We start from the raw sequence: 57,671 nt of genomic DNA on the forward strand, positions 1-57,671 counted from the left end.
GTAACGAACTGCTGAGAGAGACGCTCGGAGGCCCGCTGTTCAGCTGGTACGTGCGCAACAAGAAGATCGAGTGGGACTCCTACCGCAGCAGAGTCACGCCGTGGGAGATGGAGGAGTACCTGCCGCTCCTGTAGAGCGGGCAACGGGACTTCGGCTCCACAAGAACTTTAGGCCTCTCTCCCCGAAAGGGAGGGGGGCCTTTCTATTCGACCGGTCGCGAGCTGCTCGGCGTCGAGGGTTTCGTTCAGACTGCCGCTGCGGTAGCCCTCGAGGTCGGCTGCGGCGAAAGCAAAACCCGCTGCCTTGACGCGGGTCGAAATCTCCGAGCGAAGTTCCCAGGCCCTGTCCATCTCTGGAGGGTCGATCTCGACCCTGGCGATGTCACCGTGGATCCGCACCCGGAACTGCCGGAAACCAAGATCGCGCAGGGAATCCTCGGCTTGGGCGACGCGTTGAAGCTTGTCTTCGGAGATGCTCTCGCCGTACGGGAAACGTGAGGCGAGGCAGGCCATGCTAGGCTTGTCCCAGTTGGGCAGACCCAGCTCTCCAGCAATCTGTCGGATCTCCGCCTTCGTCAGTCCCACATCTGCCATGGGGCTTTGTATGCCGTACTCGATAGCCGCGCGGGTTCCCGGGCGAAAGTCCGAGCGATCATCGATATTCGAGCCATCGAGTACACTTTCGAGTCCCCGATGGTCGGCGACGGTTCTTAGCAGACTGAACAGCTCGGACTTGCAGTAGAAGCAACGGTCCGTGTCGTTCCTGCGGAAGCGCGGGTCGGCCAGCTCACTGGTTTCCACGACGTGGAGGCGCAATCCGAGTTCGGCCGCAAGCTGTGTTGCGTACTCGACCTCGCGCGCCGGGTAGGTATCGCTGCTGGCCAAGACCGCAAGACACCGATGCCCATGCACTACGTGTGCCGCGACTGCCAGCAAGGTTGAGTCTATGCCGCCGGAGAAGGCTACAAGGACACTCTTGTACTCGCCGAGGCGATCGAGCAAGGCATCGTACTTTTGTATGGAGTCCACTTCAGCGCCCCCAAGTTCTGTTAGCAGAAACAGTATAGCGGGTTGGCGGACCGTGTGAACGGTTCACTAACACTATCGGAAGAAAGAGGCGAATCGATAACACAGCGGTTGAAAGACGCCGATGAAAGGCTATCCACCATCAGCCATCGGGGGTCCAGCGGCGGTCGGTCGCAGAAGTGGTGTCGGTCATGCACCGCGCCATTACGAATAGCACATCGGAGAGTCTGTTGATGTAAGCGAGCAATACCGGGTCGACAGGTTCCTCGGTGGCACACTGTACGACACTGCGTTCGGCGCGGCGCACAACGGCGCGTGCCAGATGGAGTCGGGCGGAACGTTCGCTGCCTCCGGGTAGCACGAAGGTCGATGTTCCCGCTATCACGCAGGCCCGTTCATCGATGAAGCGCTCGAGTTCGGAGACGTCAGCCTGCGACACGAATGCGCCTCTGCCGACGGCGTCGGGAGGTGCGGCCAGCATCGCGCAGCAGTCCAGGAGGCGGTTCTGGACGGAGTGGAGGACGCCGTCGATGGCTGCGTCCGTCTGCCGGTCAGAATCGAGAGCCATTCGCGCCAAGCCAAGGGCGCAGCTCGCTTCGTCTAGATCCCCCAACGCTTGGATCAGGCAGCCGGATTTCGACGCCTTTCGGCCGCCTACGAGAGAGGTCTCTCCGCTGTCACCTACGCGAGTATAGATCCTGTCCGCCACTTCGGCTCCTTTCCTCGAAACCTAGCAATCCAGTCTATCACTACGACGTGCGTGCGTTCGGCGGGTTGCGGTAGTAAAATGATATGTTGGTCAAATTCCGACTCTCGTTAGGAGCTGTTCTCACTAAATGTCACCCGATTCAATCTCGATCCGCGGTGCCCGCGAGCACAACCTGAAGAACATCGATGTCGACATCCCGCGCGATCGACTCGTCGTGATCACCGGGCTCTCGGGCTCTGGGAAGTCCTCGCTGGCGTTCGACACGATCTACGCCGAAGGACAGCGGCGATACGTGGAATCCCTTTCGGCGTACGCGCGGCAGTTCCTCGGCCAGATGGACAAGCCGGACGTCGATCACATTGAAGGGCTTTCGCCTGCAGTCTCGATCGACCAGAAGACCACAAGCCGCAACCCTCGCTCGACCGTCGGCACTGTGACCGAGATATACGACTACCTCCGCCTACTCTTCGCGCGCGTCGGGATTCCGCACTGCCCGCAGTGTGGGATGCGGATCGAGCGGCAGACCAGCGACCAGATTGTCGATGCTGTAATGCGCCTCGCCGAAGGGACTCGCTTCTCGGTGCTCTCGCCGGTGGTGCGTAGCCGCAAGGGCGAGCACAGCAAGCTGCTCGAGGATCTGAAGCGCGAGGGGTTCACGCGGGTGCGCGTGGACAAGGAGAGCCGCACCCTCGACGAGGACATCGTGCTGGATAAGAAGTTCAAGCACGACATCGATGTGGTGATCGACCGCATCACCATGAAGGAGACCGCGCGCTCCCGGGTCGCGGACAGTGTGGAGACCGCACTGCGCCTTTCGGGGGGAATCGTGGTGGTCGATGTGGTCGATGGCGAGGAGCTGATGTTCTCCCAGGCACTCGCATGCCCCGAGCACGGCGTCTCCCTCGACGAGCTGGCGCCGCGGGACTTCTCATTCAACAACCCGTACGGCGCCTGCCCCGACTGCGCGGGTCTCGGATCGCGACTGGAGGCGGATCCCGGCCTCGTGGTGCCGGACGGCTCCCTGTCACTGGCGCAGGGGGCGATCAAGCCCTTCTCGGGAGGGATGAACTACTTCCCGCAGCTTGTGGCGGCAGTCGCTCAGAGCCTCGGCGTTGGCATAGATGTCCCCTGGGACGACCTGCCCAAGAAGGCCCGGACCGTGTTCCTGGAGGGACTGGGGTCGACCCGCATCCGCGTCGATTACGTGACGCGCGATGGCCGAGAGACCCACTGGCACTCGCGCTTCGAGGGCGCGCTGGCCCACGTGATGCGTAGGCATGCGGAGACGGAGTCCGAGGCGGTCAAACTCAAGCTCGAAGAGTACATGGCGGTCATCCCCTGCAAGTCTTGCGGGGGCGCGCGCCTGAAACCCGCGATTCTGGCGGTGACGTTCCACGAGAAGAACATCTTCGAGGTCACCAAGATGAGCGCGAAGGAGTCACTCGCCTTCTTCGAGAACGTCGAACTTTTAGAGAGGGAGGCTCAAATCGCCGAGAGGGTCATCAAGGAGATCGTCGAGCGGCTGCGCTTCCTTGTGGATGTCGGCCTCGACTACCTCACGCTGGAGCGGGCGACCGCGACGCTTTCCGGCGGTGAGGCCCAGCGCATCCGCCTGGCGACCCAGATCGGTTCGGGCCTGGTGGGAGTGCTCTACATCCTGGACGAGCCCTCGATCGGGCTGCACCAGCGAGACAACGCTCGGTTGATAGCCACAATGGAGCGTCTGCGGGATCTGGGCAACACTGTGATCGTCGTCGAGCACGACGAGGAGACGATCCGCGCAGCGGATTTCGTAATCGACATGGGACCGGGCGCTGGCGAGCATGGCGGCCAGATAGTGTGCGTCGGCACCCCCGAGGAGATCCTCGCATGTACGGATTCGCTGACCGCGAGCTACCTCAACGGGCACAAGGTCATCCCCGCCTTCGAGCAGCGTTCACTTGCCGAGCGGGGCGAGATCAGGCTTCTCGGCGCTACGGCGAACAACCTCAAGGACATCGATGTTGCAATCCCCCTGGGCTCGCTGACGCTCGTCACCGGGGTCAGCGGCAGCGGCAAGAGCTCGCTTGTCTCGGACACGTTGGCACCGGCGCTCTCGAACAAGGTGTCGCGGGCACGCAAGCGCACGGGCGGGTATCGCAGGCTCGAAGGCGTCGACCTGATCGACAAGATCATCAACATCGACCAGTCGCCGATTGGGCGCACGCCAAGGTCGAACCCGGCGACGTACACCGGGGTCTGGGACGATATCCGTTCGCTTCTGGCCAGCACGCCCGAGTCGCGTGCCAGGGGATATGCGCCCGGGCGCTTCTCCTTCAACGTGCACGGTGGTCGCTGCGAGGCGTGCAAGGGCGATGGGCAGATCAAGATAGAGATGCACTTCCTGCCCGATGTCCATGTCCAGTGCGAGGTGTGCAAGGGCGCCCGATACAACCGAGAGACGCTGCAGGTGACCTACCGAGGCAAGAACGTCTCCAACATCCTGGACATGACCGTCGAGGAGGCAGCGCACTTCTTCGAGAACATCCCGCCGGTAAAAAAGAAGCTTTCGACGCTTTTCGATGTCGGGCTTGGGTACCTGCGACTGGGCCAGCCGGCCACGACGCTCTCGGGTGGTGAGGCCCAGAGGGTCAAGCTCGCCAGTGAGCTGCAACGCCGCAGCACCGGCCGCACCTTCTACATCCTCGACGAGCCCACGACGGGGCTGCACTTCGACGACGTCCGTCAGCTACTCGCCGTCTTGCAGCGGCTTGTCGCCGGAGGGAACACGGTGCTTGTGATAGAGCATAATATTGACGTGATCAAAAGCGCTGACCACATCATCGATCTGGGTCCCGAGGGCGGCGACCGCGGCGGAAGGATTGTGGTCACTGGCACGCCTGCGGAGGTAGCTGCATGCCGAGAATCGCACACGGGACGCTTCCTAGCCCCGGTCCTGGAAAGAGATCACGCCTGTCAGCGCGTGTCATAGGCGCCGCTGTCGCGTTCTTCGGCGCGGCGACGTTGGTATTCGTGATCTTCGTGGGACAGCTCAGAATGCCCGGCGAGTATTTCGAGATTCGTCCCACGGAGCAATCGAATCCTGCCGAGGCGAGCTTACGGAGCCTGCGGCTGGCTGGAATCGAGAATGCAACAGTGGGACTCAGCGCTGGTGGCGACATGGCGATGGTGCGCCTAGAGGTCCCGGGTTTCGACACCGCGGCTGACGCGGAGATCGCGTGGCAGGCCGGGGTGACGGCACTTGCGGCCTCGTTCCCAGAGTCGGAGCGGTACGTCGTGCAGCTCGCTCATCAGGAGGCACCGATTCTCGAGGTCGAGTGGCCCGCCGAGGCGGTGCGCGCGGCAATCGACGGGGATGATGCCGCCCGGCTCGCGGGGGATGCGGACTTCCGCTTCTTGCCCTCGGAGGCGAGCGGCGAGGCCACTCCGGGAACCCGGATGCCGGTCCCGAGCATGAGCATCGATGCCGAGGCACCCGGGCACTACCTCGATCAGAAGAACCGCGCCTTCGGGCTCGCGACCGGGGAGCCGCTGCCGCTCGGCGCCGAGCTCGCGCAAAGCGCGAGCGCAATGCGGGCGGCGGCTCCCGGGATCCCCGCGCTCCCAGCGGGCAGCGACGCCGGCCGGACCTGGGCGGCAATCGCCGCCGCCGCCCTGCATCGGGTGGGCGAGCCCACCCCGGCGCCCCGCGTCGACGCCACCGGCGTGCTGTCGGAGCTCGAGGCGCTGCCGGCGGGCTTGCAGCCCGCCGAGGTCGCCCGGGTGCGCGCGATCGCGCTGGCGGCCATAGCGATCGATGGCGGGTCGCTGGGTAGCGTGCTGGCCGCCAGCCACGCGCTCGCAGAGCGCGTGGGCGCTTCGCGCCCGATCACGCGCGGCGACCTCGCGGCGGTCCGCGAGGCCTTCGAGGCTGCAACCCCCGACGCCGCTGGCGCGGACCGCCCGGCGCGCCCGGTCGGCGACTTCGAGCGCGCCGAGGAGCTCGACCTCGCCCCTTCGGCGGCTGTGGGTGATGGCGACTCCGTGGTCGAGCGGGCGCTTGCCGCGCACGCAGAGGCCGGGCTGCCGCTCATCGCCGAGGGCAGGCGCGAGACGCTCGCCCCCGAGCGGTGGCTCGCTCATCGGCGGGGCGACGGCCGGGTCTTCTGGCTGGCTGGCGAGGGCGGCACCAGGGCGATCACTGACGCCTCGCTGCGTGGCTGGGGCTGGACGCGGGAGCGTGTCGCCGTGGTCGACGCCGCCCAGCCCGGGCGCGTGCTCGCACACGTGGAGGTGAGGTGAGCGTGACCCGCGAGAACGTCTCGATCACCGACAGACTCGCGGGCGTGCCGGACGTCTGCGGGGTCTACCTGTGGAAGGACGCCGCTGGTCAGGTGGTCTACGTCGGCAAGGCGAAGTCCCTGCGCAAACGCATGCGGCAATACGTCACGGGGCAGGATGACCGCGAGAAGATCCCGCTCATGATGGAGCTCGTCGCGGATTTCGATTACGTCGTCACCGACACCGAGATCGAGTCGCTCATCCTTGAGAAGAACCTCATCCGGCAGTTCTCGCCTGCGTTCAACGTCGATTATCGCGACGACAAGAGCTACCCGTTCATCGCGCTGACCACCGTCGAGCGCTTCCCAGCGATCAAGTTCACGCGCGAGAAGCATCGCGACGGCATCATCTACTTCGGGCCGTACACCGACTCCCGCGCGGCGCGCGCCACCATCGAGGCCGTCCGCAAGGTCTACCCGATCTGCAGCGCGTCGTGCGTCGAGTGGAAGCGGCTTGTCGCCCGTGGCGGCGAGCCAGCGGGGCGCGCGTGCTTCGACTACAGCGTCGGGCGCGGGCCGGGCGCTTGCGTCGGCGCGATATCCGCCGAGGAGTACGCCGCAGTTATCGCCAAGGTCGCCGAGTTCCTCCGCGGCCGCCAATCCGACGTCGCCGACGAGCTCGAATCGAGGATGCGCGCCGCCGCAGACGACCTCGACTACGAGCGCGCGGCGAGGTTCCGCAATCGCCTCGAGGCCATCCGCGTGCTGCAGGAGCGCCAGAAGGTGGTCTCGGCACGTAAGCTCGACGTCGACATCATCGGCATCTTCCGCGAGGAGACGATCGCCGGCGTCCACGTGCTCGTGGTCCGCGAGGGGCGAGTCCTCATCGGCAACGAATTCGTGCTCGACAAGGGGATGGATGTCTCGGCACAAGCGCTGATCGAGGGATTTTTGCTGCGCTACTACGATCAGGCCACATACATCCCGGCCGAGGTCGTCGTGCACGATGCCCCCGAGGACGCCGAGACCTTCGAGGAGTGGCTCTCGGGGCTGCGCCGCAAGAAGGTGCGCATCACCACGCCCCGGCGCGGCGAGAAGCACGCGCTCCAGCAGATGGCCGAGGTCAACGCGCGGCACACGCTCATGCGCCACAAGATGAGGACCCGCTACGACGACGAGCGCATCAACCTCGCGCTGTTGCAGCTCGAAAGCGCGCTCGCGCTCGAAGCCGCGCCCATGCGCATCGAGTGCTACGACATCTCGACGCTGCACGGCCGGCACTCGGTCGGCTCGATGGTGGTGTTCGCGAACGGACGCGCTGAAGTCGCCTCCTATCGCCGGTTCCGCGTCAGACGCCCCGCCGAGGAGGCCGACGACTTCGCGATGATGGCCGAGGTGATCCGCCGCCGCTTCGATCCCGAACGCCGCGCCGACGAGCGCTTCGGAGCGATGCCCGATCTCGTGATCGTCGACGGCGGCAAGGGTCAGCTCTCGGCAGCGCGGGCAGCGCTTCGCGAGGTCGGTGCCGAAGGGGTGGCGATCGTGGCCCTCGCCAAGCGAGAGGAGGAGCTGTTCGTCCCGGGCTTCGACGCACCGGTAATGCTGCCGCCGGGATCGCCCTCGCTCTACCTCGTCAAGCGCATCCGGGACGAGGCGCACCGTTTTGCGGTAACCTACCACCGGGAGCTTCGCGGCAAAGCGATGACCGCGAGCGTGCTCGACGACATCCCCGGCGTGGGCCCCAAGCGCAAGAAGGCGCTCATGAAGGCGTTCGGCTCGGTGCGCAAGATGCGAGAGGCGAGCGTCGAGGAACTCTCGGCAACACCGGGCATCCCACATGAGGTCGCCGAGGACATCTTCGCGGTGTTCTCGGAAGGCGGAGAGGGGACGGAGAGCTGACCACCGCGACAAGACATACCTTGAGGGGACTGCTGCGCACCGAGATCCAGGCGGCCCGGGGGGCGTTTCAGAAGAACAAGCGCGATATGCTGATCGCCGCACCCTACTGGTTCGTTGCGATAGCAGTCGTATTCGCCGGAATAATATCGACGTTCTCGGTAGCCATGAATTGGGTCGCCGGACCGCTAGAGGCTGCACAAGCCAAAACGGCTGTCGCGTCCGCCACATATTTTGTGCTTATCGTGCTGTTCATTCTCATGTTCTTGCTGGCTCTGGACAGGGCATGGCCGGACATGCTTGACAGACGCCATTTCGAGTCCGCAGACAGGCCGGAAGGAGTAAGCGGCAGCGAGGCGCTCAAGGTCATCGCATTCCGCTTCTTCAGAACGAGCTTCTTCTCAACGTCGACCTTTCTGTGCATTCTCCTTTTTGGCGTGGCGCCTCTGGCGGCGCTAGGCCCACCGTCGGGCGCACCCTACCACTATTACCTGGCGTTGTTGCCGGTCCTGTACCTTTTCTCGATGGTGCCTTCGTCGCTAGGCGTTCTTGGGGCTGCGGTTCTGTCTCGAATCATCAGCAGCAACGGGGTGGCGAAGTTTTTCGGCGCAGTAAGCTTCTTCTCGATCTTCTTGTTGCTGCTTGGGTTCGGTTTTGCGATGACTGCAGTGCTCCCTCCCGCCGTCGCCCTCATTACTGACTCGAAAGCTGTGCTGGCAAGTGTCCCACCCCTCGGCCCTGCGGCCACATCGCTCAACTACTTCCTTCAGGGGGAGGCCTCAGAGGGGCTAGCGCTTCTTTTGATTGCGCTCGGCTCAGGGATGGCGGCTTCAGCCGCTGGACTCGCGCTCACGCAGCGATTGCACTCTGCGAACTTGACCCAACAGGGGGCTTTACCCGCGACCGACATCGTTTCGAGGAAGTTCTCCCTCAGTCACTACGGTAGGGTCGCAATCGCTGAGTGGAAAGACAAGTACGCTCATACCGACGTCATGGTGGGCATCGCCCTCTTCTCGGCCATAGGCATTGCGGGCTATCTCTTTCTGGCGCACAGCATCGCGCCGGAGGATTCGGAGGCTATAGGCCTAGCAGTCCTCGTCCACTCTGCTGTCATCGGCCTTGTGTCGTATGCGGTGTTCAAGATTATAAGGCTCGCGGGCGTTGCCGCATCTCGCGGCCTTGAGGCCGACGAGATGGAAGCTGAGATGACCGAGAGCTTCATGTACGAACACGAGCGTCGGCTCTACGGGGCATTCGATCTGACCGGCAGCGAGATAGCTTGGTGTCGGTGGCTGTTCTTCTTCTTGCCACTAGCTTTAGCCGCTGGGTCGGTTTTGCTCGTAGTGAACCTGTTGATCGGCGCCGATGCGGCAACAGCGGTCAGGTCGAGCTTTTCTCTGATGTTGCTGCTAGGGATGTTCCTGGCATCGATGCAACTGAAGGAAGCGGTGATGATCGCTGAGCGGGAGTTCACTTTTTGGGCGGCATTGCGGCCCTACGTCTTCTACGTGGCTGGGATCCTCATGCTCGTACCCAGCGTAGGCGGCCGGCAAGCATTCCTTGCCGAGCACTATCTGTGGCTGACCTCCCAGGCACTCGGTTACGCTGGCAGCGCAGCGTTCGCGCTACTGACGCTGTCCGTCTTGGTCAGTTCGCTAGACAGGGCTGGGCGAGAGTGGGAGAAGACCAAGACATGGAGATAGTAACCATCGCTGCCTGGGCGGCCTTCGGATATTGCGCGCTCTTTGTCATGAGCTGTGTCCACTTGATCGGACAGTTCATCACAGCCTCGCTATTCGGGAGAAAAGCGAAAAGATTCGTCATAGGGTTCGGACGACAACTCGTTGTGCGCACATATCGCGACACCGAGTACACCATGAAGATGTTTCCCATAGGCGGGCACTTGGTCTTCCCCCAAGACGAGGAGGCCGACGAGGAGCGAGTCAGACTGACCGAGGAACAGCTCGAGCAGCGCAAAGAGCAGGACGAGGTAGTCGAGCAGACCATCGGTATGAGCGAGAATCTGCCGGGGCTTGAGGTGTTGGGAGATCAATTCAAAGACAGGGCGTCTATACACCAGCGCCTCGCGATGGCGATCTCTGGCCCGTTGACGAGCGCCGCCGTCGGATTCCTGGGGTTTGTCGCAGCAGGCTTCTTCTATGGAGCGACTGCCCTGACCGCAACGATCGGGACGCCTACCGGCTTGGCGGCCGCGTCAGGCATACAAGAAGGAGACACGATAGTCGCAATCGATGGACAACCCGTGGGAAGGTGGCCACAAGCTGACGCGCTTGCCTACGCAGCTCTCACTGGACCGGAAGAGATGCTCACACTTACCGTGCGCCGAGAAGGCGGGACACGCGACTTTGCGATAACCCCTGACTCGACCTACTCGGACCTTCGGGAGCTGGGTATGCCCCACAAAGAGGTGCGCTTCAGCATGTCAGAATCGGTTGGAGGCGCTACCGATCGGTTGCTCGATGTGATGATGATTGGGCGGATGGTCGCACATTCAGTTGCTACGAACTTGGGAGGGTCAAGTGGCCCTTCAGGGCCCCAATCGACCGATGACCCGAGTGAGGAGCCAGCCCCTGACGAGACCGCTCTACCGAGTGAAGACCGTCCGGGGGCGCTGGAGGTGGCTCTGAATATATTCGCCATCGGCAACCTCCTTTATGCGGCCGTCGGCCTCATTCCTATTCCTCCCTTCGATGGCGGGACCATCCTCAACTCGATGATCCGAGTGATCAGGGGGCGCTCTGCGCCCGGTCTGGAGTTCGCGCTCACGCTAACAGGGGTGATAGCAGCTACGATGGTGTTCGTCAGCATGTTGTGGCGTCAGGTCCAAGCTTTCCTCCTATAAGCGCATCACGGATCAGACGCTGGTATGCGAGAGCGAAGACTTCCGTTGGCCGATGCCCCTATAATGAGACAGCGAATCGATAGTTCTGAGCGACTCGGAAGGGCGGAACCCATGAGCGGGACTTGTGAATCGAGCGTCGAGGATCGGGATGCAGCGGAGACATCCACCGAACTCGTGGTGATCACAGGCATGTCGGGCGCCGGGCGCACCGAGGCCATCCACACCTTCGAGGACATGGGGTACTTCTGCATCGACAACATCCCGCCTGGGTTCATCAGCCAGGTCGTCGCGCTGATGGCGCTCCCGGGAAGCCGCATCCAGCGGATGGCGCTGGTGTGCGACGTACGCTCGCAGGAGTTCTTCGACGAGCTCCTCGGCGAGCTGAAGAATCTCGATGACGGTGGCATAGCGTATGAGCTGCTCTTCCTCGACGCCGACGACGACACCCTCGTGCGGCGCTTCAAGGAGACCCGCAGGCGGCATCCGCTGTGCTCGGCGAGCGGATCGGTCCTTGAGGGCATCATCGCCGAGCGAAAGATACTCGGCGAGGTGCGCGCCCGCGCGGACGTCATCCTCGACTCGAGCACACTCAAGCCAGCCGAACTGCGCGCCGCTATCAAGCAGCGGTTCTCGACATCGAGTGCGCCGTCGCTAACTGTCACGGTGTCGTCGTTCGGCTTCAAGTACGGCATCTCGATCGACGCCGACATCGTCATGGACGTGCGTTTCCTGCCCAACCCCTACTACCTGCCTGGCCTGCGCGAACTCACCGGACTCGATCCCGACGTCCGCGCCTTCGTGCTCGAGCGCGAGGCTACCACCGAGTTCATCGCAAAGTGGTTCGCGCTCCTAGAGACGCTGCTCCCCAGCTATCTCGCCGAGGGTAAGGCGCACCTCGTCATCGCGCTCGGCTGCACCGGCGGCATGCACCGCAGTGTCGCACTCGCCGAGGAGACCGCGGCTTTCCTCGGCTCGAAAGGCTATCAGGTCGCGGTCAGTCATCGGGACATCAACAAGGATCGGGCATCGCGATGAGAGGGGCCTTATCGGCACGCAAAGGGGTTGCGATAGGCGGAGGAACCGGCCTGCCGAGGGTGCTTCGCTGCCTGCTCGACCTCGGATTCGACACCTCGGCGGTCGTCACGATGGCAGATGACGGCGGATCGACCGGCATGCTCAGGGAGCAGATGGGAATCCTGCCGCCGGGCGACATCAGGAATTGCCTGGTCGCGATGGCCGATACGGGTAGCCTGCCCGCGCAGCTCTTCCAGTACCGCTTCCCGCAAGGCGAGGGGCTGGCGGGCCATGCGCTCGGGAACCTCGTAATCGCGGCGCTCACCGACCTCACGCAAAGCTTCCCTGACGCCATCGACGCCGCCGGAGGGCTGCTCGACTCACAGGGCAGGGTGCTCCCCAGCACGCTTGCCGACGTGCGCCTCAGCGCCAAGGACGCCGCCGGAAGGCCGATCAGTGGGCAGGCGCGTCTGGCGCACTCCAACGGCCCGCTCGCCGACATCGAGCTGGAGCCCGGATTCCCGAAGGCTTACGGGCCCGCGCTCGAGGCTATCGCGTCTGCCGATGTCATCGTCATCGGTCCGGGCAGCCTCTTCACGAGCATCCTGCCGAACCTGCTGGTAGAAGGCGTCGCCGACGCGATCCGGCGATCGGAAGCGCTTAGGGTCTACGTGTGCAACGTGGCGAACCAGCGCGGCGAGACCAGTGGGATGGACGCCTTCGACCACCTGCGCACCCTGATCGATCACGGACTTTCGGGCGCGATCGACGTCGCCCTCGTCCACGACTCACCGACACCCTCGGCGGTCGCCGCTGACGCGAGCGTCCGCGAGCGCATGGCCTCGCTGGGCCCCAAGGTCGTCTCGGCGGATCTCTCGGATCCCGGGGACCCCAACAGGCACTCGCAAGACAAGCTGCTAGCAGCACTTCGGGAGGTCATCGGGTAGATGTCCTTTTCGGCGGAGGTCAAGGAGGAGCTCTCTCGTGTCGAATCGAGGCATCTGTGCTGCCAAAAAGCCGAGCTGGCCGCATTGGCCCGCATCGAGGGCACCCTCCATATCCTGGGAAAGGAGCGCTTCCGGCTCGAACTCGCCACCGAGACCGCGCCGGTCGCCCGAAAGGCGATCAAGCTGCTGCGCGCCCTCTATGGCGTGAAGACCGAGCTCACCGTAAGGCGCAGTATCCTGCACAAGACCAACAACTACCTCATCACCGTGCCCGATCAGCCCGGATCACTCCAGGCACTCAACGAGCTCGGGATACTCGATGACTCGATGAGGCTTGCAACGGGAATACTGCATAGGGTGGTGCGGAAGAACTGCTGTGCCATCGCGTATCTGAGAGGAGCGTTCTTGGGTGGGGGTTTCGTCGCGAATCCGCAGGGCGATTTCCACTTCGAGCTCACTGCCGACTCCGAGAAGATCGCCGAAGATCTGGCAACGCTGATGAGGCGCTTCGAGATCGAGCCGAAAATAACCCAGCGACGGGGGCTGCATACCGTGTATCTTAAGGGGGCCGAACCTATCCTGATGTTCCTCGCTTTGGCGGGCGCGCATGGTGCTCTTCTCAAAACCGAGAACGTACGCGTGGTCAAATCCATGCGCAACCAGGTCAATCGGCTGGTGAATGCGGAGACGGCCAACTTGTCCAAGACGGCTGATGCAGCTCTGGCGCAGATCGAAGCGATCGAGCTGCTCGAAGAGACTGTCGGCCTGGAGAGCCTGTCACCCGCACTGAGGGATTTCGCACGCCTGAGGCTAGAGCACCAGGACGTGAGTTTGAGAGAGCTCGGCGAACTTGCCGATCCGGTTCTGTCGAAGTCGGCGGTGTACCACAGGGTCCGCAGGTTGGAAGAGCTTGCACGTAGTACCGGTCAGAGTAGAAGGAGGGAACAGTAGTGACTGTCAAAGTAGGTATCAACGGGTTCGGCCGCATCGGCCGGTTGGTGTTTCGTGCGATGGAGGCCGATCCGGCTGTAGAGGTTGTTGCAGTCAACGATTTGACTGACGCCGCGACGCTCGCGCACCTGCTCAAGTACGATTCGATTCACGGCCGTTTCGGCGGAAAGGTCGAGGCCACAGACGGAGGCATCAACGTCGACGGCCACCTGGTGAAAGTCATATCCGACCGCGATCCGGCCAACCTGGGATGGGGCGCACTCGGAGTCGATATCGTGGTCGAGTCCACTGGCTTCTTCACCGACGCGCACAAGGCTAAGGCGCATCTCGACGCAGGCGCGTCGAAGGTGCTGATTTCGGCACCGGCGAGCAACGAGGACGTCACGATTGTCATGGGCGTCAACGAAGGGGATTACGATCCCGCGAACCATCACATCGTCTCGAACGCATCGTGCACGACCAACTGCCTGGCACCCTTCGCCAAGGTGCTCCACGACTCCTTCGGTATCCGCCGAGGCTTCATGAACACGATCCACAGCTACACCAACGACCAGAACATCCTGGACCTGCCCCACAAGGACCTGCGTCGCTCCCGCGCGGCCGCGATGTCAATCATCCCGACCTCGACCGGTGCGGCCAAAGCGATCGGACTCGTGATGCCGGACATGAAGGGCAAACTCGACGGCATGTCGATGAGGGTGCCGACTCCCGACGGATCCGTGGTCGACCTAGTCGCCGAGCTCGCCACCGACGTAACTGCCGAGGAGATCAACGCCGCCATGAAGGCAGCCGCCGAAGGCCCGATGAAGGGCATCCTCGAGTACTGCGTTGACCCGATCGTCTCGGTGGACGTTGTGGGTAACCCCGCCTCGTCGGTGTTCGACTCCCTCCAGACGATGGTCATGGGGCAGAAGGGTAACTTCGTGAAGTGCGTCTCGTGGTACGACAACGAGTGGGGCTACAGCAATCGCGTGAACGACCTCGTCAAATATATGATGCGCTAAGCACGGTACGGAGGCCCGATGTTTGCCAAAAAGACAGTCAAGGATATCGACGTCCGCGGAAAGCGGGTGTTGGTGCGGGTCGACTTCAACGTCCCGCTGCATGAAGAGGCCGTCACCGACGACACCCGCATCCGCGCGGCCCTGCCCACGTTGCGATATCTGGTCGACCACGGTGCCCGAGTGATCGTCATGAGTCACCTGGGCCGACCGAAGGGGACTCCAGACCTGCGTTATTCGCTTCGGCCGGTACGCAGGGTGCTGCAGAGGCTGATCGGACGCAACGTCTCCTTCGTCGACGAGATCGTCGGCGATGAGGCGGCCGATGTGGTGTCGCGAATGGTCGACGGCGAGATCGTCGTGCTGGAGAACGTCCGCTTCCACCCCGGAGAGAGCGCCAACGACCCCGAGTTCGCAAAAGCTCTGGCCTCTCTAGCCGACATCTACGTTAACGACGCCTTCGGGGCGGTTCACAGGGCGCATGCCTCGACGGTCGGAGTTGCGGCTCACCTCCCGGCCGTGTCCGGCCTGCTTCTGGCTCGCGAGACCGAGACTCTGACGGGCATGCTCGCCAATCCGGACCGCCCGTTCGTCGCGATACTCGGCGGCTCGAAGGTCTCCGACAAGTTCAGCGTCATCGAACGACTGCTCGATAGCGTGGACACGCTGATCATCGGCGGGGGAATGTGCTTCACCCTGATCGTCGCGAAAGGTGTCGACGTCGGGAAGTCGCTTGTGGAGCCAGAGTGGATAGAGCCCGCCAAGGCCATCCTCGACAAGGTCGCCAATAACGGCGTCGAGCTTCTGCTGCCCGTTGATTTCGTCATCTCTGACGCAATCGCCGAGGATGCCGACACCAGGATTGTGGGCAGGGAGGAGATCCCCGCCGACATGATGGGGCTCGATATCGGCCCCGCTACGGTGGAGCTCTTCTCGCAGGCGATCGGCGATGCCAAGACTGTGTTCTGGAACGGCCCGATGGGCGTGTTCGAGATGACTCCGTTCGAGAACGGGACCCGCAAGGTCGCTACCGCTGTTACACGGAACAACCGCGCTGTGTCGATCGTCGGCGGCGGGGATTCGGTGGCAGCGCTTCGGAAGTTCGACCTTGAAGAGCGGGTGACGTTCGTGTCCACCGGCGGCGGAGCGTCGATGAAGCTGCTCGAAGGCTCAAAGCTTCCGGGCATCGAGGCATTGTTGGACCGCGACTGACTTAATCGGGTCGGCCGCTGGACACCAGGAGGATCTATGGGACGTCAACCGATGATCGCGGGCAACTGGAAGATGTACAAGAAGGCTGGAGAGGCCGCGATCCTCGTCCAGAACATGGAAGAGCTCGTCGAGGAGCACTGGCACGATGTCGACATCGTGATATGCCCGCCGTTCACGGCGCTGAAAAGCGTGTCGGTTGTCATCGAACTCGACAGGCTCACGCTAGAACTCGGAGCGCAGAACGTTCATTGGGAGGCCGAGGGAGCATTCACCGGCGAGATTTCCCCGCCGATGCTCGCCGAGCTGCGTTGCGGCTACTGCATCGTGGGACATTCGGAGCGACGGGAGATGTTCGGCGAGACCGACGAGACGGTCAATCGCAAGGTCAAAGCGCTACTGGCGCACAAGATCACGCCCATAGTGTGCGTCGGCGAGACGGCCGACATCCGCGAGGCCAACCAGACCGAGGCCGTGGTTCGCACACAGGTCAAGGCCGCCCTTGAAGGCATCTCGGCAATCGAGGCGGCAGGCATCGTCATCGCTTACGAGCCGGTCTGGGCGATCGGCACTGGGCGCACGCCCACACCTGAGGGTGCCAACGATGTCGCGCGCACCATCAGAGCGACCGTCGGCGCGCTGTTCGGGCCACCGGCAGCGCAATCCTGCCGCGTGCTCTACGGCGGCTCCGTCAAGCCCGAGAACGCCGCGATGTTCTTCTGCGAGCCCGATATCGACGGCGCGCTCGTCGGCGGTGCAGCGCTAGATGCGGAGTCGTTCGCCGAGATCGTAGTAGCTGCCAAGGAGCAGAATGCCTGATCGCTTGCCCGTAGCGCTCATCGTCATGGACGGCTTCGGCATCGCCGAAGAAGGCCCAGGCAACGCGATCGCACTCGCAGAGACGCCGAACCTGGACGCGATGTTCGCGAAGTACCCGTATACCACCCTGCGCTGTTCTGGACTGGCCGTGGGCCTGCCCGAAGGCCAGATGGGTAACTCCGAGGTGGGGCACCTCAACATTGGTGCCGGGCGCGTGGTCTACCAGGAGCTGACCCGCATCAACCTCGCTATCGAGGATGGCTCGCTGGCCGCCAACGAGGTCCTGACCTCGGCGATCGACGGTGCGGTTGCGACGGGCCGCGCGGTGCATCTCATGGGCCTGGTCTCCGACGGCGGCGTACACAGCCATCAGGAGCATCTTTACGCGCTGGTCGAGATGGCAGTTTCGCGAGGAGCGGAGCGCGTCTTCGTGCACGCATTCCTCGACGGCCGAGACGTGCCGCCGCGCTCGGGCGCCGGTTTCCTCGGCGAGTTGCAGCGGCGACTGGAGCCGTTGGCGGGCGCGCGGATTGCGACGGTCGCTGGCCGATATTGGGCGATGGATCGCGACAACCGCTGGGATCGCGTGGAGCGGGCGTGGCGAGCGATAACCCTAGGCGAGGGCGACCCTGCCCGGGATGCCGTTGAGGCCGTGCTTGCCTCCTACGATGCCGAGGTCACAGATGAGTTCGTAGCTCCGACCGTCGTTCACGGCCCGGACGAGCTGCCGATCGCGACCATCGGCGAGGGCGATGCGCTGGTGTTCTTCAACTTCCGGCCCGATCGCGCACGCGAGATCACCCGCGCGTTCGTGGACCCGGAGTTCACCGGCTTCTCGCGGCCCGCCTTCCCGCAGACGCGATTCGTATGCTTGACCGAGTACGACCGCACGATCCCAGCCCCAGTGGCGTTCCCCAAGGAGCTGTCGACGTGCGTACTCGCCGATGTGCTGGCCGACGTCGGCCTCAGGCAGCTCAAGATCGCCGAGACGGAGAAGTATGCGCACGTGACCTTCTTCTTCAACGGAGGTGCCGAGGAACCAAAACCGGGCGAGCAGCGCGTCCTCATCCCAAGCCCCAAGGTCGCCACCTACGACCTGATGCCCGAGATGAGCGCACACGAGGTGACGGATCGACTGGTTGCCGCTATCGAGGGCGAGCAGGCAGACGTCTACATCGTCAACTATGCGAACTGCGACATGGTCGGCCACACCGGTGTGCTCGAAGCCGCAATCGAAGCGGTCGAGGCGGTGGATTCGTGCGTCGGCCGAGTGGTCGCAGCGATCCGGTCTGCGGGTGGCTCGGCAATCGTGACCGCCGACCACGGCAACGCCGAGACCATGCTCGACTCTGACAGCCACACGCCATTCACCGCGCACACCAGCGGGGAGGTGCCATTCTGCGTGATTGGCGACGGCGTATCCGCCCTGGAATCCGGCGGGATACTCGCCGATGTAGCGCCGACGATGCTCGAACTCATCTCCGTCGAGAGACCGCGGGAGTGGACGGGACGCTCTTTGCTGGTATACTGATGCACTGCGAAACGTCGGTTTGTGCGCATTAGTGCGCTATGGAAGGAATGACTCCAGCAATGAATGCTCTTGTGGTACTCCTGCTTATCGTCCACGTGATCGTATCGATCGCTCTCATCATCTTCGTGCTGATGCACTCAGGTAAAGGTACGGGGATGTCCTCGATGCTGGGCGGCGTGATGCCGACGACTTCGGTCGGCACATCCATCGTCGAGAAGAACCTCAACAAAATTACGATTGGCTTGGCCATCACTTTCGCCGTCACGCTGCTCGCACTGATGGTGTTTTATACCCCCTAAGGCTAGCGAGCAAGACGGAAGCAAGGGCCAGGGGGATTACGAGTTCTTCGATTCACGCAGCCACCTCGGGGAATGGTGGGCTTTCGCCTTCAGTCATCTACGACATTCTTGTCGTTTGACCCTCAACTATGCCAGTGCTACGTTGATTTGGTTGATCTTTTTGATGCAATGGCGGCTGCTCCACGATTTGGGGATCGGGGTGATCTTTGACCCGGGATGCGAGTTTACACCGCAAGCAAGTGATCGGTTGGGGTTTGCTTGAGAGGAGGGCATGACACATGGCAGCATCTGCTTTGAGCGTCAGTGCCGCGCCTGAAAAATGGCACATTCTTGCTTTGAGGATACTCTTGGTCCTAGCGCTGTTGGCTTCGCATGCTGTTCTAGCAGTCGAGTCGGCGAACGCAGCCACGCCTTCCATCCATGGAACAGTCACAGACGCTTCGACAGGCGCACCTTTGGCTGGGGTGGAGGTGTGGTTACTTGAGACATACCCCGGGATCCTCGAACAATCTACTGTTACGGACGCAGCAGGAAACTATTCCTTTACCGTTCCTGCGGGAACGTATGGGATTGATGTGGGGCATCCGGGATTCGAATGGTTTATGAGCGATATCATCGCCTACAACGGGACCAACGCGATCCAGCTGGACATCCCACTGCAACCGGTTCCGCCATTCATTGAGGTCGAAGGCGCTGATCGCTTCGAGACAGCTGTAGCGGCCTCGGTTGAAGCGTTCCCATTCGGACTCGATCCGCTTGGCTACAGGACGGTCGTCATCGCCACCGGCCGCAACTGGCCTGATGCACTTGGAGGGGCCGCCCTTGCAGGAACGCTTGGTGGTCCCGTATTGCTGGTCGACACCAAAACCGTTCCTGCTTCCGTTCTTGCAGAGATCGACCGTCTTGGTGCTGGACAAGCCATCATCTTGGGCGGCACAGGTGCTGTGGGTCCGGAGGTTGAAACAGCGCTGAAAACCAAGCTTGGTGCTCCCAATGTGGAGCGTATTGGTGGTGCGGACCGCTATGTGACCGCCAACAATGTAGCGGCTAGGGTTCGCCAGGAGCTTGGGATCTTTTATGACGGGACTGCTTTTGTGGCTACTGGTGGGAATTTCCCTGATGCACTAGCCGCTGCTCCTCTGGCCGCCGGAAACTACTGGCCGATATATCTGGCGCATCCCAAGACAGGACTTTCGCCATCCACGGTGACAGCCATGACCGGTGTCACGAATGCCATCATCCTGGGCGGAACAGGAGCGGTGTCGACAACAACGGAAAACGCACTGAAAACCCGCTTTGGGGCTGTCAATGTAGAGCGTCTTGCGGGTGACAATCGCTACACTACGGCGGCAGCCATTGCGGAATATGCAGTAGGGCAGCTGCTTTGGTTTGGGTGGGACGGGGTAGGGCTCGCAACGGGTACTAACTTCCCCGATGCCCTCGCCGGTGGCGTCTTGCAGGGCTTGAATGGCAGCGTCATGCTGCTTACGCCATCGAACTCCCTACACCCGGCAGCGGCTAGCGCCCTATCGGCTAACGCTCTGGAGATTGACACCATCACCTTCTTCGGTGGCGCTGGTGCTATTAGCCAGGAGGTTCGCGACGGGGCTTTGCAGCTCGTTGAGTAAGATGGATCATTTAGAGGCAAGTGTAGTCTAGCGTAGTGAATCAGGGCTCCTCGGATCGACCGAGGAGCCCTGATCTTTGCTCTGCAGAGCGGTCTTGCCGAACCCGCAGCATCCCCGGATTTGTCGATTGGTAACGATTGTGTTACAGTGTGCAACTGTTAGTGCGTAAGGCGTTCTTCGCGCATCGGCTGCAAAGACGATCGGAGCAGTCGTTCGAACCGGCGTGATGGACGTTTCGGCAAATCCGGTCGAACTCGGTAAATGTACGCACTGAAAACCCGCTTTGGGGCTGTCAATGTAGAGCGTCTTGCGGGTGACAATCGCTACACTACGGCGGCAGCCATTGCGGAATATGCAGTAGGGCAGCTGCTTTGGTTTGGGTGGGACGGGGTAGGGCTCGCAACGGGTACTAACTTCCCCGATGCCCTCGCCGGTGGCGTCTTGCAGGGCTTGAATGGCAGCGTCATGCTGCTTACGCCATCGAACTCCCTACACCCGGCAGCGGCTAGCGCCCTATCGGCTAACGCTCTGGAGATTGACACCATCACCTTCTTCGGTGGCGCTGGTGCTATTAGCCAGGAGGTTCGCGACGGGGCTTTGCAGCTCGTTGAGTAAGATGGATCATTTAGAGGCAAGTGTAGTCTAGCGTAGTGAATCAGGGCTCCTCGGATCGACCGAGGAGCCCTGATCTTTGCTCTGCAGAGCGGTCTTGCCGAACCCGCAGCATCCCCGGATTTGTCGATTGGTAACGATTGTGTTACAGTGTGCAACTGTTAGTGCGTAAGGCGTTCTTCGCGCATCGGCTGCAAAGACGATCGGAGCAGTCGTTCGAACCGGCGTGATGGACGTTTCGGCAAATCCGGTCGAACTCGGTAAATGTCTGCAATCGCGACACCCGTGATACTAGGGAAAAGGTTCGTAGCCTAAAAAGCATACTCGCTTCATTTGGCTTGAGACGACGGGTATCCGTCCGTTTCGCCGGATGCGAGGCAGCTCTCAGCATAATCCCACTACTGTCTCCTAGGTACGCTTGTGCCCCGGCTTTCGGATGCGTCGTCTGTAACGTCCCCGGACCCGGAGGTCTATGTGAGTTCCAAGAAGATACAGAAGGTAGCATTGTACGTGGCCGCTTTGGCTTTGGCTGTTTCGGTCACAGGCACGCTCGCCGGCTTCCAGTTCCCGGAGCCGCAGGCGGGAGCCTCGCCGGCGCAGCGCCCGGTTGGCACGCTCGGTATCGGCGATGAGTCGGTTCCGCCGATCGAAGAAGTACCCGCTGACGAGAAGATCGAGTTGACCGCAGAGCGACCGGCTTCACTGGTCACCCCCGTTGCCAAGGCAAAGGCTCCAGTGCCAGTCGTAAGGCCGACTCCTCGTCCAGCGCCCGTCAGGGCTGCATCAGCACCTCGGAATCGACCGGTGGCAGCTGCTGCGGCGAATACCTCGGGCTGGAAGTCCGCAAGGGCTTCTTGGTACGGTCCTGGCTTCTATGGCAACAGGACCGCCAGCGGTGCGATCTTGACTGAGGGCATGATGAATGTCGCCCACAAGACGCTTCCGTTCGGCACGCGTATCGAGTTCAAGTTCGGTGGGCGTACCGCGATCGCTGTGGTCAACGATCGTGGACCATTCACTCCCGGTCGGGTGTTCGATCTCGGGCCCGGGACGGCTACAGCTCTCGGCTTCAGCGGGGTCCACACGGTGCAGTATCGGATTCTTGGCAGGTAACGTCTTCTGTGATGCGTTCGATCGAGGGCGGTCCCGCGCGGGCCGCCCTCGGCTTTTAGAGGTGGATTTGGGGTATCCTGATAGTGAAGGTGATTGTGGGCTCTTCCCGTTGAGTACGGAGGTGCGTTCATGTCCGATTCCGGACCCGAACCCGGCGCAAGACCCCCGGGACGATCGCTGAGCGATGCGGTTGTAGAGCTTATGGAGACGGTCGTCGACTGGTTCGATAATGAGGTCGAGCGGGTAGTCCGCGAGAAGATCGTTCTGCCGAGCCAGAAGCTAGGGCTCATGCTGGTCGCTGCGGTGAGTGCAGGGTGTCTGGCTGTCGTCGGCATTCTGCTCCTGATGGCCGGCGTGTTCATGCTGTTGGGTGAGGCCATCGGATACGCGTGGGCACTGCTTCTGTTAGGCGCTGTGCTCCTGGTGAAGTCGGTCATCTTCCTAGCGATTAGGTTCCGGAACACCCAGCGGTGATTCCAGAGGTGGAGAAGCCGCTCTTTATCGTCGAGCACTTGTGGGCGGTACCCGGTGGCACCGAGGTGGTTGTGCGCCTTACCCAACCGGTACTTCGGCGGACCAGTGCTCTCCCAGGAATCGCCGAGAAGGTTCTCGGCAGGCTACCTGGCATCGTACGACACCGTTGTGAATCGCCGAAGGGGCTCGGCGTTGCTGGTGAGCTTGCCGACACCGAGAGCGCTCATCTGCTCGAGCACGTCGCTCTGGAGCTGCTTGTGTGCGAGGGGCATCCTAGGGCGATGGCGGGCCGGACTACGTGGGATTTCGGGCGGGACGGCCAAGGCGTGTACCGGGTATACCTCGGCTGTGAGGATGTTGAGGCGGTGCGAAGTGCGCTTCAGGAGGCATGCGTCTTGATCGAGCAGTTGACCGTCGAGCGGGGCCGGTGCTAATCTGCGTTTCACCTATCGCGTTAGCGAAGGGTGGCGGTACTGTGATCGGCCCCTCGCCCTATGGGCGCAAGGGGTCGTCTTGTTTTACCGGCAGGAGTGATGTCGATGGGTTCTTCGAGAGTCGTGTTCGACCGGCTACAGGGGCGTTATGCGCAGCGCATGGAGGGCATGCGTAGCAGCGCCGTGCGCGACTTGTTCGCCGCTGCAAGCAGGCCCGACGTGATCAGCCTCTCTGGCGGCATGCCGGAAGTCAGCCGCGTGCCAGCGCACACCGCAGCGGATGCCGCCTTCCGGGCCGTGGCGCACCATGGCGACCAGGCACTGCAGTACGGCGGCAGCGAGGGCAGGGTCGAGCTGCGCCAGACGATCGTCGAGCTCATGGCGGAGACCGGCGTGCGGGTCCGACCCGAGGACATCGTGGTCACCGCCGGCGCTCAGCAAGCGCTCGATCTTCTCGGCAAGATATTCCTTGATCCGGGAGACGTGGTGATCGCCGAAGGGCCGACGTACCTCGGGGCTCTGCAGGCTTTCTCGGCGTATGGACCCGAGATCCGCTGTGTCGACATGGACGAGAGCGGCATGCGGATGGACCTGCTCGAGGCCGAGCTGAAGCGGCTTGGCAGGGGCGGCGCGAAGTTCATCTACACGATTCCCAACTTCCAGAATCCGGGCGGAGTGACGCTCGCGCCCGAGCGCAGGCGGCGACTCATCGAGCTTTCGCGCGAGTACGACATCCCGATCATCGAGGACGACCCTTACGGGCGGCTGCGATTCGAGGGCGGGCACATCAAACCGCTGCGCGCGCTCGACGACGACGTCATCTACCTGGGCACGTTCTCGAAGATATTCGCGCCCGGACTTCGCCTGGGCTGGGTAACCGCCCCACATCCGGTGCTCGCCAAGCTACTCATCGCCAAGCAAGCCGCCGACCTGTGCGGCAGCGCGTTCGCGCAGGTCACGGCGGAGCAGTACTTCGGCGGATCGCGGTGGCGCAAGGTCCTGCAGGGCCTGACGCGCACGTATGCCGAGCGCCGCGATGCGATGCTCGCCGCACTCGAACAGCACTTCCCGCCGGAGGCTCGCTGGACGTGCCCCGAGGGCGGCTTCTTCCTCTGGGTCGAGCTGCCGGAGTTCCTCGACACAAAGGTGCTGCTCGCCGAGGCGGTCGAGCGCGGTGTGACCTTCGTCCCCGGCGACGCCTTCTACCCGGATCGCCGAGGAGGCAACTGCATGCGTCTTGCGTTCTGTTACGCTGAACCGGAGCGCATCGAGGAGGGCATCCGGCGTCTCGCCGAGGTGCTCGAAGATCGTCTCGAACTCTACCGCGCGTTCATCGCGGCCGGTGCACTGTCAGTCAAGGAGGAGGTCGTGTGAGCGGCGAGAAGATAGCGGTCCTGATGGGTGGGCGCTCCCTGGAGCGCGAGATATCGCTCATGAGCGGCGAGCGGGTATGCTCGGCGCTTTCCGACCTGGGCTACAAGGTCGTCCCGCTCGACCTGACCCCCGCACTCGTGCAGACGCTGCGCTCCGAGCGACCGGATGCCGCCTACATCGCTCTGCACGGCAAGTTCGGCGAGGACGGCGCGATCCAGGAGCTGCTTGAGTTCCTCGGCATTCCGTATACGGGTCCGGGCGTGATGTCGAGCGCGCTGGCGTGGGACAAGCCACTGGCCAAGCGACTTTTCGCCGCCGAGGACATCCCGACGCCCCCGTGGGTGACGCTGACCGCCGACGCGTTCAAGCAGATGGGAGCCGCCTCGGCACTCGACCTCGTGCCCGAGCGCGTGGGGGCCTTCCCGCTCGCGGTGAAGCCTTCTCGGCAGGGATCGGGCTTGGGATTGGCGCGCGTCGAATCCTCCGAGGCGCTCGCCGAGGCGCTGCTTGCGGCCTTGGGCTACGACGACTCCGCGATGATCGAGAAGTGGGTCGACGGTTGCGTGCTCGCGGTCTCCGTCTTCGACGCCGAGGACGGCCCGCGCGTCCTGCCGCCTGTCGAGATCGTCGCGAAGGGCGGGATCTTCGACTTCGGCGCGATGTACACGGCTGGCGAGACCGACTACTTCGCACCAGCGCGCCTGGACGCGCCGGTGATGCGCGAGGTCACGCGGATCGCGGCCCGTGTGCACACGCTGCTCGAGTGCAGGGACGTGTCGCGGGTGGACATGGTCGTGGACGCAGACGGCACGCCGTGGGTGCTGGAGTGCAACACCTCGCCCGGGATGACCGAGCTCTCGCTGCTGCCAATGGCCGCAGCAGCCGACGGGATGTCGCTCACCGATGTGACCGACAGGCTCGTTAGGGCCGCTCTGGCAAGGGGCTGACCGACCTCGCCCGGACAGGGACCTCGGCCGGACCGCCTTCACGCATGCGAACCGCCGAGAAGGACTCCACGAACTCCTCGACCATGCTTTGGGTCGAGGGCGAGAGATCGCAGCCGAACTCCAGGTCGCTGACGGGGAACTCCACCAGCAGAACCCGCCACGGGCACTTGCCGTAGAGCTCGACTGCGAGATCGAGGACCTGCTGGGGCGAGAGGGTGTGCGACATCGGTCGCGCGCTACCGCGCCTGCACCCGCTCCCGGGGTGCACCTCGCTGACCTCGACGCGCTCGGCTTTCACGCTGGCATCGAGGAAGACCACGCTCTGGTAGCGGGAGATGACTTCGGCGATCTCGGGCGTGAGCTGGGCGAGGCTCAGCAGGTCCACGTCGTCGTGGGCCGCGGCGATCTTCTCGGCAGCTATGCGCCCGGCTCCGTCATCGCGTCGCATGTCGTTACCGAAGCCGATCACGAGCGTCCGTGCCACCTCAGCGACTCCGCTCGCTAAGCACTCTGCCTGCCGAGTCGATCAACTGCACCTGCAGCGGCATCTTCCCGATCGCGTGCGTCGAGCAGGAGAGACAGGGGTCGTAGCAGCGGATGCCGGCCTCGATGCGGTTGAGGGCTCCCTCGGTGATCGATCCGCCGTGGACGTAGTGCGAAGCGAGTTGCCGAACGGTGGCGTTCATCGCCTGGTTGTTCTGCGCGGTGGCGATCAACATGTTCACCTGCTGGATGACCCCGTCTTCGTCCACATGATAGTGGTGGAAGAGCGGGCCTCGGGGAGCCTCGCACACGCCGACGCCCTCCAAGCGGTTGATCATAGCCTTCGAGCGGATGTCCTCTCCCAGGATATCGGGATCGCCGAGCAGCATCTCGATCTTCTCAACCGCGAACAGGATCTCGATCAGACGCGCGTAATGGTAGTAGAACGGGTTGCCCATCACATCGCGATCGGCAGACAGCGAAAGGAGCTTTTGGCGCTCCGCCTCGGCCAGGGGGGTCTCGATGTAATCGCAGACGCTCAGCCGAGCAAGCGGACCGACTCGATACGCACCTCTGTCATAGCCCAACGGCTTGTAGTACGGGAACTTCAGGTACGACCACTCAGTCGAACGCTCGCCCAGATACTCGGTGTACTCCATGGGATCGAGTTGATCGGCTACGGTTTCGCCGTCGCTGTCCCGCATGCGAAGCTTGCCGCCGTAGTATTCGAGCCCTCCATCCTCGCTGACAAGGCCGACGGACAGTGACGGCGTACCGTCGGAAAAGCTAGGGATCTCGTGCGCGAACTTCGCGTGGATACCCTCGAGGATCTCAAGTGCCATGAACGTCGTCTCCATGGCCTCCGGAATCCAAGCCAACAAGCGATCCCGGTCCGATGACTTCAGCGCCTCACGGACCCCTCCCGGCACCGCCCAAGGCGTGTGTATGCGGCGACCACCGAGTGTCTCGATGATCTCCTGCCCGAATTTCCGAAGCCGGATACCCCGCCGGACGACATCCTTGTGCTCCGCCATCAGCCCGAACACGTTACGCGTCGCCGGGTCGGCATCGAATCCCAACAAGAGGTCGGGCGAGGACAGGTGGAAGAAGCTCAGCGCATGCGATTGAGTCCATTGCGCCAAGGTAAGAAGCCGACGCAGTTTCTCGGCAGTTTCAGGAATCCCGATCGCGAGTATGGCGTCGCCCGCTTTCGCCGAGGCTATCAGATGACTCGCAGGGCAGATGCCGCAGATGCGCGATGTGATGCCGGGCATCTCCCACAATAACCTTCCCTCGCAGAATTTCTCGAATCCGCGAAACTCAGTCACGTGGAAGCGGGCGTCGTTCACCTGTCCATCGGCGTCTAGATGGATGGTGATCTTCGCGTGACCCTCGATTCGGGTCACGGGTTCGATGGTGATGGTCCTTCGAGATGCCATGCTCATCCTTGCTCGCGGGCGGGCTTAGCCATACTTCAAGTACGCAGTCGGTAGATTGGGGATTCTGCCAGCCATCAGCTCGCTTAGCGCAAACCAGATCTGATCGGGCGATGGCGGACACCCATGAAGGAATGCATCCACCTTGATGACGGCGTGAAGGGGCAACGCTCTCGGCATCAGCTGGGCGATGGAAGTTGCCCTCGACGGCAGAACCGAGGCGTCATCTGCAAGCTCACCGTAGGAGCGTTGAACGATCTCCTCGGCGGCGAACTGATTGCGCATCGCCGAGATGTTACCTGTGGTGGCACAATCGCCGAACGAGAGGACGAACTTCGAATTGCGACGGATTATATGCGCCATCTCCTCGTTTTCGGTGTTGGAAATCGCCCCCTCGACCAGGGTGACATCGACATCGCTCGGGAAGTGTTTGATGTCGACAAATGGGGAGTAGACCAGCTCTGCTAAGTCGGCAAACTCGATTAGGCGCTCATCAAGATCGAGAAATGACATGTGGCAGCCCGAACAGCCGCTGAGCCAGACGCTCGCGATACGCGATTTCATTTACTCACCCTGTCTTCCGCCACCCATTCGCCTGTCTTCCGAGCGGTGACGATGTATCTCACGAATTCGCGATGCTTCTCCATTTCGGCCACTGTCTGGCCTTTCTCGAACAGCGCCCCTGTCGGACAGACCCACACGCACTTGCCACACGAAGTACAGCTCTCCGATGTACCCCAGGCTTGGTCCATGTCGGCGACGATGGTGCATTGGATGCCTCGGCCGGCGATGTCCCACGTGTGGGCGCCTTCGACCTCGTGACACACGCGCACACACCGTGTGCAAAGGACGCAGCGGTTCCTGTCCAGCACGGAGTCTTTGTGCGTCGCGTCCAGAACCCGCTTGGGGTGCAGGTAGGGGAAGCGCACATACTCCAACCTGACTTCATACGCTAGATCTTGGAGTTGGCAGTGGTCGTTGACGACGCACACAGCGCACTGATGGTTTCCTTCCGAGGCCAGCAGCTCAATGAACATGCGACGGTAGCGTTGAAGGCGCTCGGAATCCGTGTAGACCGACATCCCTTCAACCGGCCTGGTTACGCAAGCGGGAAAGAGCTTCTCCTGTCCCTCGATCTCAACGAGACAGAGCCTACATGAGCCAACATCCGTGAGGCCTTCCAGGTGACACAAAGTGGGAATCTGGATTCCGTGTTGGCGCGCGATTTGAAGCAGAGTTTCGTCGTCCTTGCCGCTGACCTGCTCGCCGTTTATCGTCAGGGTTAGAATAGCCATGATGTCACTTTTCTCTCATGGGGACGCCGGAGTCGAGATCGGAGGCCTCGTAACCCTCAAGGGGCTTCAGGCGCTTTTCGTACTCTTCGCGGAAGAAGCGGAGGGTTGAGAGAACAGGATTGGGTGCGGACTGCCCGAGACCACACAGGCTCGTTTCCTTCACCATCATGCACAGCTCCTCCAGAAGCGTGATGTCCTCGGCGGAAGCCTGTCCTGCAGAGATCTTGTCGAGAAGCAGATACAGGTGCTTTGTTCCCACGCGGCAAGGGGTGCATTTGCCGCAGGACTCGTCGACGCAGAACTCCATGAAGAACTTCGCCACGTCCACCATGTCAGAGTCTGAGTCCATTACAATCATCCCGCCGCTGCCCATCATGGACCCCACGGCTTTCAGTGATTCGTAGTCCACGGGAAGATCTAGATGCTTTTTGGAGATGCAGCCTCCAGAAGGTCCGCCTGTTTGTGCGGCCTTGAAATCCTTGTCGTCCGACGTCCCTCCGCCGATATCAAAGATGATCTCCCGCAAAGGCATCCCCATGGGGACTTCTATGAGGCCCGTGTGCTTGACTTTGCCAGTGAGTGCGAAGATCTTGGTCCCCGTGCTCCCCGGAGTGCCGATTCCTGCAAACCAGCCTCCACCCTTAGTGACGATCGACGGGATATTTGCGAGAGTCTCGACGTTGTTGATGACTGTAGGTGCGCCGAACAGTCCCTTCTCCGAAGGATAGGGCGGACGGGGACGGGGACGACCTCGGCGGCCTTGTATCGAGCGAAGCAGGGCCGTTTCCTCTCCGCAGACGAATGCTCCGGCACCGATCCTCAGGTCGATGCGGAAGTTGAACTGTGATTCGAAGATACGATGGCCCAACAATCCAAGTCGCTCGGCTTGCCGGATGGCAATCTTCAGGCGCTTGATGGCGAGAGGGTACTCAGCGCGCGTGTAAATGTAGCCCTGATTCGCTCCGACGGCGTAGGCCGCAATTGCCATGCCCTCCAGGATGCGGTGTGGATCCGACTCGAGGAGATTTCGATCCATGTAGGCCCCCGGATCGCCCTCATCCCCGTTGCATATCACGTACTTCTGTTCGCCCACGGACTTGCGCGAGACATCCCATTTTAGTCCCGTTGGATACCCTGCACCTCCTCGTCCGCGCAGGCCGCTCTTGCGTACCTCATCGATGATTTCTTCTGGCTGCATCTCTGTGATGGCTTTTGCCAGTGCCGTATAACCGCCGACGGCGATGTACTCTTCTATGCGCTCTGCGTCGATCTTGCCGCAGTGCTCCAGCACGATCTTGGTCTGCGAGGCGAAGAATGGATCCTGCTGATCCAGCAGGTTATCGTCGACGACTTCTCCGGCAACGAGGTGTCGATCAACTATCTCTCGAGCGAGGGGTTCGCCCACCTTCTTGTACAGCGCATTTTCTTTTTCGAGCATCACAAGCGGACCTAGGGCACACAAACCCATGCACCCTGTGTTGACGACCTCGACTTCGTCCTTGAGGTCACCATCGTTGAGTGCTCCTTTGAGTGCTTCACGGGTTCCCTCGCTGTTGCACGCAATGCACCCTGTTGAAGAGCAAACCAGTACGCGGTTCGTGAACTTCTGTTGACGAGCCTGCTCCTTGTGAGCAACTTGGTAGAGCTCTTCTGGTGTCATACGGGCACCTCGTCGCCGCTTTCTTCCCACTGCTTGATGCGGCGCACCGCGTCCTCGGGACTCAGTTCGCCTGCAACAACGTCGTCCAAAATGGCCACAGGCGCGAGTCCGCAGGCGCCTACACATCGCGCGGCGATGAGCGAGATGCTTCCATCGTCGGTCGTGTCGCCGAATTTGATTCCGCAATGGCACTCGACGGCTTCCTGAACTGCTCCGGCGCCTTTCACATAGCAGGCAGTCCCAGTGCAGAGCACGAAGACATGTTCGCCGCTAGGCTTGAGCCGGAAGAAATGATAGAAGGTCGCCACACCGTACACACGGCTGAGCGGAAGTTTCAACTTGTGCGCCACATATGTGAGTAGATCGCTCTCGAGGTACCCGAATATTCCCTGCGCCGCGTGAAGGACCTCGATCAGTGCATACCCGCTGTGCTGATGTTGGGCGATTGCCCGATCCAACAACTTGTAGCGGCTGTCGCCGTCGGGCTGGTCAGATTTGTGTCTGTCTTTGGCCTGCGTCACTCTTCCCCCATCGTTCCGCCAACGGGTCCTAGATCCGCCTTAGCTCCCGAGATCAGCAACCCGCGACACGTTGCGTCCTCGTTGGATTATACCCAACGCATGGGCGTGACGCCGCACCCTACGGGAGTTTCCACGCGCAGTCCAGAAGAAATGCCGAGATGACCCCACACGGCAGAGTATAGTGTGGCACAATGGGGCATCGATGGTTCGAATTGGGGGCAGGGGTCTGATGCAAGGAGGTCGATTCTGCATGACATCCAACTTGGTTGACTCGGCAGGCACCCAAAGCTCGACGGGTTCTCACGGTGCGGCGTCGATGGTTTCCGTCCGCTCCCTGGAGAAGAACTACGGATCCTTGCGAGCCGTGGACGGCGTCTCCTTCGAGGTCGCTCGCGGTGAGATCTTCGGGCTCCTCGGCCCCAATGGTGCTGGGAAGACCACGTGCCTGGAGATGATGGAGGGACTGAGGAGGCCTGACGCCGGGACGATCACCATAAGCGGGATTTCCGTCTGGCCGGATCCAACCAAGGTCAAGAGGCTGATCGGCGTGCAGACGCAATCGACCGCCTTCTACGAGGAGCTGACGGTGCAGGAGGTCCTGCGCCTCTTCAGCGCGCTCCACGGGAGGCGACTTCCCAAGCGAGCCATAGAGGATCTGCTCGACCTGAGCGGACTTGCCGAGAAGCGCAAGGCTTACACGCTCGCGCTTTCGGGCGGGCAGAAGCAGCGACTGGCAATCGCCATTGCGCTCGTCAACGAACCGGAGCTGGTCTTTCTCGACGAACCCACCACCGGCCTAGACCCGCAGGCCAGACGCCGGACCTGGGAGGTCGTCAAGGAGCTGAGGGATAGGGGCAAGACCATCATCCTGAGCAGCCATTACATGGAGGAAGCCGAGTACCTTTGCGACCGCCTGGCCATCATCGACTACGGGAAGATCATTGCGATGGACACGCCTGCGCGACTCGTCGGCCAGCTGGGAAGAAAGGCGCGGATCAGCTTCACGGCGAGCCGCCCGATCGAAGGGACCTCGCTGGGGTTGGCGGGCTCCGAGGTGGGAGCACCGGACTCTGAAGGCGAGCAGACACTGCTCGTCGCCATTGCGCTCGTCAACGAACCGGAGCTGGTCTTTCTCGACGAACCCACCACCGGCCTAGACCCGCAGGCCAGACGCCGGACCTGGGAGGTCGTCAAGGAGCTGAGGGATAGGGGCAAGACCATCATCCTGAGCAGCCATTACATGGAGGAAGCCGAGTACCTTTGCGACCGCCTGGCCATCATCGACTACGGGAAGATCATTGCGATGGACACGCCTGCGCGACTCGTCGGCCAGCTGGGAAGAAAGGCGCGGATCAGCTTCACGGCGAGCCGCCCGATCGAAGGGACCTCGCTGGGGTTGGCGGGCTCCGAGGTGGGAGCACCGGACTCTGAAGGCGAGCAGACACTGCTCGCCGAGAACCTGGACGATGCTATCACTGTCCTCCTGCGCACCGCACACGATCAAGACATCGAGATCAAGAACCTACAGGTCAGGACCGCTAATCTTGAAGACGTGTTCCTTACGCTGACCGGAAAGGAGCTCCGGGATTGATGGCGTTCATAGAGCTTCTCAAGGCCAACACGCGCATGCATCTGCGCAATCGCAACTCGCTTTTCTGGCATTTCGCGTTCCCGTTGGGGTTCATGGTCCTCTTCGGGTTCCTCGTCGGGCAAGGCGATAGACAGGCCCCGATCAACATCGGTCTGTCTGGCGACCCGACTTGGACCCAGCATGTTGAGACCGCATTTGGCGGGATAGAGGAGGTGGAGATCACCAAAGGCGAGCAGAATGTGCTCGTGGAGGGACTCAGGGTTGGCGAACAGCACGTCGTCATCGTCTTCGATCCGCAGGCCACAGAGTCGGGTCAGCCGATCCAGGTAGAGATCCTATACGATCCGGGCGACGCGATGGGTACCGGTGGAGTAGCGCGGACGATGGTCATGGGCGTGCTGGATGGCATCGCCAAGCAGGCCCAGGGAGCCCCCGAGTTGTTCGTGATCGAAGAAACCAGCGTGCTGGTCGACGAACTGCCTTTCATCAGCTTCCTGATGCCGGGGATAATCGGGATGTCGGTGATGTTCTCGTGTCTGTTCGGAGTGGCCAGCCCACTGGTGACCGAGCGCGAGAAGGGCATACTTCGGCAGGTGAAACTGACCACAGTCCGGACACCGGTGTTCCTCGCGGCCAAATCCGCAGGCATGACCGTGCTCGCCTTTCTGCAGGCACTTATCATCATCGGGGTAGGGATGCTCCTGTTCGATGTGGAGATCAGCGGCAGTCTTGTGGGCGCATCAGTCGTTCTATTCATGGGCGCGATGATGATGGTGGCGCTCGGGATGCTCGTCGCCGGAATCGCTGGCAGGGTCGAGTCGGTGGACTCGATCGCCCAATTGATCGCAATGCCGATGATGTTTTTGGCTGGCACCTTCTTTCCCATCGACATGGCTCCGAGTTGGCTGCGTGGTATTGCTGAGGTTTTGCCGCTGACTTATCTGAACAGTGGCCTGCGGGATACTCTGGTGGGCGGGCAGTCACTTGGGGATATCAAATCTGCACTGATTGCCATGGCTGGGTGGACTCTAGTATTCATCGCAGCTGCCTCGATCCGATTCAGGTGGGAGCCACAGAAGAAGAGCAACGGCGGATAAGAAAGAGCCAGCGGGCCCCACAGGCGTGTCGAGCACTCAACAAGATGGGTATAAGCTACTTGGGCGATGCATCTCCGTCGGATTTCGGAGAGCACTGTGGGACAGCCCGAAAACTAGGCGACTCTCTTAAACTGGGAGAGGTGAGTGTAGCAATGGACGACGCACTCGATCGATCAGCTACCCAGCCGTTCACTGCGGAAGAAATCATCGACGCCTTACCGTTTTTTGTGATGGTGCTCGATTCCAATCATCAAGTCATTCAATCGAACACCTACTTTGTCAAGTCAACAGAGAGCGTCCAAGAAGGGTGTCCATTGCACTGCTATCGTGCGATGCACAACAAGGACGCCCCTCATCCCGATTGCCCGCTGGTCGAGTCGATCAACACAGGGCTGCCGGTGACGAGGCTCATCAGCGAGGATGGAAAGACGCTCAGAGTCACTGTTTATCCGCTTGCTGAACGAACACCTTTCGGCGCCCTGTATCTGCATTTCGCAGAAACTATGTGAAGAGCTTGCCATTTGGCCCGAGGGCGTCCTCGAACACAGGGCTGGAGCCACAGAAGAAGAGCAACGGTGGATAGAAAAGAGCCAGCGCGTCTCCTAGAAGACTCGCTGGCCCTTTGCGTGAGCCATGGGCAGCGGCTCTATCTACCTCACTATGTTTCGAATCTCATCCCGGACAGCATTTGACACAGCACCCGTGCCCCCGAAGATATCGATCCTCCGGTTTGTCTCTGCCCACTCATACAATGCCCCCACTGTGGGTTCGGGCAATGCATCGGACCGAGTCAAGAGCATCAAACCGTTGTTCCTTCCCACAGCCGGACCGCCCGCAATCGCATCGGGGAATGCCGTGCCGACGGTGATTCCGATGTGGTCTGGTGTGCCCCACCCGGTGTCTACAGCATGCTGTGCCACCGCAACCGCGGTTGCGAAGCGATCCGCTCCGGCTATACGGATGAACGGAATACCGAGTGACTCGGCCACGACCTCAGGAACGGCACCGCTTCCACCGACAACTACAGCCGAAACCGCACCCAGATTGCCCACTGCCTCGTCGATCACCGGCCTGGGTAGGCGGTCGACCAGCAGTACCGGCGTTCTTGCGCTGAAAGCGAAAGGAGCAATCGACAATGCATCGGCATGGGAAAGGCCACTGGCTACGAAGACCTCTCCTGAGTACTCATAGCCAAGCTCGCTCACTACTCTCTCTGCGATGAGAGCGGACGTCTCATATCGGTCACCGCCGCCTATGCGCTCCACCGCATACTTGGCTTTGAGCGCGGTCTCCACAGTGGAGCCAACTACTCCGGTTCCGCCGACGATGATCACCCTAGTGGCTCCCAGACGTTCAATCTCGGCTGCAACAGCCGAAGGCAGGACGTTCGCTTGTGTCAACAAGATCGGGGCGTCAAAGACGCCAGCAAGACTCGATGCTCCAAGAGCATCGGCAAAACCAGCACCTGAAGCGAGGATGACCGTATCCGACTGATCCCAGTTGGCCTTTGAGATCTCGACCGCTGTGGCGAAGCGATCAGCGCCCGAGCGTCGATCGACGCTCTCCTCCGCAGTGATGGATACACTGTCTGAGAAGGGACTCACTAGCTCAACGGCGTCCACGGCCTGGAGCTTGAACCAGTATGTCTTGCCGGGCTTCAGTGAGCTTGCCAAGAACCGAGGTGTTTCCAGCAACACCTCGTTCGCCTGGGTGAATGGGCCATTCTCCGAGTTGCCGATGTAGATGTTCCAGCCCACCACGTCGGAGAGCTCTTCGGCAGGGAGGGCCTCATGGCTCGACTCCAGCGGATCGACCGGTGCTCTGGGGTCGTCCCAAACTAGCTCAATCCGCGAACCCCATGGGCTCGCACTCAGGCCGGTAGGCGCAGCTGGGGGATCCAGATTCACGTAGATCTCCGCCTGCAGCTCCGTGATGTTCCCGCTGGCATCCTTGTACTCGGCGATGACCGTCTGCGGACCATCTAGGTCGAGCAGCGTGAGCCAAGTCGTAGCGGCGAAGGGCTTCCAGGGCTCATCGTCTTCTCTGATGCCATTGAGGTGGAACCGCATCTCTGTAGCACCGGTCACGAGTGAATCAGCGCGAACGATGGGAGAGGTTGTGTGGGCGGCCCCGTCGTTCAGCAGCAACTCCCCTTCGGGGGCCAGCGTATCGACGGAGATTTCCTCGAATACCACCTCGGAGAGGTTCTCAGAAGCGTCATAGGACCATGCGGCGTAGTAGGCCTTAGTGCTTTCTTGTGGCACATCAGCGAGAGCCCAATCGCTGGCCCAAGCACCGGGTCCATCGAACACAAGCCCTGCAGCAGGATCGTTCGGGCCGGTCGGAGGAGCGTCCGTGCGCCGAACGACTCGTACACCGGAGTAGGTGCCTTCCTCCGGAAGAACCCACGTCAGCACCACTGCGCCTCCGACGGTCCTAGCTTCGAGCTGCTGAGGAGCTTCTGGCGCGACGGTATCGACGGCGGTGACCTCAGCATGAGCGCCATCCGACCAGTTGTTATTTGCATCACGCGCGAACACTGCGAAATGATGGATGGAGCCGTCTACCAGTTGTGTTTGACGGGCGGATTCGGCCATGCCCTCATACACGACTGTCGCTGCCGGGTCGTTCGGACCTAGTGGCGGCGCGTCGGAGCGACGAAGCACACGGACTGACTCGAAGTCCGCGTCGGTGGGGTTCTGCCACGACAACCCGACATCCCCGTCGATCCCGGGAGTTGCAATGAGGCTGGCAGGGGTTCCAGGCGCCTCGCCATCGGTGGTTATCCGGAAGCCCTGCGTGGTCGCCCACAGGGAAGAGACTCCGTCCGCTACAGCGCGTACGCGAATTCGCTTTTGATCGGTGTCTACCGACGGAACCGACCAAGCAATCTCCCTGGCTCCAGCGGGCGCGGTTCCCACAGCGCTGTACTGGTATTCATGGATCTGGATGTCATCGATTGCGATCAAGTTCGGCTCGCCCGGACCTTGAAGGTTGATGAACAACCACTCGAGGCGGTTGGGTCCTTCATGCAGATCAGCCGTGACCTTGGTCCAAGGCAGCGAATCAGCCGTCTCCCACGTTATCCGACCATTGACCGCCAGGCCCGCAGCTGAGAAGTCCGAGCCGGTGTCGTGGCGGACCCAGAACTCAACACTACCTTCCGAAGCCATAGTGACTGTCGTTGCGATCGAACCATCGACGAACATATTCTCAGTCGCCGCCACCGATCTCAACGAGCGAGTCCCGGAGTGAACGATCGACACGTCCTCTGTTATCTCCCACTGCAAGCTGCCGGTGGTCTCGAATGCAGACAAATCCCCGGCCTCGAAGTCGAAGCCAGTCGTGGGCGCGGGAAGACCTTGCTCCACCTCGAACACAGCGTTCGGTATCCCGCCAACGGCAGGGGTCCACCGAATTGCACTCTGTCCACCGCCAAGGATTAGATCGCTCGGGCGAGGCGACGTGATCGTAGGTCTTCCCGGGTATGCGCTTGCTGCCGCATCGATGTTGATTCTTCCACCATACGACAGAATGTTAGCCAGGTGAGGTAACCGGTCGACAGTATTCTCGAGGCGAGCCTTCAGCTCGTCTGGGCTAGCTTGTGGAAAATGGCTCTGCAGAAGCGCGAGGGCGCCGGCCACGTGGGGTGCGGCCATAGAGGTCCCGTCGGCCTTGCCATACCCACCTGTCTGCAGCATCGGCCTAGCGGAGGGGTCGGTCGGAAAGACGCTGTCAAGCGCTGTCGGCCAAGGCTTTTCATCCGGAGTCTTATACCTCTCGGGAAAGCTCCCTGCGATGCCTGCGAACGGCGTACCGGGCATCCCGCGAAATTCATATCCCCATATCCAGAAATCCGTGGCGAAAGATTTGAAATACTTCTCGAACCACTCATAATCGTGACCGAAGACCGTTAGATCCGTGGCAATTTCACCGCTGGCCATGACCATGCGCCCGCCGTTGTCGAGGAAGTGACCTACAACGGCGCGCTCAGCCTCATCAAGAGTGGGTTCGCCGTACCATCCAAACGCGGTGGCACCCGTGAACCACAACACGACCCGGCCCTTGAGGGCGGAGCGGGTTGGCACACCTTGCGACTCGGTGTTCCATGTACTGACATTGGTGTATCCCGCACCGGCGAGAGTATCGAGGTAGACCTGGAGGCGCTCTCCCGCGACCTCTTCCGTCAAAACAGGCATCGAATCGTCCACCACGATGATGGGCGTAGTCGATCTTGCGCCCACCTGAGCCACCGATCGGGTGATGATATCGTTGCGAGTCACAGTCGACTCAATGGACTCAACGGCCATTGCGAGGTAGGCCAAACGATACTGCGGCGAGTCGATGAACAATGCCGAGGTGCTCCACGGGACCGTCGAGTTGATGTCCATACCTGGAGCCGCTACCTCAACCGAGTTCCTGCCGAAGTTGGAGAACCAGGCCAGGGCGTCGGTATCGTCGGTCGCTGCGACAGTGATAACGTTCGTGCTCTCCGAAGAGGCCGGGAAGTTGATGTCGGGAAGCTCATCGACGTTTTCCTCCCAATTACCAGCCGCAGCTACAAAGAGCACACCGTGCTGTGCAGCGTACTCAATGGCCTCTTGCATGATCTCTGAGTACCCGCCCCCAAAAGAGGCGTTGATGATATCGGCGCCGTTGTCGACCGCGTATACGATCGCTTCTGCTCCGTCGAAATCAGTGCCCCCCCAAGGACCCAAGAACTTCACCGGCATCAGGGTGACGTCCCAGTTGACCCCGGCAACACCTATCCCGTTGTCCCCGACGGCGCCGATCGTGCCAGCGACATGGGTGCCATGCTGATCACCGTCGGCTGGATCGAACACAGTCGCGTCCCTGTTGAAGAAGTCGTAACCGAACCGGTCATCGACGTACCCGTTACGATCGTCGTCGCGGTTGTTGTTGGGGATCTCATCCTGATTGACCCAGCGGTTACCTCTGAGGTCGGGATGCGTGATGTCGACACCGGTGTCGATAACGGCAACGACTACTTCGGCGGATCCCGTGCCTAGACGCGACCATGCCTCGGTTGCGTCGATATCAGCATCAGCCGTCCCTCCGGTCTGACCCGTGTTCTCGAGACCCCACAACGTGTTGAACTGAGGATCGTTCGGGCGTAACACCGCTTGCGGTTGGAACACTCGCTCCGGTTCGGCACGTAAGGTCAGTCTTGCCTCACGAAGCTTGCCGATGAGCGCATCGGGCGTGACCCGCCTTTCAGTGGGCTCTACCAGGGCCCATCCGAGCTCCTGCGATGTGCGCACCACTTGGAACCCGAGTCTCTTGCCGGCTGCCTCGATTTGCTGTCGAGGTATTCCCGGCATCCATTGGACGACGACTCTTCGAGCTGTCATAGGACGCAGTTGCGTCCTGACATCTCCGTCAGCTGCAGCTTGGACGAATGGTGGCTCACCGGTAGTTTGCGGTGCGGCGGAGGCCGGAGTGCCCCCCGTCGGCCACAGCGTGACAACCATCAATAGCGCGATGACTATTCGGATTGCCTTACTTTGGATCGAATCACTCCTCATTACTGCCCCTTCTCTCTAGGTTTTGCTCGAGCGGAATTCTCGAGACCCCCATACTGACCCTTACCGGACTCAAGAACGCGAGTCCGTCAACCCGAGCGTGCGCAAGCCACATCAGTAGGCGGGCGGCACACAATAATTCAATTTATACCCAAGTTTAAGGCGCCACGCATAAATTGTTTCAATTTCGCAATTTTCTCGATTGGGGCGCGTGCGGAGTACAAGAAGAGGCAGAGTCGTACACGATCACGGCGGTTGGTGCAGATGGAATGTGGGCGCGTTAGGGTATATTCTTTGTTGGAAGCACTTCGACACGGACCGGAGGCGATTCGGTACGTGCGACCGGAAGACCAGACCTTATTATCGGAGGTGCATGGATATGTACGATTACAGGCGTGGTGGAGGTTTCTTGGGAGCGTTCGTGCTGGGGGGTCTCCTCGGCGCAGTGCTTGGTGTCCTTTATGCTCCAAGGCCGGGCAAGGAAAGCCGTGAGATGCTGGCTGATGCCACCGAGAAGTATCTTGCCGAAGGCAGGGACCTATGTGAGACCGGCAAGGCAAAGTTCACAGAGGTCTACGAGACGGGACGCGAAGTCGCTGTCGAGAAGACCGATGAGCTCAGGGTCAAGATCGAGCATGCTCGCGATCGCTTGAAAGAGCAGGTCGACAGTGTGTCCGAGGTTGCTCGTGAGAAGGCTGTCGAGGTAGTTCCTGTAATCAAGGAGGCTACCCACAAGGCCGCTGAGGCCGTGAAAACCGGTACCGACATCGTTGAGAAGAAAGCCCAGGAGACTCTCGACAGCGTCGCCGAGAGGGCCGCTGATGATCTGGGTAAGCCGAGGCCCTCGGCAGGAGCGGGCGGTCTTCCGCCGCTGTAGAGAGCTACCTGCCCTGAGGTCGACGTTGAAGTCGGCGCCGACCAGGGTTACGAAAGCCGCACATCAAGAGCCGACGCTGTTCACGCGTCGGCTCTTGTGCTGTACGCTTACTCCAACATGCACTCAACCCTCGACATGGTCGATACTCCGGTCTCCGATGCGCGCGGCCGACGCATCGGCATGGTTGAGCATGCGCTCTTCCATCCGCGCGAACCGAAGGTCATCGGCGTTCAGATCCGGCTGAAGCCGCTGGGATATGTCATCAAGCGCAAGCCACGCTTCGTGCCCCTCGACCAGGTGCGCATCGCCGAAGAGGAGCTCGAGTTCACCTCGGCAAAGCCGATTGTGGGCAAGGCCGCCGAGAAGGCGATGGGCTTTTCTTGGGATGACACAGTCGTGTGGCGCATGATGCCGGTGCAAAGCGAGCGCGGCGAGGCGCTTGGATACGTGCGCGAGGCTTGGTTCTCGGCGGATGACGGAAGTGTCAAGAAGATGGCGATCACACGCGGGGTCACGTCCGATATCGCTGTCGGCAGGCAGGAACTCGATGGCGCGACGGTCGTGGGCTTCGACCCAGCGCGCGGGGCCGTGGTTGTTCGCAACGAGGCACTCGCTGTCGAGCTCTCGGGTGGCGTGGCTGCCAAGTCCGGTCAGGCCGCTGCTGTCGTCAAGGTCGCCGCCGAGAAGGCCGCGAAGCGAGCAGTGAAAGCCGCCGCCGATGCCGCCGGGAAGGCTGCCAAAAGCGACCTGGCCTCAAAAGCGGTCAAGCGTTCGACGTCGAGCTGGCAGGCTTTTCGCGACGGCTTCTCCGAAGGCATGCGCGAGGACGAGAAGGACTAAAGGAGCTCGAGTTGCGTCGACGACTGAGACCGCTGGAAGACCAGAGCCTGGAAGCCCTGCCGGGGGCCTGTCAGGGCTGCATGTTCTGGGAGTCCGCCCAGCCGCTCGAAGTTCGCTGCGGCGCTGCGTGTGACCTGGATGGCGCTCGTCGCTGGCACCGCTGGGTCGCCAGCGAGTGGGGTCCGTGTGGGCTGGTGGCGATGGAGGGAGAGCACATCCTCGGCTTTATCAAGTATGCGCCTCCGGAGTACTTGCGTCAGGTGGGGAACTTGCACGGCGCCCTGGACGAACGTCGTAGCGTGCTGATCGCCTGCATGCACATACAGGACGAGGCTAGGCACCGCGGCCTGGGTACGCTGCTGTTGCGCGCGGCACTCAAGGATCTGGTATCCCGCGGCGAGAAGACGGTGTACGCTTACGCGACCACGCAGGAGGCGGATATCTCCGCACAGCCTATGATCGGCCTCGATTTCCTGCAAAGGAACGGCTTCACCATCGTGGTGCCGCATCCACAATATCCGCTGCTCAGATTGGAGCTCAAGACGTTGGTATCGCTGACCGAGAACCTCGAGAGCATGCTGCAGGCGCTGCGCATCCCGCTTAGGCGCAACATGCGCATGCCGTCGCCGTCCATCGAGTCGAGGGGAGACGGCAGATGACGCAGCAGCCGGGCGTGAAGCCCGCGCGGGGCGCAGGTTCGGCGGATCGGGTGAGGGCGGCCCTGGACGCTTGCGGCTTGGCGGACGCGATCGTGACCTTCGAGCAGTCGACCAAGACAGCGCAGATGGCGGCTGACGCCATGGGCTGCGAGCTGGGGCAGATCGTCAAGTCGATCGTATTTGTCGCCGACGGCTCGCCTGTCGTGGCACTCGTGGCCGGAGACCGCCGAGGAGACACCGACGCGATTGCGGCCGAGTTTGGTGCCCGCAAGGTGAGGATGGCCGAGGCGGAGACCGTGCGTGAGGCGACCGGGTATGCGATCGGCGGCGTGTCGCCGTTCGATCTGCCCGAGGAGCTGCCGGTTCTGGTCGACGATTCGCTCGGCAGGTTCGAAGTGCTGTATCCGGCGGCTGGCACTCCGCAGTCGATGGTCCGCATGGACCGCGAGATGCTGATGACCCTGGTTCGCGGGCGCGTAGCGAGAATATCGAGCTGAGGGCGCATGGGCTATCGGTCACCAGGGCGCCCGCCGGAAGCGCGCCTCGATTTTCTGCGCCTGATGACGGCCGTCGTGTTGATTGCGGCACTGGGCGCGGTCTCGCTGCCCGCCTTCGCGCATGTCGAAGTCGAAGTCGACGGGGTGAAGCGGGCCTGGGTCGGACCGATGACCGCCGCCGATGTGTTCGCGCAAGGGTGGCACGTCTCCTCGGCGGGTGATCTGGTCGACCGCAATGGCGAGATGGTCGCTCGTGGCCGGGGCGCTTCGCCCGAGCTGTCACGCGACGGGGTCCGGCTCGCGCTGGACACACCGCTGCAGGACGGAGACGTCATCACGAGCGCAACCGGCGCCGATGTCGCGGAAAGCGAGACCGTGACCGAGGTCGTAGACCCGATCACCATCAGGTACGTCGGCGAGGGGCCGCTGCAAGCACTTGAGCATCCTGGGTCCGTTGGCGTCAAGCGTCAGGCGATCGGCTCTGCATCGGCGCGGGTGTTCGCCGACGAGGTCATCGAGCCCGCGCAGCCCATGGTGATTCGCCGCCACGGCATCAACGGCGGCCGACAGGTGGTGGCGCTCACCTTCGACGACGGTCCGTGGCCGGGCCAGACCGACGCCATCCTGCGAGTACTCGCTGCCGAGGATGTCCGGGCCACCTTCTTCATGGTCGGCAGCCAGGTGCGCCGTCATCCCGATATCACCAGGCGCGTTCGCGACGCGGGTCATGCGATCGGCAACCACACCCAAGCGCATTCGCGCCTCGACGTCGCCTCCGCGTCGGCAGTGCGCAACGAAGTCACTCAGGCGCAGCAGGCCATCCAGGAGGTCGCCGGCGTGGAGCCGCGCTGGTTCCGCCCACCCGGTGGCCGGACGTCTGCGCTCGTCAACAAGGAAGTCGCAAGGTTCGACATGCGGACAGCGATGTGGACGGTGGACCCTCAGGACTGGCGCAAGCCACCGGCTTCGCGAATCGTCGCTGATGTCCTCGCGGGAGTCCGGCCGGGAGCGGTGGTGCTTTTGCACGACGGCGGCGGGGAGCGAGCGACCACCATCGAGGCACTGGGCCCGCTGATCCGCGAGCTCAAGAAGCGCGGCTACACCTTCGTGACGCTTGACGAGCTCCCCTAGCGCACCCGCGAACCGCGGATCAACCGCGCCGGCGTGACCACAAAGTCGACGCGCTCGTCGTGCTCGCCCTCTGGGACCTTCTCGGCGAGTTGACAGTCGAACGCCAGCGCGAGCCTGACCGCCGAGGGGACGCTCGCGAGCAGCCGGTCGTAGTACCCGCCACCGAATCCCAGCCGCGCACCCTGCGCATCGAATGCGATGCCCGGGACGATCACGAGATCGAGTGTGGCGAGATCCGCCTCGGGAGCCTCCGACCTGGGCTGCAAGATGCCGAAAGGGCCGGGTTCGAGGGCCTCGGCCGGGCCGCGCACGTGGGCTGAAAGCGCTTCGCGGCCGCAGATCCTCGGCAGGCAGACGACGGCTCCGCGTGATGCCAGGGATTCGAGCAGCGGTGCCGGGTCGAACTCCTCGGCAGCGGCGGCGTACCCGAGCACGCGGGTGGCGCGTGCGACTTCGGGCAGCGCGAGCGCGCGGGCGACGACTGCTGCTGCCTGTGAGCGGCGGTCCTCGGCGGATATCGAGCGGCGAGCCGCACGCATCGCCAGGCGCAACTCCGCCTTGGCATCGCGCTCACCCATGCGCGATCGCGTCCAGCCACGATATCGCCATCTCGGCCCAGCCCTCGCTCCGGTGACCGCGCGTGACGGCAACGTTCTCGCGGGCCAAAACCGCTTCGGCGACGGAAGCGTCATCAAGGCCGTTGCCCATCACGACGCCCAGCGCGAGCGCATCGGCCATCCCGACGTCGGCGACCGAGTCCCCCGAAGCCATCGCGTGGGCAGGGTCCACTCCTCGGCGGGTAAGGTCGAGCGCAACTGCCGAGGACTTGGAGACGCCCGCGGGCATCAGGTGGTACGCGTGCACCTCGGCCACCTCCACAAGCGTGGTGGCGATCGGGTGGATGACCCCGTTGTCGACGATTTCGACCTGCAGATCCAGCTCGCCGAGGACCTGCTTGGCGGCCTCGATGTCGAGCGATCCGCGCAGGACATGGGTCGCCTCGCGGTTCGTGTGATAGGGGGTGTGGTTTTCGATCTTGCCGGGAAACGCTTCGCGCAAGGCATCGAGCGCCCCGACCCGGTCGATCGCCTCGAACGGTGTCTCGCCCGAACGAAGCGAGTCTGGAGCCCAGACGCCGGTGTTGTAGATGGGTTCGGCGCCGCGGTCCGGCACCACGACGCAGCCGAGCTCGGCGATGAACCCTCGCCAGCCGCACAACCTCGCGATCTCCGCTGCCTGGATGCGGTTGCGACCGGTGCAGATGACGACCTCGAGACCGGCGCTGTTGATGCTGACGATCGCCTCGGCAGCCACTAGGGACGGCCGCCTCTTGGAGTCGATGAAGAGCGAGCCGCCGATCCCGAGCATGGTCCCGTCGAGGTCGGTGTAGAGCAGCCGGATCGCAGGGAGTCTCTCGGCGAACAGCGGGTGCTCATCGATATACAGCGGTTTGGCGGCCATCGTTCCTCGGCGGGTAGTGGTGGACGGGTCGGTCGGGCGGAAGGGTGTGTCGCTGCCTCGATTCTAACGCACGGACCCGGCGGGTGCGTAATCGGGTAAGAACCTGTATAAATGTATGCGCAGTGTAGTCGTTCACACGAGCCTACGAAACGAGCGTGCAACCGATGACAGTCGCAGACTTCGACATGCCATACCCGCAGTACCGCTGCCCTTCCTGCGCGAAGGACCTTCCCCTTGGCGAGGCGCGCATGACCATCATGTGCGCGGAACACTTCCCGGGCGGTGAGATCGATTTCGAGGTCCGAGAGGCGCGTTCGGCGGACCGCAAGGCGATCGAGGAGATCTGCGACCGAGCGCTCGGCGAGATCGAGGTCGACGCTTTCGACCGCACCTACGACATCACAGCGGGCATAAACCTGATCGCCGAGGTGGATGGCAAGCTCGCGGGACTGCTCTCGATGGCCGTGACTCGCGGCGACCTGGTGATCGTCCTGCTCTCGGTCTATCCGGAGCACCAGGGTCGCTCGGTCGGCTCGGCGCTGCTCAAGGCTGCCATCGCCTACGCGGGCTCGCGCGGGTTGCCCCTGGTCAGGGTCGCGGTCTCCAACGACGACATCCCGCTGCTCTACTTCTACCAGCGCCACGGATTCACGATCTCCGACATCGCGATCGGGCGTCTCGTGGATGACTCCGGCTCGGCGGCGGCGGGTTTCTCTGGGATCCTCTCCCGCGACGAGATACACCTGCGCCGTCCGGTGTGTGACGCGCGCTAAGGCGACTTCCGGCTGCTCGGTAGCATACCCGTCCTCGATTTCGGGTATATGAAGGTGACGGAAGGAGCGGGGATGTTCAAGAACCGGACCCACGCAGGGACCCTTCTAGCAGCGCGACTCGCCGAGGAGATCGCAGGGCGCTCCGACGTGGTAGTCCTCGGAATCCCGCGCGGCGGGGTGATCGTGGCGGCTCAGATCGCCAAGGAACTCGACCTGCCACTCGACGTGATCGTTACGAGCAAGATACCGGCCCCATGGAATGCCGAGTACGCGATCGGTGCTGTCGATTCCGAAGGGGAGGTCACCCTCAACACCCACTCCGGTTACTCGATGGAAGAGGTCATGCACTATGCGAAGCCCATCCACGATAAGGTTCGGGCTCGCTGGGATCTCTTCCGAATCGGCCGAGAGCCCATCGATGTCTCCGGTAAGACGATCGTACTCGTCGACGACGGCATTGCTACTGGCCTGACGGCTTTCGCTGCGGTCGACTACCTCAAGCGACAGAAGGCCGGCTCGGTCATACTTGCGGTCCCAGTGATAGCTGCCGATGCGGCGCGTGTGATCCGATCGGGGATCGCCACGCTAGTGGCCTTGGAAGAGCCGGAGGTGTTCTACTCGGTCAGCCAGTTCTACAGGCAGTTCGATCAGGTGACCGATGACGATGTGATGCTCGCACTGAGAGGTGCTTAAACGGCCTCTTCCTCCAACCGGGCTCGCCATCCCCAGTGGGTCACTAGGTATCCGGTGACGAAGGACACCGTTGTCATCAGAGCCATGTAGACTACGATGAGCGTTGGGCTTATCGGCTCTCTTCCAATCGCCATGGTCACAATATGAGCCAAGGCTATCGGCGAGTCGGGCCATAGGGGAGCTCCCAGAGCGATGAGCCCCATTATCGCTACGTCGACCACCACGAAGATCGCTGATCCCGATTCCCAAGATAGCGGGATCTCATCAAGTTCCGACCAAGATGGCGATTGCCTTCCCATAGCCGCGAACTTGGCATTCCTTCCGAGGCACGCCGGGACGATCATCAAAGAGATGGTGATGGCGATGAATGCCAGAAGAGCCAGAATCGCCGAACCGATGAGCTGAATGTCCACGCGAGATACCCCTCCTCCTTTGGCGTTTGCTGCATCCATGGTCTTGGATTCCGCTCGTTTTCGCAAGCAGTGTTGCCAGCGGAAGTGGGAGTCAACGATCAGGGGCGGTCATTTTTTGGCTCCTATAGGAGAGTGAGCACTTGCGTATGCGAACATGTGTTCGTATAATGGTTTAGCCGGGAATTCCAACACGCTGTCGTCCCCTCGGCAGACAAGGATCTCCCCGCCATGGGCCGCAACTCAGCGATCAAACGAACGGTCGTGGACCGCACTGAATTCGCAACATTGCTCTTCGACGTGAAGGGGCGCATCCAAAGTGCGCAGAGGAGGGCGGTGCTAGCCGTCAGCAACGAGCTCGTCTCCCTCTATTGGGACATCGGCCGAGTCATCGATGAACGTCAGCAACAGGAAGGATGGGGGGCAGCGGTTGTTCCGCGGCTTGCGCGTGCGCTGAAGAACGAGTTGTCGGACGCGAAGGGGTTCTCCGAGCGAAACATCAAGCTCATGCTTGCCTTTTACCGCGAGTACCCGGATCCCGCTGAGTTTCTGGATTCGGGCTCCTCAGAAAAAGTGCAACCACCGGTTGCACAATTGCCCGCATCCATCTTTTGGTCGATTCCCTGGGCGCACCATGTCATCCTCATGCAGAAGATCAAGAGTCCTTCTAATCGTCGCTGGTACATGGAGCAGACTCTCGTCAACGGTTGGAGCCGCAATGCCTTGGCCCTTCAGATCGATGCATGCGCCCATTCCCGTCATGGTAAGGCGGTTTCGAACTTCGCCGAGTTGTTTCCCGAGGCGCATTCCGACCTGGCTCAACAGACCCTCAAGGATCCATACATCTTCGATTTCCTGACGCTTACCGAGCCATTTCGGGAAAGCGAGCTAGAGACCGAACTCGTTAAGCACCTTGAAAGGTTCCTGCTTGAGCTCGGCCAGGGATTCGCCTTTGTGGGTCGCCAGTACCGGCTCGATGTCGCCGATGAGGATTTCTATGTCGACCTACTCTTCTATCACTTGCGCTTAAGAGCCTTTGTGGTCATCGAACTGAAGAAGGGGGGATTCAAGCCCGAGTATGCTGGCAAGCTCAATTTTTACTGTAACGCCGTCAATGATCTCCTTAAGCAACCGACGGATGCCCCCACTATCGGTCTGATCCTATGCCAGACGCGAAACCGCCTGCTCGCCGAGTACAGTTTCGCGGGCATCGACAGACCCATTGGTGTTTCAACCTATGAGTTGACGCGCGCATTGCCGAAAGATTTGCGTTCGGCGTTGCCGACGGTAGAGGAGATCGAGGCGGAGCTGTCGAGTGACGCGAGCGGCGACGAAGAGTCCTGCGGGAGGAAGTCATGAAAAAAGTCGATCCTCTCCCCTCTCGTTCCTCGGCAGACAAGGATCTCCCCGCCATGGGCCGCAACTCAGCAATCAAGAACTTCGCTCCTTCCGCCGAAGGGCACCAGCTCGGGCTGCTTGAGCCCAGGCGGGACAAGGAGCCTCTGGTGCGCTCCCTGCTCTCCACCCCGTGGGTGTTCGTCGCATCCCGATTGCAGCGCAATGCCGACACGTGCGCTACCAAGCGCGTGAAGGAGCTCGTCGAGGTCACGCTGGATCCCGTCTCGGGCAGGGTCGTCTCGTTCACGCGGGCGGGGCGCAGCTACAAGGTCGATTCGGTCGTGCAGACGTGGGCGATCGAACGCCGATGGTGGGACCCCAGCGAAAGGCGCTCCAGACGCTTTTGGAGGGTGTTGGCCCGAGGAGGCGTCTGGGACCTGACGTACGACCGGCTTCAAAAGGTGTGGCATCTTGTCGGCGTGCAGGACTGACAGGCCGCTTCCATGCCCTCAGGATTCGTGCATCTGCACGTACACTCGCAATTCAGCTTCATGGACGGCGCGGCGTCCCTGCCCGCGCTCGTCGCGCGTGCGGCGGAGCTCGGGATGCCGGCACTTGCGCTTACCGACCACCAGGGGCTCTCCGGTGCGATCCGCTTCTACAAGGCGTGCCGGGATGCAGGCATCTCGGCGATCATCGGGTGCGAGGTCGTGGTCGAGCCCGCAGGTATCCGTGGTGCCGACGAGTCCGACTTGCCACCGGACGCGCGCCTCTGTGACGCATCCTTTCGCACGGGGTTCGGGCGCGCCTCGGGCACCGGCTACCACCTCACGCTGCTATGCAAGGACATCGAGGGTTACCGCAACCTCTGTCGGCTGCTCTCCCGCACGCACCTGCGCGGGCCGAGCGAGCCCTCCGTCGTCACGCTCGCCGACCTTGCCGCACACTCCGAGGGGCTGATAGGGCTCTCGGGCTGTCCGCGCGGTGAGGTGCCGAGTGCGGTTGCGGCCGGCTCGCGGTCGCGCACGAGGGCTCGGCACGCCCTGCAGCGACTAGCGGGCTGTTTCGCGCCGGGCGACTTCTACGTCGAGCTCGTCAACCAGCTCGAACCCGGGAGCCCGCAGCTCTTGCGGGGGCTTCTTGCGGTAGCTGCCGAGGCGGGCTTGCCGGTAGTCGCCACCAACAACGTGCACTACCTCGAGGCGGTCGGTCATCGGCTGCACGACGTCCTCGCATCGGTCGGCGCCCGCATGCCGCTCCCGGGGCCGCTTGGCAGGTCGAACGCGGAGCTGTGGCTCAAGCCCGCCGCCGAGATGCGCCAGCTCTTCGAGGGCGTCCCGCAAGCCTGCGACGCCACGCTCCAGATCGCCGAGCGCTGCAAGCTCGAGCTGCCCCTGGGGCGCTTCCACTTCCCTTCGGCGGATATCCCGAAGGGCGAGACGCCCTACTCGGCGCTTGCGAAGGAGGCTTGGCGCGGCCTTGAGCGGCGGTATCGGCCGCTGGTCCCGGAGGCCATCTCGCGCCTGCAGCACGAGTTATCGCTGATCGACACGATGGGGTTCTCGGAGTACTTCATGGTCGTCAAGGAGATCGTCGATCACGCCAGATCGCGCGGAATCCGCTGCTCAGGGCGGGGGAGCGCCGGCGATTCGATCGTGAGCTACGCGCTGGGGATCACTGATGCCGACCCCGTCAGGCACGATCTGCTCTTCGAGCGCTTCCTCAACCCCGAGCGCCGCCAGATGCCCGACATCGACGTGGACTTCGACTCGGCCAGGCGCGACGAGGTCATCGACTTCATCTACCGGCGCTTCGGCGAGGCACACGTCGCGATGGTCGCGACCGTCAACACGATGACGGCCAGAAGCGCCGTGCGCGTGGTGGCACGCTCATTCGGCATGCCGAGGACCGAGGTCGACAGCCTCTCGCGGTACCTGCCGTGGGTGCGGGCGCGACACATCCGCGACGCGCTCGTGGCGTACCCCGAGTGCCACGACCACCCTTTGCGCGACGAGCGGCGCTTCGGGCTGCTGCTCGATCTTGCCGAGGAGCTCGACCGCTGCCCCATGCACCTGGGAACCCACCTGGGCGGTTTCGTGATCACGCGCGACCCGATTGCGAGCTGGACGCCTCTGCAGTGGGCGGCGAAGGGCACGGTGGTCTCGCAGTACGACAAGGACGACATCGAGGCGCTCGGGCTCGTGAAGATGGACATCCTGGGGCTGCGGATGCACTCGGCGATCAGCGAGGCCGTCTCGCTCGCCCGCGCGCGCAAAGGCGCCGAGGAGGTCCCCGAGCCTTTCGAGCTCATCCCCGACGACCCCGCGGTCTTCGCGGGGATCGCTGCGGGCGACACCGTGGGGATGTTCCAGCTCGAGTCCAGCGGCCAGCGCAACCTCTCGACACGCCTGCGGCCTTCACGCTTCGAGGACATCATCGCGCAGATATCGCTGTTTAGGCCTGGCCCGCTGCAAGCCGACATGATCACGCCGTTCATCCGACGCCGCCACGGACTCGAGCCGGTCGTCATCCCGCACGAGAGCATGCGCGAACCGCTGGCCGACTCCTACGGCGTCATCGTCTTCCAGGAGCAGGTCCTGCTGGTTGCCCGCGCGGTCGCCGGATTCGACCTCGCGCAAGCCGACATGCTACGCCGCGCCATGACGCGGGGCCGCAGCCACGAGGACACGGCTCGCATCCGCGAGAGCTTCATCGAGCGGGCGGTCGCGCGCGGGGTCGAGCAAAGCGTCGCCGAGGAGGTCTTTCGGCAGATCGAAGGATTCGCGGCCTACGGATTCAACAAGGCGCACGCTGCCTGCTTCGCCGTGATCAGCTACGCGAGCGCTTGGCTCAAGACCCACTACCCGGCGGAACTTGCGGCGGGGATCATGAACCACCTGCCGATGGGCTTCTACTCGGGCCGAGTGGTCATCAACGACGCCCGGCGGCACGGTATCGAGATCCGCGGACCGCACGTCAACGAGTCGATGCCGCGCTACACGGTCGAAGCCGACGGTCGCGCGCTCAGGGTCGGCCTGCGCGGAGTGCGCGGCGTGCCGCAACGCCTACTCGCCCAGGTGGAGCGCGAACGTGTGCGCCGACCCTTCGCGGATGTCGGCGACTTCCTTCGGCGGACACACGCCGACGCCACTGCGGCCCAGTCGCTGGAGCGCATCGGGGCACTCGATGGCCTCGGCGGGGCCTCAAGCGGCAGGCCGACCGCCGAGAAGCTCGCGGCGGAGATGGAGCTCATGGGGCTCGCGCTCACCGCGCACCCGCTCGAGATCGTTGCAGCCGACCTCGACGCGCGCGGCGTCACGCGCGCTGCCGAGATCCCCGCGATCCCCGATCGCACGCAGGTGCGGGTCGCCGGTCTGCGCGAGCGCGCTCAGACGCCGCCCACCCGCTCGGGCAAGCGCACGTGCTTCCTCACGCTGGAGGACGCGACGGGGCTTTTGGATGTCGTGGTGTTCGAGGACGTGCTCGCCAAGACCGCCGAGACGATCGTCAAGGACTCGGCCTACATCGTCGATGGCATCGTGCAGAACAACCCGGAGCGCGGCATCGCGATAGTCGCCGAGAACGTCGTGCCGTATGACGTGCGTCGACCCTACTGAGCGGGGCCACCGCCGGGTGAGAACTCCTCGACAGACTCGGCGATGATCTCCGGTCCGGCCATGCGGATCGAAGCGCCCTCGAAGCGCTCGCCGATCACGCTGACGTGCATGCCTTCGAGCGGCTCCAGCATCTGGGTGATCTCGGCACCGTTCGCGATCACCGCGACGTTTTTGCCGTCGCCGGCCGCGGTCGTGTCGACCACGGCCCAGAAGCCGCCTTCGAGGTCGATCCACCTAAGCTCGCCGATAGCCTGGGCTTGCCCACCTTCGATGTCGTAGAGGCCGGGTGCAAGACCGCTTCCGGCGGCTGGGGGAGCGGGTTCTGTCGGCGCGGGCTCGGGTTGAGGCGCCGCATTGTCGGTCGCGGGCGGGGAAGTCGGAGCGCAGGCGGCGAACATCGCAACCATCACGAGCGCTAGGACAAGAAGCATCAGTCGTTTGCACATAGCGGGCATCCTTTCGGCGGGTGTAAGCAGCGAGGTAACCAGCCTAGCCGACATCGGCAACACAATGATAAGATACCGTGGCCTCGACGACGCGTCGAGTCATCCGCGTTCCTGCCGAGTAGCCCTCGTAGCTCAGGGGATAGAGCACAGGTTTCCTAAACCTGGTGTCGCACGTTCGAATCGTGCCGAGGGCACCACGCAGCCGCACTGCGGGGGCCGCGGCCACCGGAGTAGAATTCGACACAGACTGGTGGGGGCATGACACAAGCAATCAATCGAACCCTCGGCAACACCCTTCCAGGCATCGTTGTGACCAACATTGTCACGCTGGTGCTGGCCCTGTGGCAGGGGCTGGCGCTTACCGACCTCATTACAGCATATTGGATACAGAGTGTCGGCATCGGTGTCACCGTGTGGCTGAGGCTGAAGAGCATCCCGCTGGAAACGTATGCGACTGAGATAGCTACCGGACCTCCGTATATATCGTGGAGCGGGCGAGCTTCAGGCGCCATGACAGCCAGTGAGGCCGCGGCCGTGGCGCAGGCGCGCCTTGATGATCAGGCGGCGTCGGCACTCGGGCACAGATGGACGGACGCGATGGGGCCGCGAGCTCGCGTCCACAAGACCCTCGGGGCCGAGAGTGCGGTACCGAACCACCCATTTACCTGCGGTCTGGTGCGAGACGCCGGCCGCATGTGCGGCCGCACTTACCGTCCAGCCCGCCTCCACACGTTTTGCGAGTACAAGTCTGCCGTGCATGGTCAATCTGGCGTTAGGATGTGACATGAGGACCTCCTTCTTCGGTTGTGGCTTCGACAACCAACAACCGACAGGAAGGGGTCCTCGCCTGTCAACAACCTATGTGGGAACTACACCTGACCCCTAACATTGAGATGCTTCCTGAGGCAACGAGAGGGGTTGACGAATGTCGCAGGCTGTGCAATCTTCGCATGAAGAATTGAAGCGGTGGAGGGGGGAGAATCATGGTACGTAGGATAGTGTTTCCACGCCAGCTGATGGGGTGGGGAGTAGTCGCACTCGTAGCGGTTGCGTGCGTGTTTGGAGCTGTCGACAGGGTAAGCGCAATTGCTTCCGAAGGTCCGAGGGATGCCGTGCAAGCAACAGTGGTCCGGTACCTTGACGCCAGGTTTCGTCGGCTTGTGACTCTGGACAGCAGTGCCGCCGTTGGGGCTGCCGTTGATCCCACAGACCAAACCGCCGTGGCTGAAGCCTGGGGCGATGTTGAAGTGGAGACTGCGCGGGAGCTGGAATCCGGCTGGGGAGACTATTCGCTGAGGACCGAGTTCGTCAACACTCGTGTCGTCGGAACTACGGCGGATGTGACCGTACGGGTTGATGTTGACTTTCACTATGCATCTTCTCCAGAGGTTGATTCCGGCATCTACAACGTGGTTCACAGGTTCAGACTGGTGCGTAAGGCCGATGACTGGCGAATCGTGTCCATCGATAGTGACAGCGAGGAGTTCCAGCGCTTCAAGCAAGAGGTCTCTGGCAAGACCAGCAGAGGTCGGTCAGCGAGAGATGCGTCTGATATCGCCAGACGAGAACGTATATCGAATCTTCGTCAGTTCGCCGATCAGCTGCGCCCTGTGGCGGTCCAGCAGTCGACTTCGCAACATGGAGCAGATGGCTTGAGCGCTTCCTCCGTTCAGCCTCTGGCAACCGCTTTGCACTCCTACAGTGGCAGTCGCGGCAGTATCTACGCGCAAAGGTTTGCGGCCAGAGGCACCCCAAGATGGTTCTACTACGCCAGCGGTGCGAACTGCACGAACTTTGTCTCACAGTGTGTATGGGCCGCGTACGGCGGATTCGTTCCTTCCAGCGATGCCGCGAGTAGAAGCAACATCACTAATATGGTCCGGATGGTTCGGAACGTCTGGCATGGCGGCACTGGGGGTGGAATGCCGAATTGGGAGTCCGTAATGAGTTTCTGGACATACGTCACTAACTCCACCAAGACACGCGGACCTATGGCCACGGGCCACAACAACGGAGCCAGGTTCACTGGAATCAACCCCGCAGACGTTCGCGTTGGCGATGTGTTGCAGGTCCGCAACGGGAGTAGCGGCAACTACGGCCACTCAGTCTATGTTTCAGTTGTTCACGACAATCTGATAGGCCCTATGTGGTGGGACCGCATATTCGTGTGTCAGCATTCGGCGGACATGTTGAACCGTCGCGCGGACGATTTGATTGCGAATTGGGGAGGGTCCAACTGCAACATGCGTAGGCTGGTATTCAGAGCTGGAACCTTCGACAGATAGCGGAATGGAGGATCAGGTGAGCAGCACCCGTCCATGGACACCGCTTGTGCTCGTAGCGGTCCTCGGGGTAATCCTCGTTGGCTGTACGCCACGCACGCCGGAAGCAGTGAGACTCGACGATGGGGCCACGGACTCGCGGTCCGTAGAAGAGGCCGTCGTGGTGGGTGAGCAGGACGTCGCTGCTGCCAGAAGTGTGCTCATGCGTCACCTCGACGCGCTCTCCAGTGGCGACACCGAGGTGCTGCTTGAGACTTCCGCGGAGTATACGCACTACATATTCACACAACCTTCTTGGCCCGAACAGGCGGGATCTTGGGCTCAGATGAGGGTCATCACCCTGGAGAGGCCGGGCAAGTATCTGGACGACGAAACCATGCGGCAGGTATGTCGCGATGTGTTGGGGCATGACCCCTATCAAGTAGCGGTATTCCATTTGGTTGCCGAGCGACCATTCGCCACCACCGGCGATCAAGAGATGAGTCTGGACGTCGTGATGGTGCGTCCTTCCGCTGACAGTGGCTGGTTGGTTCACGACAAGGGGCGGTAGTAGCCCTGCGATGACCGTGGACTACCTGCTAGCGCGTAAGGTTTTGGGGGGTGCGGGCCCGGAACGGTCTTGAAGCAAGTACGGGTTTCCTTTCTACTCTTGGTGTGTCTAATACCCGGAGAGAGAGGAAACCCGCATGCAACATGATATCGCGCTTTTGAAGTCACTTCTGGTCGGACTTTGCTTCGACCACATCGTCAGGTACGAGGATTTCGAGAAAGCAGAGACCAGATCGCTTCAAGATGTACTCGGGATGCTTGCCGGAGCCATGTCTGAGGCCTTGGAGATCTTCGACGAGCGGCTGTTTGTGGGCAAACTCAAGGAGTGGCGGGTCAAGGATTCGCGTCCACGAAGGGTCCTTGCCGAGTGCGGCGAGGTGAGCTTCAGACGCATCTACGTCGATGAGTACGGTGACAGGCGCACCTATCTCGACGAGATCTTGGCACTACCGTCAAGGAAGCGCCTCTCACCAGGAGCATTCCAGGCACTTGCGCTCTTCGGTTCGGATATCCCCTACGAACGCGCTGCCAAGGTGTTGTTCCGGCACTGTGATGCCGGTGTCTCGGGTATGACGACCATGAGCGTGCTGCGAGCCACCGGTGACCTGCTCGAAGCGCAGGCGGAGGAGCGCCGCCGCGACCTGTTCGACCTCGGACTGGCTCCCGATGCAGTAAGGGAGAGCGAGGAGATAAGGGTCGAGGCCGACGGCATCTGGGTCGCGCTGCAAAACGGCAAGGGCAAAGGCGTCGAGATCAAGGCCCTTTGCGCCTACGAAGACAAAAAGGCAGGCAAGCGCGTAGGGGTCGTGCATCATGCGCTTGTGGGGGCCCGAAGCGTTTCTGGGAAGAGGGTGTGGCACGTGTGGCGGGCCACTACTCGCTTCCCGCCTTGCAGCGCTGCTATTCGGGAAGCGACGGGGCCAAGTGGTGTGGCTCCCTTGCCGACTACATGCACGGGGTGAAGGTGATCCACAAGCTCGATCCTTGGCACGTCAACCGCGCCATCAAGTCAGCCTGCTTGGATCCCCGTAAAGCGGCACCGTTGTTCGACCTGCTCCGTGAAAGCGATATCGATGGGCTTCTTGAAGAGCTGGAGTCACGGATCGCAAGCGGGAGTTGCGACGAGAAGAAGACAAGATCGCTTGTTGGTTACATCAGGGGCAACGGGGCCTCGATCGAGGCCGAGGCACCGAGCATGGGCACGATGGAGGGAACCAACGCACACCTCTACGCAGCGAGGATGAAGGTGTGGGGCGGTGCCTGGTCGGCTAAGGGAGCGAGTGACATGGCACGCATCAGGGCAGCGCTGGCATCGGGGGAGAGCCTGCCGGTGCCAGCCAGGGAGATTGCGTTCAAGGTAAAGGACAGGCGACGCCGTGAGGCCATGGCCGAGAAACGGGAGTACGGTTCGGGCTACGAGATGGTACTCTGTGATGGAAAGGGGTACGAGCCTCCGGCTGGGCACCTATGGCCGTTCTCGACACGCCAGCAGTTCCTCGCGATGTTCCACCCCCTGAACTGAGAACAGACCCCCGAATCTTTACGCGCCCATCACCCGCTCCTCTCCGTGATGCCTCATAATAATTGGTACTCGAACGACTTATTCGTTGCCTCATTATAAAGGTACTCGAAGTCAGATGCCTTCACCTCCTCTTTCCATCTCGGGTTTTTGCTTGCGTTGAGCTTGTAGAGCGCGTTTTGTAGCTTGCCTATCCTCCTCCTTAGGACCGCAGGGTTGAGTGTCTCGAACTGTCCCCTGAGCTTGTCTTTGATCGCATTGCCGATGTCATCTGAGGCCATGACGCGCCTATACGGCGTGGTCGGTTTGTCGTAACGCTTCGTGACCTTCGAGCCGTCACGGGTTTTGGAGATGAGCTTGGCGCTTGGCATGAAGAAGTTCGTGTGCAAGCGCACCAGTGCGTGGATCTCGTTCAAGACATCGAGCTCTGCTGGTGTGTCGAATCGCGCGTAACCTACGTTCTGACGCACCACAGACCAGTTCTTCTGCTCGACGTGGCAGCCATCGTTCTTGCGATACGCACGGCTTCTCGTGAATGTCACATCCCGCGCTTCGCAGTAGCGGTAGAGATGGTCGTTTATGAATTCGATGCCATTATCCGAGTCGATTCCGAGAAGTGGGAACGGCAGGTGGGCCACGATGTCTTGAGGCGCTGCGAAGACGTGGACCTGTGCCTTGTTGCGCACGGCCCGCGTCTCTGTCCACCCCGTGGCGATATCGGTGGCATCGAGCGTGTTACAGTACTCACCTTTGGTGGAGTCTCCGCAGTGGGCAACGAGATCGATCTCGATGAAGCCAGGGCGGGCATCGCCCCACTCCGTACCTGTCCTGACCTGTATCTGGGACTTAAGCAGTGTGCCGGGCTTGGTGTTCGAGCGGCCTTTGAAGGCCGGCTTGGCTCGGTCGGGGGCAAGCATGCGGTCGATTGTCGCGCCCGACATCGTGCGGAGATTGTCGATCAAGCGCTGATCGCAAGAGAGCTCACTCTCGCGCACCAGTGCATCCAGGATGTCTGTCATACCTGCGGCCACACGTTTGCCGCATGCGAAATCCAGGCTCGCCCAGACCTTGCGAAGCGGTAACATCACCTCGGCGGTGTAGGTCTTCTTCCGTCCGCGGGTCTCCGGGCCACTTCGCTTCCTTCTCGGCCCGCGCCTGAGTGCCCGTGACGCGTAGCTCCTGTTCCAGCCCGTAAGGGCACATAGCTCGTCGAGCATTTTGGCCTTCTGTGTCTTCGATGCCTTCCGGTATCGGCGGTGCATCTCTCGCGTGATCGCCTTCTTCTCTGCCATCGTAAGCGGCATCTTTTCCGCCCTTCGCCGGTCGATCCGGCGAGGACCGGTTCGAGTACCTTTTTTCTGAGGCATCGAATCAGTTTGGAGTACTTTTATTTTGAGGGTTGATTGACAAAGTAAGTGCAAATATCGGGCAGTGCTGAACGTCTGCCACACTTAGTGCAAGAATCCCATGGTGAAAGACTGTTTCTTGGCCCGCAAGATGGCCCACAGGAGCGGTTCCCCATACACCCTGCAGCCCCAGGATCTGCTTCGAGGGCATGCTTGATCAAGCCCTTGTCACATCGTCTGCCAGACTAAGTGCAAAGGCGCGCTTCGACTTGCAATATGCCCGAGCCGTTCCGGGGAACCTTGGTGTAGGCTTTATCCGGGGTGTGATCCCCCCTTGAGGAGGCTGGGCTTGAGCACGACATCGTCTGGTGCGATGTGCTTGAGTCCCAGCCCCTCGAATATCCCTGTCGGCAGCACGTGATGCGCCAGATCGAATGGCGATGCGCCTCCAAGCGATGCACGCGGCATCGAGTTCACGTGACTTGCCACGATTGCCGCATCC

General features: G+C 62.0%; 51 protein-coding genes, 1 tRNA gene and 1 pseudogene (1 of these 53 running past the window's edge). 38 read left to right on the top strand and 15 right to left on the bottom strand.

The genetic code is table 11. The annotated features are described in order from the left end of the window. Positions 1 to 167: 167 nt before the first annotated feature. Both larE and M1617_07570 read right to left on the bottom strand, forming a co-directional pair. A complete protein-coding gene (gene larE / locus M1617_07565; protein ID MCL5888126.1) occupies positions 168 to 1,028 on the bottom strand; it encodes an ATP-dependent sacrificial sulfur transferase LarE in 861 nt (286 codons plus the stop codon). Positions 1,029 to 1,167: 139 nt separating this feature from the next. Beyond that, positions 1,168 to 1,734, bottom strand: coding sequence for a cob(I)yrinic acid a,c-diamide adenosyltransferase (locus tag M1617_07570; GenBank protein ID MCL5888127.1), 567 nt, complete (start codon positions 1,732 to 1,734; stop codon positions 1,168 to 1,170). 127 nt (positions 1,735 to 1,861) lie between these two features. Here M1617_07570 and uvrA point away from each other — a divergent pair, with 127 nt between their 5' ends. From uvrA to M1617_07670, 20 genes are all read left to right on the top strand, one after another. After that, positions 1,862 to 4,705 carry an excinuclease ABC subunit UvrA gene (gene uvrA, locus M1617_07575; protein ID MCL5888128.1) on the top strand — a complete coding sequence of 948 codons (2,844 nt, stop codon included), beginning with the start codon at positions 1,862 to 1,864 and terminating at the stop codon, positions 4,703 to 4,705. Continuing rightward, on the top strand, positions 4,630 to 6,015 hold the full coding sequence (locus tag M1617_07580) for a hypothetical protein (protein MCL5888129.1): 1,386 nt from the start codon (positions 4,630 to 4,632) through the stop codon (positions 6,013 to 6,015). Before uvrA ends, M1617_07580 begins: the two co-directional genes overlap by 76 nt. Then, a complete protein-coding gene (uvrC, locus tag M1617_07585; protein ID MCL5888130.1) occupies positions 6,012 to 7,892 on the top strand; it encodes an excinuclease ABC subunit UvrC in 1,881 nt (626 codons plus the stop codon). The genes M1617_07580 and uvrC overlap by 4 nt, the downstream gene beginning before the upstream one ends. Before the next feature lie 20 nt (positions 7,893 to 7,912). After that, positions 7,913 to 9,592 carry a hypothetical protein gene (locus tag M1617_07590; GenBank protein MCL5888131.1) on the top strand — a complete coding sequence of 560 codons (1,680 nt, stop codon included), beginning with the start codon at positions 7,913 to 7,915 and terminating at the stop codon, positions 9,590 to 9,592. Beyond that, positions 9,583 to 10,752, top strand: coding sequence for a M50 family metallopeptidase (locus M1617_07595; GenBank protein ID MCL5888132.1), 1,170 nt, complete (start codon positions 9,583 to 9,585; stop codon positions 10,750 to 10,752). The genes M1617_07590 and M1617_07595 overlap by 10 nt, the downstream gene beginning before the upstream one ends. Positions 10,753 to 10,863: 111 nt before the next feature. Further along, the gene (rapZ, locus tag M1617_07600) at positions 10,864 to 11,787 is read left to right on the top strand and encodes an RNase adapter RapZ (GenBank protein MCL5888133.1); all 924 of its coding nucleotides are present in this window, start codon (positions 10,864 to 10,866) and stop codon (positions 11,785 to 11,787) included. Beyond that, positions 11,784 to 12,713, top strand: a complete 930-nt coding sequence (locus M1617_07605; protein ID MCL5888134.1) for a YvcK family protein — start codon at positions 11,784 to 11,786, stop codon at positions 12,711 to 12,713. Before rapZ ends, M1617_07605 begins: the two co-directional genes overlap by 4 nt. Next, a complete protein-coding gene (gene whiA, locus M1617_07610) occupies positions 12,714 to 13,664 on the top strand; it encodes a DNA-binding protein WhiA (protein MCL5888135.1) in 951 nt (316 codons plus the stop codon). Further along, the gene (gene gap, locus M1617_07615) at positions 13,664 to 14,668 is read left to right on the top strand and encodes a type I glyceraldehyde-3-phosphate dehydrogenase (GenBank protein MCL5888136.1); all 1,005 of its coding nucleotides are present in this window, start codon (positions 13,664 to 13,666) and stop codon (positions 14,666 to 14,668) included. Before whiA ends, gap begins: the two co-directional genes overlap by 1 nt. Before the next feature lie 18 nt (positions 14,669 to 14,686). Then, complete coding sequence (locus M1617_07620; GenBank protein ID MCL5888137.1) at positions 14,687 to 15,877, top strand: phosphoglycerate kinase; 1,191 nt, start codon at positions 14,687 to 14,689, stop codon at positions 15,875 to 15,877. A 36-nt stretch (positions 15,878 to 15,913) separates the two neighbouring features. Next, positions 15,914 to 16,693 carry a triose-phosphate isomerase gene (gene tpiA / locus M1617_07625; protein MCL5888138.1) on the top strand — a complete coding sequence of 260 codons (780 nt, stop codon included), beginning with the start codon at positions 15,914 to 15,916 and terminating at the stop codon, positions 16,691 to 16,693. Next, positions 16,686 to 18,224: a 2,3-bisphosphoglycerate-independent phosphoglycerate mutase gene (gene gpmI, locus M1617_07630; GenBank protein MCL5888139.1), complete on the top strand. Its 1,539-nt coding sequence runs from the start codon at positions 16,686 to 16,688 to the stop codon at positions 18,222 to 18,224. The genes tpiA and gpmI overlap by 8 nt, the downstream gene beginning before the upstream one ends. 59 nt (positions 18,225 to 18,283) lie before the next feature. Beyond that, positions 18,284 to 18,523 (top strand): preprotein translocase subunit SecG, encoded by a 240-nt coding sequence (gene secG / locus M1617_07635; GenBank protein MCL5888140.1) that lies wholly within the window; start codon positions 18,284 to 18,286, stop codon positions 18,521 to 18,523. 278 nt (positions 18,524 to 18,801) lie between these two features. Next, the gene (locus tag M1617_07640; protein MCL5888141.1) at positions 18,802 to 20,151 is read left to right on the top strand and encodes a cell wall-binding repeat-containing protein; all 1,350 of its coding nucleotides are present in this window, start codon (positions 18,802 to 18,804) and stop codon (positions 20,149 to 20,151) included. Between the two features lie 261 nt (positions 20,152 to 20,412). Further along, complete coding sequence (locus tag M1617_07645; protein MCL5888142.1) at positions 20,413 to 20,766, top strand: cell wall-binding repeat-containing protein; 354 nt, start codon at positions 20,413 to 20,415, stop codon at positions 20,764 to 20,766. Between the two features lie 471 nt (positions 20,767 to 21,237). After that, positions 21,238 to 21,876, top strand: coding sequence for a hypothetical protein (locus M1617_07650; GenBank protein ID MCL5888143.1), 639 nt, complete (start codon positions 21,238 to 21,240; stop codon positions 21,874 to 21,876). Positions 21,877 to 22,005: 129 nt separating this feature from the next. Further along, positions 22,006 to 22,350 (top strand): hypothetical protein, encoded by a 345-nt coding sequence (locus M1617_07655; protein ID MCL5888144.1) that lies wholly within the window; start codon positions 22,006 to 22,008, stop codon positions 22,348 to 22,350. Continuing rightward, positions 22,347 to 22,784: a hypothetical protein gene (locus M1617_07660; protein MCL5888145.1), complete on the top strand. Its 438-nt coding sequence runs from the start codon at positions 22,347 to 22,349 to the stop codon at positions 22,782 to 22,784. The genes M1617_07655 and M1617_07660 overlap by 4 nt, the downstream gene beginning before the upstream one ends. A gap of 105 nt (positions 22,785 to 22,889) precedes the next feature. Next, positions 22,890 to 24,158, top strand: a complete 1,269-nt coding sequence (locus M1617_07665) for a PLP-dependent aminotransferase family protein (GenBank protein MCL5888146.1) — start codon at positions 22,890 to 22,892, stop codon at positions 24,156 to 24,158. Next, positions 24,155 to 25,105 (top strand): D-alanine--D-alanine ligase, encoded by a 951-nt coding sequence (locus M1617_07670; protein MCL5888147.1) that lies wholly within the window; start codon positions 24,155 to 24,157, stop codon positions 25,103 to 25,105. The genes M1617_07665 and M1617_07670 overlap by 4 nt, the downstream gene beginning before the upstream one ends. Here the strand turns inward: M1617_07670 and M1617_07675 are convergent. From M1617_07675 to hoxE, 6 genes are read right to left on the bottom strand one after another with little or no spacing between them, the layout of a single operon-like run. Continuing rightward, positions 25,080 to 25,589, bottom strand: a complete 510-nt coding sequence (locus M1617_07675; protein MCL5888148.1) for a hydrogenase maturation protease — start codon at positions 25,587 to 25,589, stop codon at positions 25,080 to 25,082. The genes M1617_07670 and M1617_07675 overlap by 26 nt on opposite strands. Before the next feature lies 1 nt (position 25,590). Then, on the bottom strand, positions 25,591 to 27,027 hold the full coding sequence (locus tag M1617_07680; protein MCL5888149.1) for a Ni/Fe hydrogenase subunit alpha: 1,437 nt from the start codon (positions 27,025 to 27,027) through the stop codon (positions 25,591 to 25,593). Positions 27,028 to 27,051: 24 nt separating this feature from the next. Continuing rightward, the gene (locus M1617_07685; GenBank protein MCL5888150.1) at positions 27,052 to 27,588 is read right to left on the bottom strand and encodes an oxidoreductase; all 537 of its coding nucleotides are present in this window, start codon (positions 27,586 to 27,588) and stop codon (positions 27,052 to 27,054) included. Then, entirely contained in the window at positions 27,585 to 28,319 is a 735-nt protein-coding gene (hoxU, locus tag M1617_07690) for a bidirectional hydrogenase complex protein HoxU (GenBank protein MCL5888151.1), read from the bottom strand. Before hoxU ends, M1617_07685 begins: the two co-directional genes overlap by 4 nt. A 4-nt stretch (positions 28,320 to 28,323) precedes the next feature. After that, complete coding sequence (gene nuoF, locus M1617_07695) at positions 28,324 to 29,979, bottom strand: NADH-quinone oxidoreductase subunit NuoF (GenBank protein ID MCL5888152.1); 1,656 nt, start codon at positions 29,977 to 29,979, stop codon at positions 28,324 to 28,326. Then, positions 29,976 to 30,500, bottom strand: a complete 525-nt coding sequence (hoxE, locus tag M1617_07700) for a bidirectional hydrogenase complex protein HoxE (GenBank protein MCL5888153.1) — start codon at positions 30,498 to 30,500, stop codon at positions 29,976 to 29,978. Before hoxE ends, nuoF begins: the two co-directional genes overlap by 4 nt. A 250-nt stretch (positions 30,501 to 30,750) precedes the next feature. On the opposite strand from hoxE, the gene M1617_07705 reads away from it, so the two are divergent. The 3 genes from M1617_07705 (at position 30,751) to M1617_07715 (ending at position 33,697) form a co-directional block, all read left to right on the top strand. Beyond that, a complete protein-coding gene (locus tag M1617_07705) occupies positions 30,751 to 32,091 on the top strand; it encodes an ATP-binding cassette domain-containing protein (GenBank protein MCL5888154.1) in 1,341 nt (446 codons plus the stop codon). After that, on the top strand, positions 32,091 to 33,188 hold the full coding sequence (locus M1617_07710) for an ABC transporter permease (protein ID MCL5888155.1): 1,098 nt from the start codon (positions 32,091 to 32,093) through the stop codon (positions 33,186 to 33,188). Before M1617_07705 ends, M1617_07710 begins: the two co-directional genes overlap by 1 nt. Positions 33,189 to 33,340: 152 nt before the next feature. After that, complete coding sequence (locus M1617_07715; protein MCL5888156.1) at positions 33,341 to 33,697, top strand: hypothetical protein; 357 nt, start codon at positions 33,341 to 33,343, stop codon at positions 33,695 to 33,697. Positions 33,698 to 33,838: 141 nt separating this feature from the next. Here the strand turns inward: M1617_07715 and M1617_07720 are convergent, their stop codons facing one another. After that, positions 33,839 to 38,734 (bottom strand): S8 family serine peptidase, encoded by a 4,896-nt coding sequence (locus M1617_07720; GenBank protein ID MCL5888157.1) that lies wholly within the window; start codon positions 38,732 to 38,734, stop codon positions 33,839 to 33,841. A gap of 376 nt (positions 38,735 to 39,110) precedes the next feature. On the opposite strand from M1617_07720, the gene M1617_07725 reads away from it, so the two are divergent. The 5 genes from M1617_07725 to M1617_07745 all read left to right on the top strand — a co-directional run bounded on the left by M1617_07725 (position 39,111) and on the right by M1617_07745 (position 42,735). Continuing rightward, the gene (locus M1617_07725) at positions 39,111 to 39,608 is read left to right on the top strand and encodes a YtxH domain-containing protein (GenBank protein MCL5888158.1); all 498 of its coding nucleotides are present in this window, start codon (positions 39,111 to 39,113) and stop codon (positions 39,606 to 39,608) included. A gap of 96 nt (positions 39,609 to 39,704) precedes the next feature. Further along, entirely contained in the window at positions 39,705 to 40,448 is a 744-nt protein-coding gene (locus M1617_07730) for a hypothetical protein (GenBank protein ID MCL5888159.1), read from the top strand. Between the two features lie 11 nt (positions 40,449 to 40,459). After that, positions 40,460 to 41,107 (top strand): GNAT family N-acetyltransferase, encoded by a 648-nt coding sequence (locus M1617_07735; protein ID MCL5888160.1) that lies wholly within the window; start codon positions 40,460 to 40,462, stop codon positions 41,105 to 41,107. Then, positions 41,104 to 41,604 (top strand): YbaK/EbsC family protein, encoded by a 501-nt coding sequence (locus M1617_07740; protein ID MCL5888161.1) that lies wholly within the window; start codon positions 41,104 to 41,106, stop codon positions 41,602 to 41,604. Before M1617_07735 ends, M1617_07740 begins: the two co-directional genes overlap by 4 nt. Before the next feature lie 75 nt (positions 41,605 to 41,679). Next, positions 41,680 to 42,735, top strand: coding sequence for a polysaccharide deacetylase family protein (locus M1617_07745; protein ID MCL5888162.1), 1,056 nt, complete (start codon positions 41,680 to 41,682; stop codon positions 42,733 to 42,735). Here the strand turns inward: M1617_07745 and M1617_07750 are convergent. Then, positions 42,732 to 43,313, bottom strand: a complete 582-nt coding sequence (locus M1617_07750) for a 5-formyltetrahydrofolate cyclo-ligase (protein ID MCL5888163.1) — start codon at positions 43,311 to 43,313, stop codon at positions 42,732 to 42,734. The two genes, M1617_07745 and M1617_07750, sit on opposite strands and share 4 nt — an antisense overlap. Beyond that, positions 43,306 to 44,196: an HAD hydrolase family protein gene (locus tag M1617_07755; protein MCL5888164.1), complete on the bottom strand. Its 891-nt coding sequence runs from the start codon at positions 44,194 to 44,196 to the stop codon at positions 43,306 to 43,308. Before M1617_07755 ends, M1617_07750 begins: the two co-directional genes overlap by 8 nt. Before the next feature lie 164 nt (positions 44,197 to 44,360). On the opposite strand from M1617_07755, the gene M1617_07760 reads away from it, so the two are divergent. Then, positions 44,361 to 44,969 (top strand): GNAT family N-acetyltransferase, encoded by a 609-nt coding sequence (locus M1617_07760; GenBank protein MCL5888165.1) that lies wholly within the window; start codon positions 44,361 to 44,363, stop codon positions 44,967 to 44,969. A gap of 72 nt (positions 44,970 to 45,041) precedes the next feature. Continuing rightward, positions 45,042 to 45,662: a phosphoribosyltransferase gene (locus M1617_07765; GenBank protein MCL5888166.1), complete on the top strand. Its 621-nt coding sequence runs from the start codon at positions 45,042 to 45,044 to the stop codon at positions 45,660 to 45,662. Here M1617_07765 and M1617_07770 read toward each other — a convergent pair. Then, on the bottom strand, positions 45,659 to 46,075 hold the full coding sequence (locus tag M1617_07770; GenBank protein ID MCL5888167.1) for a hypothetical protein: 417 nt from the start codon (positions 46,073 to 46,075) through the stop codon (positions 45,659 to 45,661). The genes M1617_07765 and M1617_07770 overlap by 4 nt on opposite strands. Positions 46,076 to 46,303: 228 nt before the next feature. Between M1617_07770 and M1617_07775 the strand changes: the two genes are divergently transcribed. From M1617_07775 to M1617_07785, 3 genes are read left to right on the top strand one after another with little or no spacing between them, the layout of a single operon-like run. After that, the gene (locus tag M1617_07775) at positions 46,304 to 47,431 is read left to right on the top strand and encodes a PDDEXK nuclease domain-containing protein (GenBank protein MCL5888168.1); all 1,128 of its coding nucleotides are present in this window, start codon (positions 46,304 to 46,306) and stop codon (positions 47,429 to 47,431) included. Next, positions 47,428 to 47,901: a hypothetical protein gene (locus M1617_07780; protein ID MCL5888169.1), complete on the top strand. Its 474-nt coding sequence runs from the start codon at positions 47,428 to 47,430 to the stop codon at positions 47,899 to 47,901. Before M1617_07775 ends, M1617_07780 begins: the two co-directional genes overlap by 4 nt. A 27-nt stretch (positions 47,902 to 47,928) precedes the next feature. Beyond that, positions 47,929 to 51,027 carry a DNA polymerase III subunit alpha gene (locus M1617_07785; GenBank protein ID MCL5888170.1) on the top strand — a complete coding sequence of 1,033 codons (3,099 nt, stop codon included), beginning with the start codon at positions 47,929 to 47,931 and terminating at the stop codon, positions 51,025 to 51,027. Here M1617_07785 and M1617_07790 read toward each other — a convergent pair. Beyond that, positions 51,021 to 51,473, bottom strand: a complete 453-nt coding sequence (locus tag M1617_07790; GenBank protein MCL5888171.1) for a hypothetical protein — start codon at positions 51,471 to 51,473, stop codon at positions 51,021 to 51,023. The two genes, M1617_07785 and M1617_07790, sit on opposite strands and share 7 nt — an antisense overlap. Positions 51,474 to 51,594: 121 nt before the next feature. On the opposite strand from M1617_07790, the gene M1617_07795 reads away from it, so the two are divergent. The 5 genes and pseudogenes from M1617_07795 (at position 51,595) to M1617_07815 (ending at position 55,826) form a co-directional block, all read left to right on the top strand. After that, positions 51,595 to 51,670: transfer RNA gene (locus M1617_07795), tRNA-Arg, on the top strand. Between the two features lie 61 nt (positions 51,671 to 51,731). Beyond that, a complete protein-coding gene (locus M1617_07800) occupies positions 51,732 to 52,256 on the top strand; it encodes a DUF6498-containing protein (GenBank protein ID MCL5888172.1) in 525 nt (174 codons plus the stop codon). Between the two features lie 200 nt (positions 52,257 to 52,456). After that, positions 52,457 to 53,758: an amidase domain-containing protein gene (locus M1617_07805; protein MCL5888173.1), complete on the top strand. Its 1,302-nt coding sequence runs from the start codon at positions 52,457 to 52,459 to the stop codon at positions 53,756 to 53,758. Between the two features lie 16 nt (positions 53,759 to 53,774). Next, on the top strand, positions 53,775 to 54,305 hold the full coding sequence (locus tag M1617_07810; GenBank protein ID MCL5888174.1) for a hypothetical protein: 531 nt from the start codon (positions 53,775 to 53,777) through the stop codon (positions 54,303 to 54,305). A gap of 268 nt (positions 54,306 to 54,573) precedes the next feature. Further along, a pseudogene (locus tag M1617_07815) lies at positions 54,574 to 55,826 on the top strand (UPF0236 family protein). Positions 55,827 to 55,879: 53 nt separating this feature from the next. Here M1617_07815 and M1617_07820 read toward each other — a convergent pair. After that, positions 55,880 to 57,115 carry a hypothetical protein gene (locus M1617_07820; GenBank protein ID MCL5888175.1) on the bottom strand — a complete coding sequence of 412 codons (1,236 nt, stop codon included), beginning with the start codon at positions 57,113 to 57,115 and terminating at the stop codon, positions 55,880 to 55,882. 366 nt (positions 57,116 to 57,481) lie between these two features. Further along, a protein-coding gene (locus tag M1617_07825) for an IS30 family transposase (protein MCL5888176.1) crosses the window boundary here: on the bottom strand, positions 57,482 to 57,671 show its 3' portion. 1,118 nt of this gene lie beyond the right edge of the window; 190 of the gene's 1,308 nt are visible here — the last part of the coding sequence; its start codon lies off the right edge, out of view; it ends in the stop codon at positions 57,482 to 57,484.

This window comes from Actinomycetota bacterium (genome assembly GCA_023488435.1).
In the GTDB taxonomy this organism is placed as follows: domain Bacteria; phylum Actinomycetota; class Coriobacteriia; order Anaerosomatales; family UBA912; genus UBA912.

Coding starts and splice junctions, on each gene's coding strand:
- uvrA (MCL5888128.1), top strand. CDS start 1,862: ATGTCACCCGATTCAATCTCGATCCGCGGTGCCCGCGAGCACAACCTG.
- M1617_07580 (MCL5888129.1), top strand. CDS start 4,630: ATGCCGAGAATCGCACACGGGACGCTTCCTAGCCCCGGTCCTGGAAAG.
- M1617_07595 (MCL5888132.1), top strand. CDS start 9,583: ATGGAGATAGTAACCATCGCTGCCTGGGCGGCCTTCGGATATTGCGCG.
- rapZ (MCL5888133.1), top strand. CDS start 10,864: ATGAGCGGGACTTGTGAATCGAGCGTCGAGGATCGGGATGCAGCGGAG.
- M1617_07605 (MCL5888134.1), top strand. CDS start 11,784: ATGAGAGGGGCCTTATCGGCACGCAAAGGGGTTGCGATAGGCGGAGGA.
- whiA (MCL5888135.1), top strand. CDS start 12,714: ATGTCCTTTTCGGCGGAGGTCAAGGAGGAGCTCTCTCGTGTCGAATCG.
- M1617_07620 (MCL5888137.1), top strand. CDS start 14,687: ATGTTTGCCAAAAAGACAGTCAAGGATATCGACGTCCGCGGAAAGCGG.
- tpiA (MCL5888138.1), top strand. CDS start 15,914: ATGGGACGTCAACCGATGATCGCGGGCAACTGGAAGATGTACAAGAAG.
- gpmI (MCL5888139.1), top strand. CDS start 16,686: ATGCCTGATCGCTTGCCCGTAGCGCTCATCGTCATGGACGGCTTCGGC.
- secG (MCL5888140.1), top strand. CDS start 18,284: ATGAATGCTCTTGTGGTACTCCTGCTTATCGTCCACGTGATCGTATCG.
- M1617_07640 (MCL5888141.1), top strand. CDS start 18,802: ATGGCAGCATCTGCTTTGAGCGTCAGTGCCGCGCCTGAAAAATGGCAC.
- M1617_07645 (MCL5888142.1), top strand. CDS start 20,413: ATGTACGCACTGAAAACCCGCTTTGGGGCTGTCAATGTAGAGCGTCTT.
- M1617_07655 (MCL5888144.1), top strand. CDS start 22,006: ATGTCCGATTCCGGACCCGAACCCGGCGCAAGACCCCCGGGACGATCG.
- M1617_07665 (MCL5888146.1), top strand. CDS start 22,890: ATGGGTTCTTCGAGAGTCGTGTTCGACCGGCTACAGGGGCGTTATGCG.
- M1617_07680 (MCL5888149.1), bottom strand. CDS start 27,027: ATGGCATCTCGAAGGACCATCACCATCGAACCCGTGACCCGAATCGAG.
- M1617_07685 (MCL5888150.1), bottom strand. CDS start 27,588: ATGAAATCGCGTATCGCGAGCGTCTGGCTCAGCGGCTGTTCGGGCTGC.
- hoxU (MCL5888151.1), bottom strand. CDS start 28,319: ATGGCTATTCTAACCCTGACGATAAACGGCGAGCAGGTCAGCGGCAAG.
- nuoF (MCL5888152.1), bottom strand. CDS start 29,979: ATGACACCAGAAGAGCTCTACCAAGTTGCTCACAAGGAGCAGGCTCGT.
- M1617_07705 (MCL5888154.1), top strand. CDS start 30,751: ATGACATCCAACTTGGTTGACTCGGCAGGCACCCAAAGCTCGACGGGT.
- M1617_07710 (MCL5888155.1), top strand. CDS start 32,091: ATGGCGTTCATAGAGCTTCTCAAGGCCAACACGCGCATGCATCTGCGC.
- M1617_07715 (MCL5888156.1), top strand. CDS start 33,341: ATGGACGACGCACTCGATCGATCAGCTACCCAGCCGTTCACTGCGGAA.
- M1617_07720 (MCL5888157.1), bottom strand. CDS start 38,734: ATGAGGAGTGATTCGATCCAAAGTAAGGCAATCCGAATAGTCATCGCG.
- M1617_07725 (MCL5888158.1), top strand. CDS start 39,111: ATGTACGATTACAGGCGTGGTGGAGGTTTCTTGGGAGCGTTCGTGCTG.
- M1617_07740 (MCL5888161.1), top strand. CDS start 41,104: ATGACGCAGCAGCCGGGCGTGAAGCCCGCGCGGGGCGCAGGTTCGGCG.
- M1617_07750 (MCL5888163.1), bottom strand. CDS start 43,313: ATGGGTGAGCGCGATGCCAAGGCGGAGTTGCGCCTGGCGATGCGTGCG.
- M1617_07755 (MCL5888164.1), bottom strand. CDS start 44,196: ATGGCCGCCAAACCGCTGTATATCGATGAGCACCCGCTGTTCGCCGAG.
- M1617_07760 (MCL5888165.1), top strand. CDS start 44,361: ATGACAGTCGCAGACTTCGACATGCCATACCCGCAGTACCGCTGCCCT.
- M1617_07765 (MCL5888166.1), top strand. CDS start 45,042: ATGTTCAAGAACCGGACCCACGCAGGGACCCTTCTAGCAGCGCGACTC.
- M1617_07775 (MCL5888168.1), top strand. CDS start 46,304: ATGGGCCGCAACTCAGCGATCAAACGAACGGTCGTGGACCGCACTGAA.
- M1617_07780 (MCL5888169.1), top strand. CDS start 47,428: ATGAAAAAAGTCGATCCTCTCCCCTCTCGTTCCTCGGCAGACAAGGAT.
- M1617_07790 (MCL5888171.1), bottom strand. CDS start 51,473: ATGTGCAAACGACTGATGCTTCTTGTCCTAGCGCTCGTGATGGTTGCG.
- M1617_07800 (MCL5888172.1), top strand. CDS start 51,732: ATGACACAAGCAATCAATCGAACCCTCGGCAACACCCTTCCAGGCATC.
- M1617_07805 (MCL5888173.1), top strand. CDS start 52,457: ATGGTACGTAGGATAGTGTTTCCACGCCAGCTGATGGGGTGGGGAGTA.
- M1617_07820 (MCL5888175.1), bottom strand. CDS start 57,115: ATGGCAGAGAAGAAGGCGATCACGCGAGAGATGCACCGCCGATACCGG.